Annotated in this window: 58 protein-coding genes and 5 pseudogenes; 37 read left to right on the top strand and 26 right to left on the bottom strand. The window is 70.1% G+C overall.

The window, feature by feature from the left end; translation table 11 throughout:
* Positions 1–36 precede the first annotated feature (36 nt).
* Both AB0F91_RS37165 and AB0F91_RS37160 read right to left on the bottom strand, forming a co-directional pair.
* Positions 37–396 carry a hypothetical protein gene (locus tag AB0F91_RS37165; RefSeq protein ID WP_360605433.1) on the bottom strand — a complete coding sequence of 120 codons (360 nt, stop codon included), beginning with the start codon at positions 394–396 and terminating at the stop codon, positions 37–39.
* 203 nt (positions 397–599) lie between these two features.
* Positions 600–1,007 (bottom strand): metalloregulator ArsR/SmtB family transcription factor, encoded by a 408-nt coding sequence (locus tag AB0F91_RS37160; RefSeq protein WP_360605431.1) that lies wholly within the window; start codon positions 1,005–1,007, stop codon positions 600–602.
* 114 nt (positions 1,008–1,121) lie between these two features.
* Between AB0F91_RS37160 and AB0F91_RS37155 the strand changes: the two genes are divergently transcribed.
* From AB0F91_RS37155 to AB0F91_RS37140, 4 genes are all read left to right on the top strand, one after another.
* Entirely contained in the window at positions 1,122–1,664 is a 543-nt protein-coding gene (locus AB0F91_RS37155) for an arsenate reductase ArsC (protein WP_360605429.1), read from the top strand.
* A gap of 29 nt (positions 1,665–1,693) precedes the next feature.
* Positions 1,694–2,098: an arsenate reductase ArsC gene (locus AB0F91_RS37150; protein WP_360605427.1), complete on the top strand. Its 405-nt coding sequence runs from the start codon at positions 1,694–1,696 to the stop codon at positions 2,096–2,098.
* Positions 2,099–2,146: 48 nt separating this feature from the next.
* Positions 2,147–3,235: an ACR3 family arsenite efflux transporter gene (arsB, locus tag AB0F91_RS37145; RefSeq protein WP_360605425.1), complete on the top strand. Its 1,089-nt coding sequence runs from the start codon at positions 2,147–2,149 to the stop codon at positions 3,233–3,235.
* Between the two features lie 414 nt (positions 3,236–3,649).
* Entirely contained in the window at positions 3,650–3,958 is a 309-nt protein-coding gene (locus AB0F91_RS37140; protein ID WP_360605423.1) for a metalloregulator ArsR/SmtB family transcription factor, read from the top strand.
* Here AB0F91_RS37140 and AB0F91_RS37135 read toward each other — a convergent pair.
* From AB0F91_RS37135 to AB0F91_RS37125, 3 genes and pseudogenes are all read right to left on the bottom strand, one after another.
* A complete protein-coding gene (locus AB0F91_RS37135) occupies positions 3,920–4,999 on the bottom strand; it encodes an FAD-dependent oxidoreductase (protein ID WP_360605421.1) in 1,080 nt (359 codons plus the stop codon). The genes AB0F91_RS37140 and AB0F91_RS37135 overlap by 39 nt on opposite strands.
* A pseudogene (locus tag AB0F91_RS37130) lies at positions 4,996–6,175 on the bottom strand (MFS transporter). Before AB0F91_RS37130 ends, AB0F91_RS37135 begins: the two are co-directional and overlap by 4 nt.
* A gap of 36 nt (positions 6,176–6,211) precedes the next feature.
* On the bottom strand, positions 6,212–7,612 hold the full coding sequence (locus AB0F91_RS37125) for an FAD-dependent oxidoreductase (protein ID WP_360605419.1): 1,401 nt from the start codon (positions 7,610–7,612) through the stop codon (positions 6,212–6,214).
* Between the two features lie 102 nt (positions 7,613–7,714).
* Here AB0F91_RS37125 and AB0F91_RS37120 point away from each other — a divergent pair, with 102 nt between their 5' ends.
* Both AB0F91_RS37120 and AB0F91_RS37115 read left to right on the top strand, forming a co-directional pair.
* Positions 7,715–8,554, top strand: a complete 840-nt coding sequence (locus tag AB0F91_RS37120) for a GNAT family N-acetyltransferase (protein WP_360605417.1) — start codon at positions 7,715–7,717, stop codon at positions 8,552–8,554.
* 746 nt (positions 8,555–9,300) lie between these two features.
* Positions 9,301–9,618, top strand: coding sequence for a hypothetical protein (locus tag AB0F91_RS37115; protein ID WP_360605415.1), 318 nt, complete (start codon positions 9,301–9,303; stop codon positions 9,616–9,618).
* Positions 9,619–9,881: 263 nt separating this feature from the next.
* Here AB0F91_RS37115 and AB0F91_RS37110 read toward each other — a convergent pair whose 3' ends face one another.
* Entirely contained in the window at positions 9,882–10,298 is a 417-nt protein-coding gene (locus AB0F91_RS37110) for a CBS domain-containing protein (RefSeq protein WP_360605413.1), read from the bottom strand.
* 437 nt (positions 10,299–10,735) lie between these two features.
* Between AB0F91_RS37110 and AB0F91_RS37105 the strand changes: the two genes are divergently transcribed.
* The 7 genes and pseudogenes from AB0F91_RS37105 to AB0F91_RS37075 all read left to right on the top strand — a co-directional run bounded on the left by AB0F91_RS37105 (position 10,736) and on the right by AB0F91_RS37075 (position 15,726).
* The gene (locus AB0F91_RS37105) at positions 10,736–10,945 is read left to right on the top strand and encodes a DUF2795 domain-containing protein (protein WP_360605411.1); all 210 of its coding nucleotides are present in this window, start codon (positions 10,736–10,738) and stop codon (positions 10,943–10,945) included.
* A 72-nt stretch (positions 10,946–11,017) separates the two neighbouring features.
* Positions 11,018–11,257, top strand: a pseudogene (locus tag AB0F91_RS37100) (flavodoxin); the annotation flags it as partial.
* A gap of 317 nt (positions 11,258–11,574) precedes the next feature.
* The gene (locus AB0F91_RS37095; RefSeq protein WP_360605409.1) at positions 11,575–12,000 is read left to right on the top strand and encodes a DUF4383 domain-containing protein; all 426 of its coding nucleotides are present in this window, start codon (positions 11,575–11,577) and stop codon (positions 11,998–12,000) included.
* Between the two features lie 115 nt (positions 12,001–12,115).
* Positions 12,116–13,108, top strand: coding sequence for an FUSC family protein (locus AB0F91_RS37090; RefSeq protein WP_360605407.1), 993 nt, complete (start codon positions 12,116–12,118; stop codon positions 13,106–13,108).
* Between the two features lie 28 nt (positions 13,109–13,136).
* Positions 13,137–14,186, top strand: coding sequence for an NAD-dependent epimerase/dehydratase family protein (locus AB0F91_RS37085; protein ID WP_360605405.1), 1,050 nt, complete (start codon positions 13,137–13,139; stop codon positions 14,184–14,186).
* Between the two features lie 2 nt (positions 14,187–14,188).
* Positions 14,189–14,998, top strand: coding sequence for a nucleotidyltransferase family protein (locus tag AB0F91_RS37080; RefSeq protein WP_360605403.1), 810 nt, complete (start codon positions 14,189–14,191; stop codon positions 14,996–14,998).
* Complete coding sequence (locus tag AB0F91_RS37075; protein ID WP_360605401.1) at positions 14,995–15,726, top strand: metallophosphoesterase; 732 nt, start codon at positions 14,995–14,997, stop codon at positions 15,724–15,726. The genes AB0F91_RS37080 and AB0F91_RS37075 overlap by 4 nt, the downstream gene beginning before the upstream one ends.
* Positions 15,727–16,295: 569 nt before the next feature.
* Here AB0F91_RS37075 and AB0F91_RS37070 read toward each other — a convergent pair.
* A complete protein-coding gene (locus AB0F91_RS37070) occupies positions 16,296–16,532 on the bottom strand; it encodes a hypothetical protein (protein ID WP_360605399.1) in 237 nt (78 codons plus the stop codon).
* Between the two features lie 372 nt (positions 16,533–16,904).
* A complete protein-coding gene (locus AB0F91_RS37065) occupies positions 16,905–17,237 on the bottom strand; it encodes a hypothetical protein (RefSeq protein ID WP_360605397.1) in 333 nt (110 codons plus the stop codon).
* Between the two features lie 1,211 nt (positions 17,238–18,448).
* On the opposite strand from AB0F91_RS37065, the gene AB0F91_RS37060 reads away from it, so the two are divergent.
* Complete coding sequence (locus AB0F91_RS37060) at positions 18,449–19,018, top strand: hypothetical protein (RefSeq protein WP_360605395.1); 570 nt, start codon at positions 18,449–18,451, stop codon at positions 19,016–19,018.
* Between the two features lie 209 nt (positions 19,019–19,227).
* On the opposite strand, the gene sulP is transcribed toward AB0F91_RS37060, so the two are convergent.
* Positions 19,228–20,964 carry a sulfate permease gene (gene sulP, locus AB0F91_RS37055; protein ID WP_360605393.1) on the bottom strand — a complete coding sequence of 579 codons (1,737 nt, stop codon included), beginning with the start codon at positions 20,962–20,964 and terminating at the stop codon, positions 19,228–19,230.
* A 618-nt stretch (positions 20,965–21,582) separates the two neighbouring features.
* Here sulP and AB0F91_RS37050 point away from each other — a divergent pair.
* Both AB0F91_RS37050 and AB0F91_RS37045 read left to right on the top strand, forming a co-directional pair.
* Positions 21,583–21,969 (top strand): STAS domain-containing protein, encoded by a 387-nt coding sequence (locus tag AB0F91_RS37050; RefSeq protein ID WP_360605391.1) that lies wholly within the window; start codon positions 21,583–21,585, stop codon positions 21,967–21,969.
* A gap of 98 nt (positions 21,970–22,067) precedes the next feature.
* Positions 22,068–22,508, top strand: a complete 441-nt coding sequence (locus tag AB0F91_RS37045) for an ATP-binding protein (RefSeq protein WP_360605389.1) — start codon at positions 22,068–22,070, stop codon at positions 22,506–22,508.
* Between the two features lie 147 nt (positions 22,509–22,655).
* On the opposite strand, the gene AB0F91_RS37040 is transcribed toward AB0F91_RS37045, so the two are convergent.
* The 4 genes from AB0F91_RS37040 to AB0F91_RS37025 all read right to left on the bottom strand — a co-directional run bounded on the left by AB0F91_RS37040 (position 22,656) and on the right by AB0F91_RS37025 (position 25,727).
* A complete protein-coding gene (locus AB0F91_RS37040) occupies positions 22,656–23,936 on the bottom strand; it encodes an APC family permease (RefSeq protein ID WP_360605387.1) in 1,281 nt (426 codons plus the stop codon).
* A gap of 33 nt (positions 23,937–23,969) precedes the next feature.
* Positions 23,970–24,359 carry a VOC family protein gene (locus tag AB0F91_RS37035; protein WP_360605385.1) on the bottom strand — a complete coding sequence of 130 codons (390 nt, stop codon included), beginning with the start codon at positions 24,357–24,359 and terminating at the stop codon, positions 23,970–23,972.
* Positions 24,356–25,129 (bottom strand): metalloregulator ArsR/SmtB family transcription factor, encoded by a 774-nt coding sequence (locus tag AB0F91_RS37030; RefSeq protein ID WP_360605383.1) that lies wholly within the window; start codon positions 25,127–25,129, stop codon positions 24,356–24,358. Before AB0F91_RS37030 ends, AB0F91_RS37035 begins: the two co-directional genes overlap by 4 nt.
* 460 nt (positions 25,130–25,589) lie before the next feature.
* On the bottom strand, positions 25,590–25,727 hold the full coding sequence (locus AB0F91_RS37025; RefSeq protein WP_360605381.1) for a hypothetical protein: 138 nt from the start codon (positions 25,725–25,727) through the stop codon (positions 25,590–25,592).
* A gap of 257 nt (positions 25,728–25,984) precedes the next feature.
* On the opposite strand from AB0F91_RS37025, the gene AB0F91_RS37020 reads away from it, so the two are divergent.
* The 3 genes from AB0F91_RS37020 to AB0F91_RS37010 are packed head-to-tail and all read left to right on the top strand — an operon-like array spanning position 25,985 to position 28,960.
* Positions 25,985–26,287 carry an ANTAR domain-containing protein gene (locus tag AB0F91_RS37020; RefSeq protein WP_360605379.1) on the top strand — a complete coding sequence of 101 codons (303 nt, stop codon included), beginning with the start codon at positions 25,985–25,987 and terminating at the stop codon, positions 26,285–26,287.
* Between the two features lie 18 nt (positions 26,288–26,305).
* Positions 26,306–27,367 carry an NAD-dependent epimerase/dehydratase family protein gene (locus tag AB0F91_RS37015; protein WP_360605377.1) on the top strand — a complete coding sequence of 354 codons (1,062 nt, stop codon included), beginning with the start codon at positions 26,306–26,308 and terminating at the stop codon, positions 27,365–27,367.
* Between the two features lie 9 nt (positions 27,368–27,376).
* Positions 27,377–28,960, top strand: coding sequence for an NAD(P)/FAD-dependent oxidoreductase (locus AB0F91_RS37010; protein ID WP_360605375.1), 1,584 nt, complete (start codon positions 27,377–27,379; stop codon positions 28,958–28,960).
* A gap of 65 nt (positions 28,961–29,025) precedes the next feature.
* On the opposite strand, the gene AB0F91_RS37005 is transcribed toward AB0F91_RS37010, so the two are convergent.
* Positions 29,026–29,487: an SRPBCC family protein gene (locus AB0F91_RS37005; protein WP_360605373.1), complete on the bottom strand. Its 462-nt coding sequence runs from the start codon at positions 29,485–29,487 to the stop codon at positions 29,026–29,028.
* Positions 29,488–30,960: 1,473 nt separating this feature from the next.
* On the opposite strand from AB0F91_RS37005, the gene AB0F91_RS37000 reads away from it, so the two are divergent.
* Positions 30,961–32,145 (top strand): substrate-binding domain-containing protein, encoded by a 1,185-nt coding sequence (locus AB0F91_RS37000; protein WP_360605371.1) that lies wholly within the window; start codon positions 30,961–30,963, stop codon positions 32,143–32,145.
* 547 nt (positions 32,146–32,692) lie between these two features.
* Here the strand turns inward: AB0F91_RS37000 and AB0F91_RS36995 are convergent.
* From AB0F91_RS36995 to AB0F91_RS36985, 3 genes and pseudogenes are all read right to left on the bottom strand, one after another.
* Positions 32,693–33,037: pseudogene (locus AB0F91_RS36995) on the bottom strand (alpha/beta hydrolase); the annotation flags it as partial.
* Positions 32,983–33,691 (bottom strand): annotated as a pseudogene (locus tag AB0F91_RS36990) (DUF6351 family protein). The pseudogenes AB0F91_RS36995 and AB0F91_RS36990, both read right to left, overlap by 55 nt.
* Positions 33,692–33,867: 176 nt before the next feature.
* A complete protein-coding gene (locus AB0F91_RS36985) occupies positions 33,868–34,752 on the bottom strand; it encodes an aldo/keto reductase (RefSeq protein WP_360605369.1) in 885 nt (294 codons plus the stop codon).
* Positions 34,753–34,835: 83 nt separating this feature from the next.
* Between AB0F91_RS36985 and AB0F91_RS36980 the strand changes: the two genes are divergently transcribed.
* The 3 genes from AB0F91_RS36980 (at position 34,836) to AB0F91_RS36970 (ending at position 37,600) form a co-directional block, all read left to right on the top strand.
* Positions 34,836–35,393: a helix-turn-helix domain-containing protein gene (locus AB0F91_RS36980; RefSeq protein ID WP_360605367.1), complete on the top strand. Its 558-nt coding sequence runs from the start codon at positions 34,836–34,838 to the stop codon at positions 35,391–35,393.
* Positions 35,394–36,113: 720 nt separating this feature from the next.
* Positions 36,114–36,668, top strand: a complete 555-nt coding sequence (locus AB0F91_RS36975) for a DUF2243 domain-containing protein (protein WP_360605365.1) — start codon at positions 36,114–36,116, stop codon at positions 36,666–36,668.
* Positions 36,668–37,600 carry a cytochrome c oxidase assembly protein gene (locus tag AB0F91_RS36970; protein WP_360605363.1) on the top strand — a complete coding sequence of 311 codons (933 nt, stop codon included), beginning with the start codon at positions 36,668–36,670 and terminating at the stop codon, positions 37,598–37,600. The genes AB0F91_RS36975 and AB0F91_RS36970 overlap by 1 nt, the downstream gene beginning before the upstream one ends.
* Positions 37,601–37,847: 247 nt before the next feature.
* On the opposite strand, the gene AB0F91_RS36965 is transcribed toward AB0F91_RS36970, so the two are convergent.
* From AB0F91_RS36965 to AB0F91_RS36955, 3 genes are all read right to left on the bottom strand, one after another.
* Complete coding sequence (locus tag AB0F91_RS36965; RefSeq protein ID WP_360605361.1) at positions 37,848–38,333, bottom strand: hypothetical protein; 486 nt, start codon at positions 38,331–38,333, stop codon at positions 37,848–37,850.
* On the bottom strand, positions 38,333–38,914 hold the full coding sequence (locus tag AB0F91_RS36960; RefSeq protein ID WP_360605359.1) for a DUF2231 domain-containing protein: 582 nt from the start codon (positions 38,912–38,914) through the stop codon (positions 38,333–38,335). The genes AB0F91_RS36965 and AB0F91_RS36960 overlap by 1 nt, the downstream gene beginning before the upstream one ends.
* A 729-nt stretch (positions 38,915–39,643) precedes the next feature.
* Entirely contained in the window at positions 39,644–39,811 is a 168-nt protein-coding gene (locus tag AB0F91_RS36955; protein ID WP_360605357.1) for a hypothetical protein, read from the bottom strand.
* 361 nt (positions 39,812–40,172) lie between these two features.
* Here AB0F91_RS36955 and AB0F91_RS36950 point away from each other — a divergent pair, with 361 nt between their 5' ends.
* From AB0F91_RS36950 to AB0F91_RS36915, 8 genes are all read left to right on the top strand, one after another.
* Positions 40,173–40,811 carry a hypothetical protein gene (locus AB0F91_RS36950; RefSeq protein WP_360605355.1) on the top strand — a complete coding sequence of 213 codons (639 nt, stop codon included), beginning with the start codon at positions 40,173–40,175 and terminating at the stop codon, positions 40,809–40,811.
* A gap of 68 nt (positions 40,812–40,879) precedes the next feature.
* Positions 40,880–41,233 carry a phage holin family protein gene (locus tag AB0F91_RS36945; protein ID WP_360605353.1) on the top strand — a complete coding sequence of 118 codons (354 nt, stop codon included), beginning with the start codon at positions 40,880–40,882 and terminating at the stop codon, positions 41,231–41,233.
* Positions 41,230–41,871, top strand: coding sequence for a DUF3618 domain-containing protein (locus AB0F91_RS36940; protein ID WP_360605351.1), 642 nt, complete (start codon positions 41,230–41,232; stop codon positions 41,869–41,871). Before AB0F91_RS36945 ends, AB0F91_RS36940 begins: the two co-directional genes overlap by 4 nt.
* A gap of 560 nt (positions 41,872–42,431) precedes the next feature.
* A complete protein-coding gene (locus AB0F91_RS36935) occupies positions 42,432–42,659 on the top strand; it encodes a hypothetical protein (protein ID WP_360605349.1) in 228 nt (75 codons plus the stop codon).
* Between the two features lie 315 nt (positions 42,660–42,974).
* A complete protein-coding gene (locus AB0F91_RS36930; RefSeq protein WP_360605347.1) occupies positions 42,975–43,301 on the top strand; it encodes a hypothetical protein in 327 nt (108 codons plus the stop codon).
* Entirely contained in the window at positions 43,298–44,095 is a 798-nt protein-coding gene (locus AB0F91_RS36925) for an MBL fold metallo-hydrolase (protein WP_360605345.1), read from the top strand. Before AB0F91_RS36930 ends, AB0F91_RS36925 begins: the two co-directional genes overlap by 4 nt.
* A 361-nt stretch (positions 44,096–44,456) precedes the next feature.
* On the top strand, positions 44,457–44,696 hold the full coding sequence (locus AB0F91_RS36920) for an RNA polymerase subunit sigma-70 (RefSeq protein ID WP_360605343.1): 240 nt from the start codon (positions 44,457–44,459) through the stop codon (positions 44,694–44,696).
* Entirely contained in the window at positions 44,674–45,231 is a 558-nt protein-coding gene (locus AB0F91_RS36915) for a Clp protease N-terminal domain-containing protein (RefSeq protein ID WP_360605341.1), read from the top strand. Before AB0F91_RS36920 ends, AB0F91_RS36915 begins: the two co-directional genes overlap by 23 nt.
* Before the next feature lie 580 nt (positions 45,232–45,811).
* On the opposite strand, the gene AB0F91_RS36910 is transcribed toward AB0F91_RS36915, so the two are convergent.
* The gene (locus AB0F91_RS36910; protein ID WP_360605339.1) at positions 45,812–47,938 is read right to left on the bottom strand and encodes a bifunctional polysaccharide deacetylase/glycosyltransferase family 2 protein; all 2,127 of its coding nucleotides are present in this window, start codon (positions 47,936–47,938) and stop codon (positions 45,812–45,814) included.
* On the bottom strand, positions 47,938–48,429 hold the full coding sequence (locus AB0F91_RS36905) for a hypothetical protein (RefSeq protein ID WP_360605337.1): 492 nt from the start codon (positions 48,427–48,429) through the stop codon (positions 47,938–47,940). Before AB0F91_RS36905 ends, AB0F91_RS36910 begins: the two co-directional genes overlap by 1 nt.
* Before the next feature lie 806 nt (positions 48,430–49,235).
* On the opposite strand from AB0F91_RS36905, the gene AB0F91_RS36900 reads away from it, so the two are divergent.
* Positions 49,236–49,712: a cupin domain-containing protein gene (locus tag AB0F91_RS36900; RefSeq protein ID WP_360605335.1), complete on the top strand. Its 477-nt coding sequence runs from the start codon at positions 49,236–49,238 to the stop codon at positions 49,710–49,712.
* 3 nt (positions 49,713–49,715) lie between these two features.
* Here the strand turns inward: AB0F91_RS36900 and AB0F91_RS36895 are convergent, their stop codons facing one another.
* Positions 49,716–50,963 (bottom strand): flavin-dependent oxidoreductase, encoded by a 1,248-nt coding sequence (locus AB0F91_RS36895; RefSeq protein ID WP_360605333.1) that lies wholly within the window; start codon positions 50,961–50,963, stop codon positions 49,716–49,718.
* 600 nt (positions 50,964–51,563) lie between these two features.
* Between AB0F91_RS36895 and AB0F91_RS36890 the strand changes: the two genes are divergently transcribed.
* A complete protein-coding gene (locus tag AB0F91_RS36890) occupies positions 51,564–51,923 on the top strand; it encodes an HPF/RaiA family ribosome-associated protein (RefSeq protein WP_360605331.1) in 360 nt (119 codons plus the stop codon).
* 1,210 nt (positions 51,924–53,133) lie between these two features.
* Positions 53,134–53,415, top strand: a complete 282-nt coding sequence (locus AB0F91_RS36885; protein WP_360605329.1) for a hypothetical protein — start codon at positions 53,134–53,136, stop codon at positions 53,413–53,415.
* On the opposite strand, the gene AB0F91_RS36880 is transcribed toward AB0F91_RS36885, so the two are convergent.
* Positions 53,412–53,735: a hypothetical protein gene (locus tag AB0F91_RS36880; RefSeq protein WP_360605327.1), complete on the bottom strand. Its 324-nt coding sequence runs from the start codon at positions 53,733–53,735 to the stop codon at positions 53,412–53,414. The genes AB0F91_RS36885 and AB0F91_RS36880 overlap by 4 nt on opposite strands.
* Before the next feature lie 45 nt (positions 53,736–53,780).
* Positions 53,781–53,906 (bottom strand): hypothetical protein, encoded by a 126-nt coding sequence (locus AB0F91_RS36875; protein ID WP_360605325.1) that lies wholly within the window; start codon positions 53,904–53,906, stop codon positions 53,781–53,783.
* 31 nt (positions 53,907–53,937) lie between these two features.
* Between AB0F91_RS36875 and AB0F91_RS36870 the strand changes: the two genes are divergently transcribed.
* From AB0F91_RS36870 to AB0F91_RS36860, 3 genes and pseudogenes are all read left to right on the top strand, one after another.
* Positions 53,938–54,267 (top strand): hypothetical protein, encoded by a 330-nt coding sequence (locus tag AB0F91_RS36870; protein WP_360605323.1) that lies wholly within the window; start codon positions 53,938–53,940, stop codon positions 54,265–54,267.
* 82 nt (positions 54,268–54,349) lie between these two features.
* Positions 54,350–54,487 (top strand): annotated as a pseudogene (locus tag AB0F91_RS36865) (TipAS antibiotic-recognition domain-containing protein); the annotation flags it as partial.
* A gap of 55 nt (positions 54,488–54,542) precedes the next feature.
* Entirely contained in the window at positions 54,543–54,683 is a 141-nt protein-coding gene (locus AB0F91_RS36860) for a zinc-binding dehydrogenase (protein WP_360605321.1), read from the top strand.
* 303 nt (positions 54,684–54,986) lie between these two features.
* Here the strand turns inward: AB0F91_RS36860 and AB0F91_RS36855 are convergent.
* Positions 54,987–55,166, bottom strand: a 180-nt coding sequence (locus AB0F91_RS36855; protein WP_360605319.1) for a hypothetical protein, incomplete at its 5' end; no start/stop codon positions are given.

Below are 55,166 nucleotides of genomic sequence, written 5' to 3'. Positions count from 1 at the left end.
CCGTCGAACTCATCGCCAACCGCACGGTAGGCGCCGTCATCCCGGACCATCGGGATGGGTGAGGTCATAGGCGCGGGCGACCTTCTGGGGCACCACCATCCGCCACGCGTCCACCACGAACTCGCGGGCTTCAGCCGGATCCAGGGCAGCGAACTCGGCGTCGACCCAGTTGAACCGCATGTCCGACTCCGACGGCAGCCGGAACTTCTCCGGCTCACCGGCCACGAGCGCGGCCCGCTCCTCCTTCGGAAACGCGAAACCCATCACCGCCTCGTCTTGGGAGAACGCGACATACACGATCTGCTTGACCCGGAACTTCAACCGGCCCCGCACGTATACCGGATAGGAACGCTCGAGCTCCGAACCCAGGGCACGAACATCCTCGATCACCGCCATGCCGCACCTCCTCACCCGACGACCAGGCCTGCCAGGCCGCGCGCAGCCGCGATGCCCGTCCTCCTGAGTCGCTCCCCTCGCCAGGGTGCCCCCGATCAGCACTCGCCGGCCACGGCAATCTCCCACGCCTGCCGGACCGCGAGCCACACAACGTCACCATCACCGAGTGCGCGGCTCAACCACCACCACGTCGACATGCCGAATCAGCAGCGGCGGGCTCGTTCGGGCTCGTCTACCGCGGCGATGCGGTCGACCAGCGGACCGCCGGCCCGCAGTAGGGCCTGCAGGCTTTCCAACGGCTCGGGGACCAGGCTGTACCAGCTCCAAGTGCCTCGGCGTTCACGGTTGAGGATGCCGGCGGAGACGAGGACGCGCAGGTGATGGCTCAGCGTCGGCTGCGGCAGGTCGAATTCTTCGGCGAGGTCGCAGAAGCAGGCTTCACCGCCGGGTGAATGGCGGACGAGCGACACCAGCCGGATGCGCAACGGGTCGGCGAGGGCCTTGAAGAGCTTGGCCGCATCGGTGGCGTCGGTGTCGGTGACGACAGCGGCGGGTTCGGCGAGCAGGAGGGTGACCCGGACCGGGGTCCTCTGCTGGTGCTCGACCGTCATGCGCCCTCCCGTCGTGTCGCGCGTATCTCCCCTCTGACCATACCTCGTGGATTGACAAAGTTCGATCCAATCGCGTTCACTTGGATCGAGATAAGTCAATCCAAGGAGAGCGTCATGGTGCAGCCTTCGCGGGGCCTCCCCGCGCACCAGGCGGACGCCCAGGTCGAACGGATCGTGGACGAGCTGGCCGACCGGTTCCGCGGGACGTTCGCGCGGGAGCGGTTGCAGGATCGCGGGCGCGCGACGGGGTTGGTGCGGGTCGAGGTGCCGCAGGTCCTGTTCGTCTGCGGGCACAACGCGGGCCGTTCGCAGATGGCGGCGGCCCTGTTGGATCACCACGCGTTCGGGCGGGTGTCGGTGCGTTCGGCGGGCTCGCGGCCTTCGCGCGGGATTCCCGAGGTGGTCACGGAGGCGATGGCCGAGTTGGACATCTCGCTGACGTGCGCGTATCCGAAGCCGCTGACCGACGAGGTGGTCCACGCGGCCGATGTGGTGGTGACGATGGGCTGCGGCGATGCGTGCCCGATCTACCCGGGCCGGCGCTACCTCGACTGGGATGTGCCGGATCCGGACGGGCAGCCGCTGGCGGTGGTTCGCCACATCCGGGACGAGCTCGACGCCCGTGTGTGTGGACTGCTCGGCGAGCTGTCTTCATGACATTCCCTGATCCTGAAAGGATATCCACGGTGACCCGAGTGCCCGAAGTGTTGTTCGTGTGTGTGCACAACGCCGGCCGTTCGCAGATGGCGGCGGCGTTGTTGCAGCACCACGCCTTGGGCCGGGTCACGGTCCGGTCGGCGGGCTCAGAGCCGGCGGACCAGGTCAACCCGGCTGCCGCCCAAGCCCTGGCGGAATGGGGGCTCGACATCGCCGCCGAGGTGCCGACCAAGTTGTCCACCGCCGACGTCGAGCGGTCTGACGTGGTGATCACCATGGGCTGCGGCGACACGTGCCCGGTGTTCCCGGGCAAGCGCTACGAAGACTGGCCCCTGGACGACCCGGCCGGTCAGGGCGTGGACGCGGTCCGCCCGATCCGCGACGAGATCGACCGGCGGATCCGCAGCCTGCTCGCCGAGTTGCTCGATGCGTAAACCGCCGCTCTGCCCCGACGTCCTGAACGCTGCCAGGAGGACCAGCTCGTGACCCAGACCGCCGACCAGACCGCGATTCCGGCCGACGCCGACGTTCTGCGCAAACTGTCCTTCATGGACCGGTTCCTGCCCGTGTGGATCATCGCCGCGATGGCTGTCGGGCTACTGCTGGGCAGCGTCGTGCCCGGGCTGCAGGGCGTGCTCGACGCGGTGAAGGTCGGGCAAGTGTCGCTGCCGATCGCGCTCGGCCTGCTGCTGATGATGTACCCGGTGCTGGCGAAGGTCCGCTACGACAAGCTCGACACCGTCACCCGCGACACCCGCACCATGGTGCTCTCGCTGCTGCTGAACTGGATTCTCGGACCGGCGCTGATGTTCGCGCTGGCGTGGCTGCTGCTGCCGGACCTGCCCGAGTACCGCACCGGGCTGATCATCGTCGGCCTCGCCCGCTGCATCGCCATGGTCATCATCTGGAACGACCTCGCCTGCGGCGACCGGGAAGCCGCCGCGGTGCTGGTCGCGTTGAACTCGGTGTTCCAGGTGATCATGTTCGGGGTGCTCGGCTGGTTCTACCTCGACCTGCTGCCCGGCTGGCTGGGCCTGCAGAGCCAGAGCATCAGCTTCTCCCCGTGGGAGATCGCACTGTCGGTGGTGATCTTCCTCGGCATCCCGCTCGCCGCCGGTTATCTCTCGCGCCGGATCGGGGAACGCACCAAGGGCCGCGACTGGTACGAGGGCAAGTTCCTGCCCAAGGTCGGGCCGATCGCGCTGTACGGGCTGCTGTTCACCATCGTCGTGCTCTTCGCACTGCAGGGCGACAACATCACCTCCCGGCCGCTGGACGTAGCGCGGATCGCGCTCCCGCTGCTGGCCTACTTCGCGACCATGTGGGGCGGCGGCTACCTGCTGGGCAAGGCCTCCGGACTCTCGTATTCGCGCACCACGACGCTGGCGTTCACCGCGGCGGGCAACAACTTCGAACTCGCCATCGCCGTGGCGATCGGCGTGTTCGGAGTGACGTCCGGGCAAGCGCTGGCCGGGGTGGTCGGGCCACTGATCGAGGTTCCGGTCCTCGTTGGGCTGGTCTACGTGAGCCTGTGGCTGCGCAAGCGCTGGGCTGCCGACGCCCCGAAGTGAGCTGCGCAGACGGCGTGGTGATCGGCGGCAGGCAAGCTGGCCTCGCCGCCGGTTACCACCTCCGCCAGGCCGAACTGAGCTTCCTCGTCATCGACGCCCGGCCCGCCCCGGGTGGCGCGCGGGCGACTCGCTGCGGCTGTTCTCCCCGGCCCACTTCAGCTCCCTGCCGGACCGGCCCATGCCCTGCCAGCCCGGACACGAGTAGCCGGATGCCGCGCACGTCGTGAACTAGTGGACCCGCCTACGACAAGCGCTGTCGGCTTCCGACCCGTCAGCCGTCAGACGTCTGCTGACGACCGACGCGGTGCAGGTCGCCACGCTGGCGTGGTCCCAGCGGCACGGCGACTGACCCGCCTTTGCGAAGATCACCTCGTGCGCGACTCGACGCCTTCGCCCAGCGCCTGTTGTGCGCCGTTGGCGGAGGCGCCGTTGCCGGCTGAGGACGCCGCCGATCTGGCGACGGTGTTCAAGGCCTTGGGTGATCTGATCCGGCTGCGGCTGCTCTCGCTGATCTGCACCGGCGCCGACGGCGGCGCGCGCGTGGGCGATCTAACCACGGCGTTCAGCGTGTCCGGGCCGACGATCTCCCATCACCTGAAACTGCTGCGTGAGGCCGGTCTGGTCCAGCCCGAGCGCCGCGGCACGTCGATCCACTACCGGCCCCGGAGTGAGGCGCTGAACGTGTTAGCCGACCGGCTGGCAGCACCGCCGACGCACGGGTGACGTCGTGGTGGCGAGCCGCGTGACGACGTAGGCGGCGTCCCGACCGACGCCGCGCAGGGTGGCGGAGGCGAAGCTGCGTTGCCATTCCAGCCCGACGCAGCCCAGCCCGGGCACCGTGGTGGACACCCCGCGCGTGTGCAGCGGCACTCTGTCACGCAACGCACCAAGGCTGTCCAGATAGGACACGTCCGGACGGAATCCGGTGGCCAGGATGATCGTGTCGGCCTCGTCGGTGCTGCCGTCCGGCCAGCGAACGGTGCTGCCCTCGATGTGGGTGAACATGCGCCGTTGACCGGTACGGCCCGCGGCGATCGCAGCCCGGTACGCCCCGGCGTCGAGGACCGGTGACGCCGGTTTGCTCCGCAGCAGGTGGCCGATCGGCAGGTGATCGAACCCCACTGCAGCCGACCAGAAATGCACGTCGCGGCCGAAGGGGCGTTGCGGCTCGAAGCGAACGGGCGCGCGGGTGGCGAGGGTGACGGTCGCGTGGGCGGCGAGTTCGGCCGCGATCTGGACCGCGGAGTTGCCGGCGCCGACCACGATCACGCGCTGCCCGGTGAAAGGTTCAGGCGTCCGGTAGTCGGCCGAGTGCAGGACGGTGCCGGTGAAGCGGTCGAGCCCGGGCAGGGCGGGCCGGTGCGGGCGGCTGAACCCGCCGGTCGCGGCGATCACCGCCGGTGCGGCAACTGTGTCGCCGCTGTCGGTCCGCACCGTGAAGCCGTCGCCGTCGCGGGCGACGGTGGTGACCCGGTGGTGGGTGCGGATGTCGGCGTCGAGGCGGGCGGCGTAGCGGCGCAGGTAGCCCACGACCTCGTCGCGGTGCGGGTAGCGGTCGGGGTCGCCGGGAAAGGGCAGGCCGGGCAGGCTGCTGTAGCGGGCCGGGGAGAAGAGGGTGAGGTTGTCGTAGTAGCGCGGCCATGACCCGACCGGCTCGGCCCCGGCCTCCAGCAACACGGTGCGCAGGCCGCGGGTGAGCAGGGCGTGGGTGGTGGCGAGGCCGGCTTGGCCACCGCCGATGACGATCGCGTGCGGGTCGGTCATGGGGTTCTCCTGGTCGGGTTGGCCGCGAAGGCCAGCGCGGCCGCGGCGACGTTGACCGCGGCGAGGACGAGGAACGCCGGGGTGTAGCCCCCGAAGAGCGCGGCGAGGCCGGCGCCGGCGAACGGGGCCAGCGCCATGGTGATGGTCATCGGTGCCGAGAGCAGCCCGTTGAGCCGGCCGTAGTGCGCCGCGCCCCAGCGGTCGGTGATCGCGGTGGCCTGCAACAGGGTGAACACCCCGCGGGCCATCCCGGCGACAATCGCGGCGACGATCAGGGCCGCGGTCGAGGTGAGCACGCTCAGCAGCGCGGTGGTGAGCGAGGTGGCCAGCAGGATCAGCGCCGTGCGGGTCCGCACGCTGGTGTGCCGGGTCAGGGTGGCGTAGCCGAGCCGGCCCAGGACCTGCCCGGCGCCACCGAGGCCGAGCGCGACCGCGGCCGTGCCCGCGCTGACGCCGCCTTCGATCATCAGCGGCACCAGGTTGACCACGACCGCGAACACCGAAAACGTCGCCAGGCTCAGCGCCACCACCAGCGTGAGGAACGCCCCGCTGTGCGCGACCTGCGAGGGATCGGCGTGCTCGTGCGCCTCGGCGTGGTGCTCGACCTGCGGCCAGGGCCCGCGCAACCCCCAGACGCCCGGGAACCGTGATCACCGCCAGTACAGCCAGCAGCACCAGGTAGGTGTGGCGCCAATCCAGGTGCGCCGCCAGCAGCGCGATCAGCGGGGCGAAGACGGTACTGGCCAGCCCCGCGGCGAGCGTCAGCACGGTCAGCGCCGACACCCGCCGCGGCCCGTACCAACGGGTCAGGGCAGCGAACGCGGGCGGGTAGAGCACCGCACTCATCGCCAGCCCGGCCACTGCCCACGCGGCGATGAACCACCCCAGGTTCTGCGCGGTAGCGATCAGCACCACCGCCGGGACCGCCAGTACGGACCCCGCGGTCATCACCGCCCGCGGGCCCCGCCGATCCAGCCACCGCCCGACCGCGATCCCGGCCAGCGCGGACACCAGCTGCGCCCCCGACAGCGCGGCGATCACCGCCGGCGCCGGCCACCCCGTGTCCCGGCTGATGTCCGGCGCCAGCACCGGAAACGCGTAGTAGAGCACGCCCCAGCTGGTGATCTCGGTCAGGCACAACACCGCCAGGACCCGACGCAGCCCCGACGCCGGCAACGTGCCCGCGTGCGTGGTGGTCTCGCTCGGCACCGCTCAGTTCCCGCGCCCGAGCGGCGCCGACAACGTCAGCACCTCGGGCTCCGCCGGACCGCAACACCCCGCCGCCACCAGCTCGACAGGCCCGGCCACGCCTGGCTCAGCCGCCGCGGGCCCGCAGCAACCACCGGCGCCGGGATCCTGCTCGTCGAACAGGCCGGCACCACCGCACACCCCGGTCTCGGCCAGGATCAGCTCCACCCGCGCAGCCGCCTCGTGGTCCCCGGCTAGCTCGGCCGCGATGCTGCGCACCTGCTCGTAGCCGGTCTGGGCGAGGAACGTCGGAGCGCGGCCGTAGCTCTTCACCCCCGCCAGGTAGACATCCTGCTCCGGGTGCGCGAGCTCCTTCGCCCCGTGCGGATAGACCGTTCCGCACGAGTGCACGTTCGGATCCACCAACGGCGCCAACCGCACCGGCGCCTGCAACGTCGGGTCCAGCTCCAGCCGGATCTCCGAAAGCCACTCCAACTGCGGGCGGAACCCGGTCAGCGTCACGACCTCGTCCACGTTCTCGAGCCGCTGCCCGGCCGCCGACACCAGCGTCAGCCTGCCCGCAGTGTCGCGCTCGACGGTCTCGGTGCGGAACCCGGTCACCACGGAAATCAGCCCCGCCTCCACCGCACTCCGCGCGCGCAGCCCCAGCGCACCGCGCGCCGGCAACTGGTCCGCATCGCCACCGCCGAAGGTGTTCCCGATTCCGCCGCGCCGCAGCACCCAGCTGATCCGCGTCGAGGGGTCCTGCTCAGCCAGCCCGGACAGCGCCACCAACGCCGTCAGCGCGGAGTGCCCGCTGCCGGCCACCACGATGTGCCGACCGGCGTAGCGACCGCGCGTCGCCGGGTCGCCCAGGTCCGGGACCCGGTAGACGATCCGGTCCGCCGCCGTGGCCTCCCCGATCGCGGGCAACCCCTCACCTCCCAGCGGGTTGACGCCCACCCACGTTCCGGACGCATCAATCACCGCCCGTGCGAAGATGCGCCCCTCGGCGCCGTCGACGCTCCGCACGTGCACAGAGAACGCCTCCGCGTCGCGACCGCTGTCCACCACCCGATCCCGGCCACGGCGCGCCACGCCCACGACCTCCGCACCGAACCGCACCCGTTTACCCAGCACGTCCGCGAGCGGCTGCAAGTAGGACTCGGCCCACTCCCGCCCGGTCGGATAACCACGCCCGGCCGGGCGCACCCAACCCGTCGGCTCCAGCAGCCGGCCCGCGGCCGGGTCGACCAGCTCCGACCACGACGAGAACAACCGGACGTGGTGCCACTCCGCAACCGCCGTCCCCGCACGCTCCCCACGTTCCAACACCAGCGGCTCCAGGCCTCGCTCCAGCAGCTGCGCCGCGGCCGCCAGCCCCACCGGCCCCTCACCGACGACCACGACCGGGTATTCGCTCATCCCCAACACCCTCCATCGATCCGGCTCGATTAACTCGCCTCGGACACTATCGATCGGAATCGATGGATGCAACCATCGATTCCGATCGATACACTGACGGACATGCCGATCGCGCTGCCTCAGGCCCAGGTCCTGCCCACCACGGACGCCACCACCTATGCCGAGTGGTTCGCCTGCCTGGCCGAGCCCGTGCGGGTGCGACTCCTGCACGCCGTCGCCACCACCCCACGCGGCCTCACGGTCGGCGCGCTCACCGAAATCCTCGGCACCAGCCAATCCACCACCTCGCACCACGTCCGCAAGCTCGCCGACGTCGGGTTCGTGCACCTGGAGAAGGTCGGCACCGCCACCGTCGTCACCGTCAACGAAGCCTGCTGTTCCGGCCTCCCGCACGCCGCCGACGCCGTCATGGGCTTGCTCGGTCCCCGCCCCTGTTGCCCCGACGACGTGCCCGCCGACGTCACCGTCCGCGCCCTCGAACCCGGCGACTGGGCCGCCGTGCGCCGCATCTACGGCGAAGGCCTCACCACCGGCAACGCCACCTTCGAGACGGCCGTCCCCACCCGCGCGAGCCTCGACGCGAAGTGGTTGACCGACCACCGGTGGATCGCCGAAGCCGACGGCCAGGTCGTCGGCTGGACTGCCGCCAGCCCCGTCTCCTCGCGCGACTGCTACGCCGGCGTCGCCGAAACGTCGGTCTACGTCGCTGAAACCCACCGCGGCCGCGGCGTCGGCAAAGCCCTGCTACGCAAGCAAGTCATGGCCGCCGACGACGCCGGCCTCTGGACCCTGCAAACCTCGATCTTCACCGACAACCGCGCCAGCCTCGCCCTCCATCACTCCGCCGGCTACCGCACCGTCGGCATCCGCGAACGCATCGCCCAACGCGACGGCCGATGGCAAGACACCGTCTTCCTAGAACGCCGCAGCCCCGTCAACTGACGTCGGTCGAACACCGGCGGTGCAGAATCTCTGTAACCCCCAGATCGAGCAGTGGCCTGAACCCTACGGGTATGAGGGGCCGAACCCTCGAGTCGCGACGCCACGAGCGCTGGTGAATACAGCGTTATACGAATTGCTGCGCCCGCGGCGAGTTGCGGTTCGCGTTCTACGGCCGCACCTCAACCCTGCGCCACCGAGACCGCATGTCGTCACAGGGTTGGCCGCGCGACAATTGCCGCGCGACCTGGTTGAACGGGGCATGCCCGCCCGTCCAGCGCCGACCCCGATCGCAACGGGCACCGGCCCCGGCACCGTAACGGCCGCGCGCGACAGTTCGCCCTCGCCGGCCTGATCCACTGTGGCATTTGCGACCCGGCGATTGGAGTTCCCGGAGACCAGACCACCGAACGCCACACCGAACTCGGCCCCGGGCGAACACCAAGCAGCCGCATCGCGGCAGCCCCACGGACATCGGAACGTCTGCGACCGCACCGGTCGCCGACTACAAGCGATCAACTCGACCTGAGCCACAAACCAGGATCAGCCACCAAGATCGCTAGTGGATTCCGTATCGCTCGTTCCGGTCGAGGTCCGGGCCAGCGCATCGAAAGCGGTGATGAGCCTGGCTACCGGCGGTCCTGGCCGCCGCCGGCGACGATCTTCACCGTGTGGTCACTTCCGTATCAAGAACCAGCGGTTACACGCGGGCACTGCGGGGAAGTCCGACCAAGAAAGGAGGGTCTCCGATGAGCGAACCCGACCAGCCCCACGACCCCGGCACGCAGGACTCGGCCGAGACCGACCCGGCCGGGCTCAGCGCCGCCCAGGACCTCGACGAGGACCAGCTCCAGACCGACCCCCTCGAAGCGGGCATGGATCCGCCGGAGCACTGGAGTGGCGTGAACAAGTACGGCATGACTCCGCGGGAGGAAGCCGAGCCGCGGCCGCTGGACGAGCGCCTCGCCGAGGAACTCCCGGACCGCGCCACCGAGGCCGCGCAGCACAACCTGGAAGCCGCCGACGAAGCCACTACACCGTCTGGCGAGACCTTCCGCGAAGCGTAGAGCGACCGCTGCCGGGCCCTGCTGCAGCGGCGGGCCCGGCAGTTTCGCGCGTGCACTGTGGACAGTTCGCGGCGACGAGGGCTCGGCGGCCTCTGGCGCGGCGGCGATCAGGCCGAAGGGCGACCCGCCACCAGGGCGCCGGGACCTCGCCCGCCTGCGGCAAACCTGGCGATCGCGCCGGCAAGCTGGCGTGCGGCGCGGCTTCCGGCGCCGGGCCTGGCATTGCGGCCAGGCCCGGCGATCCGCTCGTTCGGGCAACCCCGTCAGTCGTACGACAAGGCCTCCACGAGTTCGCCCGCCGCGAGGTGGGGCATGGCGCGGGCCACGTCGGCCTGGGCCACGACGCCGACGAGGTCGTGGCCGTCGATGACGGGCAAGCGGCGAACGCGGTGTTCGGACATCGTGCGCAGGACGTCTTCCACGTCGTCGTCGGCCCCGATGGTGACGGCCTCGCCCTGGGCGAGCTCGCCCACGTGCACCGCGCGCGGTTCCTTGCCCTCCGCGAGGACCTTCACCACGATGTCGCGGTCGGTCAGCATGCCCTTGAGTCGATTGTCCTCGCCGCACACCGGCAAGGCGCCCACACCGAGGCGGGCGAGCGTCCCGGCCGCGTCAAGCACCGTGTCGGATTCCCGGGCGCAAGTGACGTCCGAGGTCATGATGTCGCGGGCGACGGTCATCGTCGAAATCCTTTCTCTCGATACGGCAACGCTCAGCAAGTGATCCGGCTGACCTCCCGGTCAGCCGGCCCCACGTCGGCTCTGCTCGACGTCCGAGCCGGCGTGGATCTCCGCCTCTGCTGCCGGGGCGCTGTAGTGACAGTCGGCCATGGATCACCTCCTGGCCGCCGGGTACCCGCGCCTCCCCCAGCCAATCCCTTGGTGACGCTGCCGGGCCCCTGCCCCTGTTCCTCTCCGCTAGCGACCGCCGCCACCTTGCGAGTCCACGCCACAACCCCGTCGCCGCACATCACGCGGCCTCGAGGATCTTCGGATCGAGCACGTCGTCGAGACAGGTGTCTACCATCCCGGGACATTGCTGATCACGTGCCAGGCGGCCGATACGGATGAACGCCGCGTCCGTCGGGTACCCCAGGCGGAGAACAAAGGAGGTACGCATGTCCTTTCCGGACCAGAACACGTTCGCCCGCCACCTGGAGCGGGTGGCCTACCCGTGCGGCCGCGAGGACCTCTTGCGGCACGCCACTGCCGCCGGCGGGAGCGACGACGTGCTCGGCCCGCTCGGCGCCCTGGCCGTGGACGGCCGCTACGACAACTTCGACAGCGTCTGGGCCGCACTTGAGACGAACCGCGTCCAGCGCGGTTGAGCAGCCGCCCGGCGAAGTCGAGCGGCGGCGTGATCGCGCGCCGACTGCTCGAGCTGTTCGCCGAACACGGCCGCGGTGGTCGGCAACGAGGAGGGCGCCCACAAGATCATCGCGGACCTGTTCCAGGCCCTCAACGACACCGGCTTCACCGTGCCGGCCCAGGGCGCGACGTACTGGAACGGCGAAGCCATGCGGGGCGGCGACTACAACGACCTCGACGAGACCCCCAAGGCCGTCGCGTCGACGAACGCGACACTCGTACGCAACGCCGTACACCTTGCGAAGCTGCTCAAGCAGCAGTACCCCGGCACCCAGGACCTCCGCGAGTGCTGCCGCACGCCCTTACCCGGGTCGAGTTCGCGACCAATCTGCGCCGGACGCACCCGCCGCGGTGCTCGTCGCACCGTACGGCGGTAGTCCCTGAAGCAGGCCAGCCCCGAGCGAGAACATCGAGGCGACCGGAGGCTCGCGACGTCCGGATCTTCGCGGTGGACCCTCGTCGCGCTGCCAGCGGTGCGACCGCGCGATCCGGCCACATCGGCGGCTACGTGGCGTGGCCTCGGGCCGATGCGGCTGTGAGTGTGGTCGCGCCGCCAGGCGGGTAGTCCCTGACGCGGAAAGGAGGCACCATGGCAATCGCCCCACATCTCCGGCCACGCCTGGTCGTCGACGTGCTCGCGGTGGTCTACCTCGCGCTTGGTGTTGCGGGGTTCTTCGTGCCCGAAACAGGCCACGTCGGGCACGACACGACCCGCACGGTGTGGCTGTTCAGCTCGAGCACCGTGCTCAACATCGTGCACACCGCCGTGGGCGTGCTCGGCCTGCTCGCGGCGCGCAAACTCGCCGGAGCGATCGGCTACTGCTGGTTCGTGTTCGTCGCGTTCACCGGCCTGACCGCCTATGGGATTCTCGCGACTGCCTTCAGCAGCGTGAAGGAGGACCCGGTCAACGTGAACTGGGCGGACAACTGGCTGCACGGCCTCACCGCGCTCGTCGCACTCGCTGTGGCGCTGACCGGCAGCCGGACGACGCGGACGCCCGCCCCGCAGCGCTGAGCCCGTGGCCGACGTCGTCTTCGATCACATACGCGGGTTCCTGCGCGACGACCGATCCCCTCTCGGTTGGATCGCGCGGGCGGTTCGCCTGCCAGGGTCCGAACGACGGACTCTCGTGCAAGCCGCCAAGGCCACCACGGCCGCGGTGACTGCGTGGCTGCTGGCTGACCTCGCCCTGGGCCTTCCACAGCCCTTCCTGGCGCCGTACGCCGCGGTTTTCCTCGTGGAGGCCACCGTGTACCGGAGCCTGCGCGGCTGGCTGGAGCAGGTGGGTTCGGTCGCGACGGGGGTACTGCTCGCCGCAGGCGTGGCGTACCTGATTCCCGGTCTCACCGCGACTTTGGCCGTCGTCGTGTTGCTCGGGCTGCTCGTCGGCGGATGGCGCCGATTCGGCGGCTCGGGGGTCTGGGTGGCCGTCACCGGACTGCTGGTGGTCACGTACGGCACAGCGCGCGATGTCGGCCTGCTCGGCGACCGCCTCCTCGAAACCGCCCTCGGCGCCGCGATCGGGCTCGCGGTCAACGTGCTCGTCTTCCCTCCCTTGTACGGAGAACGCCTCGCCGCCGCCGGCGAACGCCTCGCCCGCGCCCTTGCGAGCCTGCTCGAGGAAACGGCCGAAGTCGTGCGCTCCGACGAACCGCCCGAGGACCTCGACGAGTGGCTCGGCCGAATCCGCGACGTGCGCAGCCTCGTCCGGGAAGCCGACGACGCGGCCACCCTGACCCAGGAAGGCCGGTACCTCAACCTGCGCCGGCGCCGACCGCGCTCGGGGCTCGCCCACGACCGTCCACTCCGGACACTTCTCTCGCTGTGGCCACCGGCCGAACAGCTCGTGGACTCCGTGCGCACCGCGTCCGAGGGACGTGAACCCTTCCTGTACCCGTGGCCCGAGGCTCGACGGACGGTCGCCGAGCTGCTGCGTGAGCTGGCCCGGGCCGTCCGTGCCACGATCGCGCCCGGTGCCGGGGTGGACCTGTCCCACTGCCACGAACTGCTCGCCCAGGTCGAAGACCGTCTCGTCACCTCGCGCGACGGCGTGACGGCAACGCTCGGACTCGGCGCGATGGCACTGCCCGCTCGCCGTCTGCTGCACCGGCTCGACGATTAGGCAGGTCCGGCGCGGGTAAGCCCAGGGTATGACTGGCAAACGGATCGTCGTGACCGGCGCGACCGGGAACATCGGCACAGCCGTCGTCCGCGCACTCGCCGCGGATTCGGCGGTCGGGTCCATCGTGGGGGTCGAGCGGCGGCCGGCGGGGGTATCGCCGCCGAAGACCGAGTACGTGCAGCTCGACGTAACGCGCGACGACCTCACGCTGCCGATGCGGGGGGCCGACGCCGTGGTCCACCTCGCGTGGCTCTTCCAGCCCACCCACCGGCCGGATGTCACCTGGGACGCCAACGTGCACGGGTCGCTGCGCGTCTTCGAGGCGGCAGCCCAAGCCGGCGTGCAGACGCTGATTTACACGTCGTCGGTGGCCGCCTACTCGCCCGGCGAAGGCGACCGGCGCGCGACCGAAGACTGGCCCACCCACGGATGGCCCGGCGCGGCCTACCCGCGGGAAAAGGCCTACGTGGAGCGGTGCCTGGACGCGTTCGAACGCGACCACCCGGGAACACGGGTCGTGCGCCTGCGCCCCGGCTTCGTCTTCCAGCGCTCCTCAGCGCCCGAGCAACGACGACTGTTCGCGGGACCGCTCCTGCCCGCCAAACTCGTCCGGCCCGACCTCGTACCGGTGGTCCCGGACGTACCCGGCTTGCGGTTCCAGATCGTGCACAGTGCCGACCTCGCCGACGCCGTGCGGCGCTGCGTGTTGCGCCCGGTCACCGGCGCGTTCAACCTCGCGACGGATGAGGTCGTCGACTCAGCGTTCCTGGCCGAACTGCTGGACGCCCGGCTGGTCCCGGTGCCGCCGCGACTGGTGCGCCCGGCGCTGGCCGCCGCGTGGCGGATGCACCTTGTGCCCGCGACGCCCGGTCTGTTCGACACTGTGTTGCGGCTGCCGCTGATGGACACGACGCGGGCACGATCCGAACTGGACTGGCGCCCCGGGCACACGGCGGCCGCCACCCTCCGCGAGTTCCTGTCCGGCCTGCGCGAAGGCACCGGGGGCGGCACCCCGCAACTCGCCGCGGACGACACCCGGCTGAGCGAAATCGCCACCGGTGTGGGACAACGGCCCTGACGGTGGACGTCGACGCGCTCCTGCAGAGCCTCACCCGGGTGGTCACCGCACTGGCGCCCACCGGGATTCGGTTCGCCGTGGCCGGTGGCCTCGCGGTGTACGCCCGGGGCGGGCCACCGTCGGAACATGATGTCGACGTGTTCCTCCGGCCCGAGGACGCGCCCCGAGCGCGGGCCGCGCTGACGCGGGCCGGGATGCGCCCGGCGCACCCGCCCGAGGACTGGCTGACCAAGGTGTACGACGGCGACCGGCTCGTCGACCTCGTCTTCCGCCCCAACCAGCGCCCGGTCACCGATGCCCTGCTCGACCGGGCCACGAGTCTGCGGATCGGTCCCACCGAAGCGCCGGTCCTGTCTGCGACGGACCTGATGGTGCACAAGGTCCTCGTGCTCGACGCGCACCGTTGCGACTTCGCGCCGCTGCTGGCGATCGCCCGCGATTTGCGCGAGCAGGTGGACTGGCCCTCGGTGTGCGCACAAACGTCCGAGTCGCCGTACGCCCGCGCGTTCCTGTCGCTGCTCACCGCGTTGTCCGTGATCGACGGAGAGGACGAACCGATGCACGAACCACCGCAGTACCTCGTCGCCCGGCTGACCCGCGCCTTGGCCGAGGATCCCCGGACCGCCGAACTGGGGGTGCACGTGACGGTGCGAGGCGACCACGTGCACCTGACCGGCGAGGTCGCGTGCCCTTCGCGCCGCGAGGAGCTGGCCCGTGTGGTCGCCGAACACCTCGCGGGCGAACTCGTGCACAACGACGTGCGCGTCACCGAGATCCGCGAGCCCGCGCACGCCGAGGAGCTGGGCCGATGAGGATCGCCGCCGTCGGGGACGTGCACCTGGGCGAGGACTCCCGAGGCCTGCTGCGCCCCGCCCTGGAGCACCTCGCCGACCACGCTGACGTGCTGCTGCTCGCCGGCGACCTCACCCGCCACGGCAGCGTGACCGAAGCCCGCGTGGTCGCCGAGGAATTCGCCGGGCTGCCCGTGCCCGTCGCCGCTGTGCTCGGCAACCACGACCACCACAGCGACCGCCAGGACGTGGTCGCCGCGGCGCTCGCAGACGTCGGCATCACCGTCCTGGAGGGCACTGCGACCACCTTCGACCTCCCCGACGGCACCCTGGGCGTGGCCGGCGTCAAGGGTTTCGGCGGAGGCTTCGCGGGCAAGTGCGCGAGTCACTTCGGGGAACGCGAGATGAAGGACTTCGTCGAGCACACCATGGACTCGGCCGGCCGCCTGCGGGAAGCGCTGCTGAGCTTGGACACCGACGTGGTCGTCGCGCTCACGCACTACTCCCCCGTGTCCGGCACCCTGCACGGCGAACCACCGGAGATCCACCCGTTCCTCGGCTCGTACCTGCTGTGCGAACCCATCGACGAGGTGCAGGCCGACTTGGCCCTGCACGGTCACGCCCATTTCGGCACGGAACAAGGCGTGACACCGGGCGGGGTGCGGGTGCGCAACGTCGCCCAGCCGGTGCTCCGTTCGGCTTACGCCGTCTACTCGGTCGCGCGGGAACCGGCCGGGGTGCGGGGCTGAACGAGGGCGGCCGGCGCGCGTGCCGAGGTTGGCAGACGGCGGCGGTGGTTGCAGCTGCCCATGTGCAGCGCCAGGCACGCGCAAGACCGCGAATGCCGCGATGGAAAGGCAAAAGTCCGCCAGCCAGGACAAGCGTTTCCACCGGCGGTGCGACCGCGGAGACCACCGCGGCCACCGCGAGCAACGCCGCCTACACCGAGCAGCGCCTTCCGCCGACCGAGCACGTCACCCAGCGGCCCGCCAGCCATGACTCCCGGCACCGCTCCCGACAGCAACGACCTCACGACGACCAGCTGACCGGCCGCGGAAAGCCCGACCTCGAAGCCCGATGTGAGCAGCCGTCGCCCTGCTCAACCACACTGACGCACCGCATCACCTGCACCGGAACCGGCGGCGAACCGACGCACGGCTACCGGCCGCGCAAGGTGCTCACCAACCGGCCGACGACTTCGACGGTCGAAACACTGGACTACCGGGCAGCGGACCGGCGATCCCCGTGGACGCTTCACCGCTTCCCGGCTCAGCCCGCGTACCTCGCGGCTCGGTGTTGGCGCAGCGATATCACCGAGTCACTGCTCGGCACCGAGCCGCTGGGCGAGCAGCTTCTTGCCCTGCTCCGCGCCCTTCCGGCTTTCTTCCTGCGCACGGCGGAAGAAGGCGGCCAGCTCGCGGTCGCCATCGCGTTCGGCATCGGCGATGTAGGACTCCATCCGCAGGGCGTTGCTCAGGCACGCCTCCACGAACCAGATGATGTTGTAGTCCTTGTCCTGGGTGCCTGTGACTTGGCCGGTTTCGGTGCTGGCCATGATTCCTCCTGGAACTCGCGTCCGATGGCCTCAAGCCCCGGCTACCCGGATTCCGCCACTTGACACCTCGAACCGCCGCATCCTCGCGGAGTGAGTTCGCTCGCCGGAACAGCCGGCACGGCGGCTGCCTGGACCGTGCGGGACCGCAGCGGCGCGGCCGTCTGCTGCGTCCAGGCATTACGGCGCCAGGCCGCTGACCCGGCTCGATCAGGCCGATGCCGACGCGAGCGCCTGCGCGGCTTGGGCGATGCCCTCGTGGTCGATGCCCGCCGACGCCGGCAGTTCCTCCGGTGTGCCGGAAGCGGGCATCTCCCGGACCGCTTGTCGCACACGGCAACAGCTGCATGGCGAAGTCGTTTCCCGTGTGAGGGGTCATCCGGGCAAGACGCCTCCGTAGCCGGTCACGTCACCGATCCAGCGATGCGCCCTCGCATACGTCGCAGCTTCGGTGCCGCGGGCGTGGTCGACGAGGATGTCGCCGGACCACAGCATCGCAGCGACGACGCCGGGGCGAATCGGGGTCAAGCCGATTCGCCAGCCGCTTCTTACCGAACGGTCGTACCACTCGGCGGTCGACCATTCACCAGTCGTCGGACTTCGGCGCACCTCCCATCCCGGCGCAGTCGTCAGCAGGCCGGCGTCAGGTGAGAGGTCATCCCTACCCGGTTGTCCGTGTGTCGTGCGGGCGATGTTGTCAGCGCTCATCAGTTACCCCTCGGTGGTGCACTTTTCCAGTTCGCGCCAGGGAACTCGCCGGCTCAGGCACACGTGGCGCTTCCGTTCACTCGTCGCCGGCGTCGAGGTGGCCGGATCCGTGCCGCGCTGCGCGAAGACCACCACGATGGCGGCCAAGGCCGCGACCAGCGGCGTCGCCGGCCCGGAGTCGGCCAGGGACGATCCGAACCGGAGTCTGTCTGGTCATCGCCGCCACCCCCCGCTCAACCCGGCCCCGGCACGAACGAGCACGTCGCAGGGTGAGTGCGGCCACGGAAGCACACCGGAAGGCCGCCCTACTCGTCCGATCCGGGTGAGGCGAACACGATGGGCCAGGGCGGTCATCCGGTGGTTGGACCTCGAGGGAGCCGACCGCGGCGCGCATGGACCCGGCACAAAGTCCGCGCGCGAAGCCGGCGAACGGATGATCCAGCGCGGGTGACGCCGTCGTGCTCGACTCGACGGTTGCGGCGTCGTCACCCGGTACCCGGCGAGAACCGGCGGAGCGCGTACGAGGATCACGTCGCCGTCGGCACTGTGCGCCGCGGCCGGGGCTTCACGCAGTGGACCGGTCGGCGGAGCGGATCCGTTGTCGGGACTCGAAAGCCAGCCTGCGCTTCCCAGCGGTCACTCCCGGAATCAGCCAGCGAGCAAATTCACGTGGCCTTGCATTTGTCCGTTGTCCCGGTTGCGAATGGCCGAACGGCCCGGATTCCTGTGACCAAGGGCCTCACGGCGTGCGGCGGCGCAGGACGGCGGCACCGGGATACCGAAGCAGCAACTGCGGTCACAGGAACACCGCACGCACCTCGAATCGCGCTGACTGGATCACCTGCCGACGGACAACACCTGCTGGAGAACGCCTCTTCACCAGATCAGCCGCCGGCTGCTTGCTCGCACAGACCTGGCACCACCGCCGAGAGTTCGGCCCCACGAGCGACACCACAGATATCAGTGTCGTCGTTACACGCGGAATGCCCGGCGAAACGACATTGGACCCTATCCGGACGCAACCAGTCCCTGCACGCTGGATCGCAGGCTCCCCGGCCGCCGGAGCACCACGCGCCGAGGTGGTGTGGAGCCGCGCGGCCCGGTGTCCGGGCTCCCGGTGCTTCGCCCGACAGTCGAGGTGGACCGTGTTCGCTCGCGTGGTGTGGTGGTCGACAGTGAGTTGCACGAGCGTGATTTGCGCACTCGGTCTCGTGCTGGTACCGACTCTGGCCCTGGTCGCCGTGGCGACTTCAGCGCTGGCCTTGGGCTCGTTCTTCTGCGTCTGCGCCAACGGCCGCTGGTTGGAGCGTCGCTTCGGTCCTCGCCACGCGGCCCCGCGAGCGGCCGCGGTGGTCGCCGTCTTCACCGCGGTCGTCGGACTGGTGGCGGCGACCACCGCAGTCGTCGCCGGAGCGACCCTGGCCGTGACCGCCACGGCCGCTCTCGTGCTCGCCGGCCTGTGTTCGGGGCCGAAGGTCCTCGGCCGACCCGACCAGCCTCACCGGCGGCGGCCCGCACCTCTTCCGAACGTCCACTGCGGGTCGGTCCGGCCGGTGTCGGTCAGCTCGCTGTCGGTCGAGGAGCTCTGCCTGGCGTGGCGGCGGAGCTACATCGAGCTGGAGCACGTCCGCGACGAAGAGTCACGGTACGCCGTCATCGCCGCCAGGCAGGCGTACCTCGACGAACTGGAACGCCGCGACCGCCGGGGTTTCACTCGATGGCTGAACAGCGGAGCGCGAGCGGCCGGCGATCCGAGCCGGTTCGTCCGCCCGGCGGAATGATCCCGCACATCCGGCACGGCGCGCGATGTGGTCAGCCCGGATACTCTGCGAGCGGGACGTCGACGGCGAGGAACGGACCGGTGCAATCGTTGACGCCAGACAACAGTGCCCCGACAGACAGCGGCACAAGCGCTCACGGCCGCCCGCGGGTGCGGCGGAGGGAACGGGCGTTGCTCGAGACGACCTGGCGGCCGGGCTGGTCGGCGTGGTCATCGTCCGGGTGAAGAAGGTCGTTCTGGTTCACCGGTTCGGAAAGGAACCCAGTCGGTGCTCGCCTGCTCGCTGAACGCGGCCACCGCAGCGCCGATCGTGGGGTAGAAGTGAGCCGGGTCGAGCGTGCGGGTGAGCTCGTAGCGATCGATCTTGCGCCGCACCGGGTCCTTCAGCTCGGCCAGCACCAGGTGCGTGTCGCGCGTGTTGAGCTCATCGTCGAGGTCACGCAGCATGTCGGCGGCGGTGGTGTCCACATCGGTCACCGGCTCGGCGGCCACGACGACCCACCGGGGAGCGGGGCTGGCCGCCGCCAGCCGGCGGACCTCGTTGCGGAAGGTTTTGGCATTGGCGAACATCAGCGGCGCGTCGAACCGGAAGATCACCAGTCCCGGCAGGCGCAGCGCCTGCGGATAGGACCGGACGTCGTGGAAGCCCGGCAGGTCCGGCACTTTCCCGAGGATCGTGTGGTAGGGCAGCCACGAACGCCGGAAGACGTTCAGGATCGACAGGACCACCGCGATCGCGATCCCCGCCAGCACACCGAGCAGCGCGACTCCGGCCAGCGCGGCGATCGAGAGCAGGAACTCGGTCTTGCGCTGCCGCCACAGCCGCACCGTCCCGGGCACGTCGGCCAACGACACCGCGGCGGTGATCACGATCGCCGCCAGCACGGGCTGGGGCAGGTTCCGGAACAGGCCGGGCACCACCACGATCATCACCGTGATCAGCACGGCGCCGACGACCCCGGCCAGCTGGGTCCGGGCCCCCGCCTGCTGGGCCACCGCGGTCCGCGAGCCACTGGTGCTGACGGGAAAACCCTGGAACAGCCCCGCCGCCAGGTTCGCCGCTCCGATTCCGGCCATCTCCCGGTTGCCCTGGACCTCTTGCCCGGTGCGTGCGGCGAAGGCCGAGGCCGTGGAGATCGTGTCCGCCAGCGACACCACCGCGATGCCCAGCGCCCCGGCGAACAACGGTGTGAATTCGGCGAGGCCCACGTGCGGGATCGTCAGCGGGGGGAAGCCGGCGGGCAGAACGCCGACCAGTTGCACGCCGCGGGCTCCCAGGTCGAACAGCGGTACCGCGGCGATCGCGAGCACGACGACGACCAGAACCGCGGGCACCTTGCGCACCCAGCGTTGCAATACCAGGATCGCCGCGACACCGCAGACACCGACCGCGGCGGCCGCGCCGACCACCTCGCCGCCGGCGATTCCCCGCACCACGGCACCGATTTCGGCGATGAGCCCCTCCGCGTCGACGCTGAACCCGCACAGTTTGGGCAGCTGACTCACCACGATGGTCAAGGCCAGCCCGTTGAGGTACCCGATCATCGTGGGCTTCGAGATGAGGTCGGCGATGAAACCGAGCTTCGCAACCGCGGCGGCGATCATGATCACCGCGACCATGATCGCCAGCATCGACGCGAGCGCGACGGCTCGCGCCGGGTCCCCGTCCGCCGCGACGAGGGGCAGGATGGTCGCGGCGATCATGGGCCCCAGTGAGGAATCCGGCCCCAGCACGAGGATCCGCGAGGGCCCGAAGACCGCGTAGCCCAGCAGGCACAGGATGGACGTGTACAGCCCGGTGATCGCCGGGAGCCCGGCGAGTTCCGCGTAGGCCATGCCCTGCGGGACCAGCAGCGTCGTGAGGACTGCGCCGGCCACGAGGTCCTTGGCCAGCCAGCGGCGCTGGTAGGTACGCACTTGGTGCAGGCCGGGGATCCACTGGGCCATGGCGCCGATCCCTTCCTCCGGCCGGGCAGTGCCTGCGACGCTAACCAGGCTGCGGCCGTCGGCCCTCGCCTCAGAAGGACGAGCCGGTCCCCAGCGCGGGCCGGCGCGGGGCTCGGTAAGCGCGGCGACGACCTCGTCGAGGCTGAAAGCCTCCCCTCGGTCAGCCCAACGGCACAGGCGAGAGCAACACCCGGGCCCGGCAGGTACTCGCGGGATTCCCCGGCCTGCCGCCGAGAATTGGCGGGGTGGCGCAAGGCTGGGCGTCGTGGCCGTTGCCGCCGGCAAGCGTTGCCGACCGCGTTGACCGTGGCACGGGGTGGCCGGCTGCTCGGCACAACACATTCCGGCGGGAAACGCCTTTCCCAATCGCACCAGCGGGCAGGATCGCCGCAGCGGTGCGGCAGGACGCTTCCAGTCCGCCGGCGATCGTCGACACCGTCGTGACCAAGCAGTGACCTGGCGAGTTCGCGGACTCGCAGTAGTAACGCCGTCACCGCAGGCCCCTACCTGCGAAGACAACGGCGCACCCGCCATGCTGATCAGGCCGCCGACGCCGGTGTGAATGCCCCGGCCCCCGGGAGTGGTGCACCGCGGCGACAGGTGCGCGACGATCGGGCCATGCCGGCATCGGACCCCGATCCCGAGCGCGCGCGAGGCGCTGGCGAGACGGGCGTCAGCCTGCGCCGCGAGGGCTCCGCCGTGGTGCTTACCGCGCGCGGCGAATTCGACGTGCTCACCACACCGCAACTCCAGGCGGCGGTCCGCGAGGCGCTGCACGACCAGAACCCACCCGACGTGCTGGTGATCGACCTGACCGCGGTCCGCTTCTTCGCCTCGATCGCGCTTTCAGCGCTGGCCGAGGCACGCCAAGCCGCCGGCGAGCACACCACGCTGCGTCTCGCAGTCGAGCACTCCCTCGACCGCACCCTGCGACTGGTCGGCCTCGATCAGCAATTCGCGCTGTATTCCTCAGCGGCCGAGGCTCTGGCCGCCGAGGAAACCTGACCGCTCGACGCCACGGGACGTGTGCCCCGTCTGTGCGCGGGTATCACACCAGTGAGGGCCCAAACCGGGCCAGGCCACGACCGCGTGAGGTGGTGCCCATGTCCCCGGCTGCCAACCGTGTCGCGGCCGCGAACTTCGACCTGCGAGCGCACCGCCTCGCCCGTACCCACGACGTCGCCCTCATGCGGTACGCCCTGGCGGACTGGATCAGGGCCCACGGCCTGACGGGTGATCTCGCGCACGACGTCGAGCTGGCCACCTACGAGGCATTGATCAACACGGCGAACCACGCTTACCCCGCCGGCGTTGTCGGCACTGTCGAGTTGCATGCCCACCACCAGCACGACCTGATCCGGATCACAGTCACCGACCACGGCCGCTGGGAACCGCCCGCCGCCGACCCCGGCCGGCTGCGCGGCCGAGGCCTCAACCTCATCCGCGCTCTCGCCGACCACACCATCCTCGCCCCCACCGACGTGGGCACCACCGTGACCATGACGTGGTACCTGACTCTGCCCGAGACCCTCGGCACGAGCTGACCCGAACAGTCGGCCGGCGTTCGGCAGGCCGGTAAGCCGGGGGTGGGGCTGGGCGCGCGTGATGACCGCGCCGGTTTGTTGGTGTTGCGGTGACCGAACTCGTGATACAGCCGCCGGGCGCCGGACTTGCCGTCGTCGGTGACGCGTTCAAGACGGAGTCGGACGCTTGGACCGGCGAACAAGCACGCGTCCGGCGAGGCCGACGGCGAACACGGCCAGCCCGGCGATGATCGAGGGCCAGGGAAGGGTGCTCACGAGCACGAGGCAGCCCAGCAGGCCGAGGATGTGCACCCAGCGGGGCCAGCGCCGGTGCGGCGAGTGCTGGGTGAAGGCCGCGGAGTTGGCGATGGCGTAGTAGACGAGCACCCCGAAGGAGGAAAAGCCGATCACACCGCGCAGGTCGGTGGTCAGCACGAGCACCGACACGACCACGGCCAGGGCCAGTTCGGCGTGGTGGGGAACCTGGTGGCGGGGATGCACTGCGGCCAGCCAGCCGGGCAGGTCGCGGTTGCGGGCCATGGCCAGGCTGGTGCGCCCGATCCCGGCGATCAACGCCAGCAGCGCACCGAGACTCGCGACCGCGCCGCCGATACGCACCACTGGTACCAGCCCACCCGCGCCGGCGTCGGTGACCGCGGTCGCGAGGGGTGCGGCGGACTCAGCGAGTCGCGCCGGCCCGGAGGCCAGCAGCGCGGCGACGCCGATGACCAGGTACACGACCACGGCGATTCCGAGCGCGAGCGGGATCGCTCGCGGGATGGTGCGGGCCGGGTCACGGACCTCTTCGCCCATCGTGGCGATGCGCGCGTAGCCGGCGAACGCGAAGAACAGCAACCCAGCCGCCTGCAGGATCCCGTAGGCGCCGCCGGAGGTCCACGCCTGCACACCGCCGAGGTGGGCCGGGGTTGCCGAGCCGCCGAAGGCGATGCCGAGCACCACGGCCGCGAGCGCGACGAGGGTGATCGTGACCAGGATCCGGGTCAGCTGCGCGGTGCGGGTCACGCCACGGGTGTTGAGCACCGCGAGGGCGAGCACGCCGGCGACGGCGACGAGGCGTTGCAGCCACCATGGGCCCGGAACGGCGTAGGTGGCGAAGGTCAGCGCCATCGCCGCGCACGAGGCGGTCTTGCCGATGACGAAGCCCCACCCGGCGGTGAATCCCCACCACGGTCCGAGCCGTTCCCGCCCGTAGGCATAGGTTCCGCCAGAGGTGGGGTACTGCGCGGCCAGTTGCGCCGAGGACACGGCGTTGCAGTACGCGACGAGGGCCGCCAGGACCAGCCCGATCAGCAGGGCGCTGCCGGCCGCTTTCGCGGCGGGGCCGAACGCCGCGTACACGCCGGCGCCGATCATGGAGCCGAGGCCGATGACGACGGCGTCGCCGGTGCCCAGCCGCCGCGCGAGCGCGGGCGGATTGCCGGTGGTCATGGTGGGTTGCTCTCCTCGGGGAAGTCGGGTCGCTCAGGCTCGTGGCTGGAACAGCTCGACCGGGTTGCCCGCGGGGTCGTCCAGCACGATCTGGCGCCCGCCGGGACCGGAGACGACGTCGCTGCGGAAGCCGACACCGGCCGCGCGCAGCCGCGTCACCTCGGCGTCGATGTCCTCGACGATGAGGTGGATGCGGTTCCAGCCACCCGGGCCGGGTTTCGTGCCGTCCGGCATCGCCCGCCCGGCCGAACTCGTGGGGCCACTCAGCAGCAGCCGCAGGTTCCCGCGGGTCACGTCGGCGAACGCCGGGGCGAAGTGTGTCCGTACGGTGAACCCGAGGTGGGTGGTGTAGAAGGCGATCGCGGCTTCGACGTCGTCGACGAGGTAGCGCACGCTCACCAGGGTTTCCAGGTCGGTGCTCATGTTCGGCTCTCCTCGGTGTCGGTGGTGAGAGACAGCGGCAGGAACCGGATCCGGGTGTCCAGCTCTGCGGCGGTGCGCTGGAACGCGGGCAGGGTGTCTCCGCCGGGATCGGGTTCACGGGCCGGATCGGGCAGGCTCCAGTGGATCGTCACCGGCCGCCCGGGAAACTCCGGACAGACCTCGCGGACCCGATCACACAGGCTGATCACCCAGTCGAACTGCCTGCCACGCAACGAATCCAGGTGCGTCGGCTCGTGCTCCAGCGTGATGCCGTACTCCGCGGCCACGCGCACCGCGTCGGCGTGCAACGGTTTCGGGTGACTGCCGGCGCTGGACACCTCCACCGCGCCTCGCCGACGGTGCCGCAGCAGAGCCTCCGCCAGCGGGGAACGCCCGCTGTTGCCCGTGCACACGAACAACACCCTCGCGCGCCTGGAGCGGGGGTCAGCGAACCCGTCCGATGGTCCGATCCCCGGGTGCACTGCCGCGCCGGCCTCGGCCCACGCGTCCGCGCACCGCGCCAGGTCCAGGTGGTAATAGCTGTCCCGCCCGTCGAAACTGCTCCGCCGCGCCGTCACCAGCCCCGCCGACCGCAACTGCCGCAGGTGGTACGACACGAGGTTCTGCGGCTGGTCGACCGCCGCCACCAGTTCCCGCACGCGCCGGTCACTGCCGGCCAGCTCGCGCACCAGCCGCCACCGCACTGGATCGGCCAGCAATCGCACGAACGACGGCGGTCCATCAGACGACAACACCGCCTGAAAATACATCAACCCAGATTGATAAATCCAGCCCGACTTCGGCAACAGCCACGTGTGACACCCGTTCGCCGCCGTGCCCTCGACGGCCGCGGCCACCCACACAACCTCCTGCCCGTCCGCACCCCCGCCGTTCCACGGGTCGCATCCCGGGTCGAGGAGCCCCCAACACCTGACGTAGGGCGCGCAAGCGGCACCACAAAAGTTCTTGTAACAACTCCGTCTCGCCAACCTCGCCGCGGGGGCGTCAGCAGCGTTTCGACCCTCCCGCCGTGGTTAGCCAGGTCGGCGGAGGTTCGCGGCTTGTGCCAGGGCAGCGGTGCGCCGGCGAGTGCGGTCACGACCGACTGAACCGCGACGAGGTACATCAGCTGCCGGTACACGAACTGCTGCAACTGCAGCAGCAGCGCTCACCGTCGGGCCGGGACGCGATCACCACAGGAATCGCTTGCAACGCCAGGAAAACCAGCCATTACTCGCCGACGGTGACCCCATCGGCGGCGAGGACCCCGAAAATAGCCGCGGCATCCACCAACGGCAGCACCTGAAACAGCAGCAGATACGGCAACCCCGCCCGGCCCGGGCGGCCGGCGGCACCTCCTTCGGGCACAGCGCGGCGGTGCTTCCACACTTACCCCAGCGTGGCGGCGCCTCGGTCCGGGCCCGTGCCTCCTGCTCGGACACGACGCGCCGGCCATCGCGTTCCACGGCCATGGTCAGGTCAGTGTCCTCGGCCGGCGTGTCGACGGGAATGCCGCGAGCCGCACCACCGCGGACCGGCGGACCGCGCCGATCGCCCCCGAACCGTCGGCATGCACTTGCACTCCGCTACGCACCACCCGCCGGTGCCGGCCCGCACCGAGCGCAGTGGCCGCGACGGAGCGGGTGACGGGCAGCACGGCGAGAAGCGATCTGGCGGAGTGCCACTGCGCCGCGCAAACCGAGCAGCAGTTGCGCCAGGCGTTGTCGTCGCGGTCGCCGATCGAGCAGGCCAAGGGCATCCTCATGGCGCACCGTGCCTGCCCAGCCGACAGCACCGGCAGCCGGCCAAACGCGGAAGCCGGGTTCGTTGCGCTCATGGCGGGCGAGGACAAAGTGGTGGTCGGCGCCGAGAACACGATGACCGCCGCCAAGAAGCCGGTTGGGTTACCGTGCGCCGTACCGGGGTAGTTCCGGAGCGTGGGAATCGTGATCACCGGTGCGAGCGGCAACATCGGGACGGCGCTGCTGCGCGAGCTGGACTCCTCGTGGGAGGTGACTGGCGTCGCGCGGCGCGTCCCCGACCTCGCCGCAGAGCCGTACTCCGGTGTGTCCTGGCTGCAGCTCGACCTCGGTGAACCCGCGGCCGAGGAAGCACTGGCGCTCGCGTTCGACGGTGCGGACGCGGTCGTGCACCTGGCGTGGGCGATCTCGCCGGCGTGGGACGAGCCGGCGATGCGCCGCACCAACGAGGACGGAACCCGACACGTGCTCGACGCCGCGGCGAAAGCGGGCGTCAGGCACGTGGTGTGCGCGTCGTCGGTGGCCGCGTACGGGCCAGGGCCGCGCGGCGAGAAGGTCGCCGAAGAGTACCCGCGCACCGGCATCCCGGTCAGCGCCTACAGCCGCGGCAAGGCGGAGCTGGAGACGATGCTCGACGCGTTCGCCGCGGCGCACCCGCAAGTCGAGCTGGCACGGATCCGGCCGTGCGCGGTGCTGCAGGGGCCGGCAGCAGGCGAGTTCACGCGCTGGCTGCTGGGCCCGGTGATCCCACCCGGGCTGCTGGGCAGGCGGTTTCTGCCCATCCCGCTCTGGACCGGCCTGCGAGTGCAGGCGGTGCACTCCGCCGACGTGGCCTCGGCCGTGCGGTTGATCCTGGAGCAGCGCGCGACCGGACCGTTCAACCTCGCCGCGCCGGACGTGCTGGACGCCGACGCCCTCGCGCGGCTCTTCGGCGGCCTGCGCCTGCCGGTGGGCAAGCCGGTGGCGCGGTTCGCGGCCCGCCTCGCCTGGACGGTCGGGCTGCAGCCGCTGCACCCGGGATGGCTCGAGCTCGCCGACCGGGCGGCACTCGTGGACACGACCCGCGCGGAGCTCGTGCTGGGGTGGCATCCTCGGCACAGCACCGAGGAGACGCTGGCGGAGCTGGTCGAGGGGGTGCGCGGCAAAGCAACCGGAGCGTCGCCACCGCTGGCCGGGGCGACCACTGGCTTGCGCTCGCGAATGCGCGCACTCGCGCGCCGGCGGCCGACGCGCCAGTCGCAGGCTTGAGGGGGCGTGGTGGAGACCGTCGACGCGATCGTGGTCGGAGCCGGGCACAACGGACTCGTGGCCGCGAACCTGCTGGCCGACGCCGGCTGGGACGTGCTGGTGCTGGAAGCGACGGACACCCCGGGCGGGGCGGTGCGCACCGCCGAGGTGACCGCGCCAGGCTTCCGCAACGATCTGTGCAGTGCGTTCTTCCCGATGTCGGCCGCGTCGCCGATCATGCGCGGGCTGGGGCTGGAAAACCACGGCCTGCGCTGGCGGCACGCGCCCGACGTGCTGGCGCACGTGCTGCCGGACAACCGGTGCGCCCTGCTTTCGCGCGACGTCGACCGCACCGCGGCGTCCGTGGACCGGTTCTCCGCCGGTGACGGCGACGCGTGGCAGGAGTTGTTCGGCCAGTGGCGGTACCTGCGCGACCGGCTGCTCGACGCGTTGTTCACGCCGTTCCCGCCCGTGCGGCCGGCCACCCGGTTGCTGCGGCGCACCGGTACCGCGGAAGCCCTGCGTCTCGCGCGGATGCTGACGCTGCCCGTCCGCCGGTTCGGCGAGGAACGGTTTTCCGGGGCGGGCGCGCGGTTGCTGCTGGCGGGCAACGCCGCGCACAGCGACCTGTCGGTGGACAACGCCGGCAGTGCGGTTTTCGGGTGGCTACTGACGATGCTGGCGCAGGACGTCGGGTTCCCGGTACCCGAAGGCGGGGCCGGGGAGCTGGTGTCGGCGTTGGTGAAACGGCTGGGTGACCGCGGATCGGTCCAGTGTGGACGGAAAGTCGACGAAATTCTCGTGGCGGGCGGCCGGGCGGTGGGCGTGCGGTGCGCCGACGGCGACGTGGTCCGCGCCCGGCGATCTGTGCTGGCCGACGTGCCGGCGCCTGCGCTGTACGGGAAGCTGGTCGCCCCGGAGTGGCTGCCCGCCCGGCTGATCCAGGATCTCCACCGGTTCGAGTGGGACAGCGCGACCGTGAAGGTCGACTGGGCGTTGTCCGGCCCGGTGCCGTGGACGGCGCACGAGGCCGCGGGTGCCGGGACCGTCCACTTGGGCTGTGACGAGGACGGCTTGGCCGCGTTCGGCGCCGAGCTCGCCCGCGGCCGCGTGCCCCGGGGGCCGTTCCTGCTGCTGGGCCAGATGACCACGGCCGACCCGACCCGCTCCCCCGCGGGAACCGAAGCGGTGTGGGCCTACACCCACGTGCCGCGCGCCTCAGTCGCCACGCCGTCCGCGCTCTCCCGCCGGGCTTCGGCCATCGAAGACTCGATCGAGCGCCAGGCGCCGGGCTTCCGCGACCGCATCCTGGCCCGCTACGTCCAGGGCCCGGCCGAACTCGCCGCGCACGACCCGAGCCTCGTCGGCGGTGCCATCAACGGGGGCACCACCGCGATCCACCAGCAGCTCTTCTTTCGTCCCGTGCCCAGCCTGGGCCGCGCCGACACCCCTGTGGACCGCCTCTACCTCGCCGGCGCTTCCGCCCACCCCGGCGGCGCCGTCCACGGCGGACCGGGCGCCAACGCGGCCCGCGCGGCGTTGGCGCGCAACGGAATCTTCGGTGGGGGTTACGCGACGCTGATCAAGGCGGCGCACCGTGCGGTGTACGGCTGACAGCCGTCCGCAGGATTCATGAACCGGCGCGGCCGCGCTCGGGGGCGGCCGCGTGAGGGGCGAAGCTACGGCTCGACGGTCTTGCGCGCCCGGCCCTCCGCCAGCGCGGCCAGCCGCGCCAGCGACTCGCGGTTACGCGGCCGCAGCACCAATGCCTGCAACGCTTCCGGGAGCAGCTTTCCCGGCCCCCGCAAAGCGCGCTCGCGCATGCGCACGAGCGTGCCTCCCCTCGGCCCACCGTCGGCGGTCAGCGTCACCTCGACATCCGCCGTGCCGAAGGGCCAGCCCTGTGCCTCCATCCGGAGGGACTCCCCCGATGAGACGGCGAGCACGACCGTGGTGTCCTCCAGCTGCAACGGCCACACGCCGACACTGTGGTGCAGCCGTGCGCCCTCCGCGGGCCAGGCGGCGTCGACGTCCCGGATGTGAGAACTGCCGACCACCCAGCCCGAGTACGTCCAGCCGTCCGCGAGGACGGCGAACACCGCAGACGGTGGGGCGTCGACCACGCGCGTCACTTCGATCATCGGTCCCTCCTCGGCGGCCGGCGTTGAGCCTTGCCGCGGTGGCAGTGGGGCGCTCACCAGCGATGGCACCCTTCGCGGCGCTGCGGACAGTCGTCCCCGGCGCGGTCCGGAGGCGCGACTTCGGTGGCCCCCTTCGTATGCGATCCGGTTACCCGCGGGTGAGCCGGGTAATCAGGCGCCGATGAGCGAGTTCGAAGCAGAGCGCCCCATGCCGAGCGCCGCCGACGGGGTGTTCGTCCTCGCCGCCGACACCGGGCGGCTCGGCGAACGGCTGACCGGGGCGCGTTTCCTCAACGAGTGCGAACCACCGGGCCTCCACCGCGACCTGTACCCACCCGAGTACCCCGACCGGCCACCGGCGGTGCTGACCGCGCTGCGCGCCGGGCTCCGGCTCGAGCGGGGCCATCGCGGTTGGCGACGCGGACAGCGGCTGGCTGCAGGTCATGCCGACCGAGGGGTCAGCTGCTTCGCGCCGATGTGCTTGGTGTCTTCCCGCCGAGCTCGAACACGTCCTGCGTGGCCGAGGACTTGTCGCGGCGCCTGGCCGAACTCGTCGCCGAAGACGTCCGGCTTACCGTCTTGTCTGTCAAGTGGAGTTCACCGGCGACAGATCCCCCAGCACCCAGCCTGATCGACAGTACGATCCGTCGATGGAGGCGCCCCTCGTGAGCGGGGCCGAGGCGGGCGGCGAGAGCCCACGCCGCCGCATCCGGACGCCGTGGTGGCGCGCTGGGTGCGGCTGACCGTCCGCCGCTCGACGCCGAAGCGATCTCCCAGCTCGTACACCGTGAAGCCAGCCTGACACCCCCCGATCAAGTCCTGAACCTGGCCGGCATCGAGCTGCCGCGCCTGCCCGGGGCGATCCGACTTCATCGGCGGCGGAGATGCTGACGACAGCTCAAGCCGCGGAAATTGCCACCAGACCATAAGGTCCAGGGTTTTTCGGCCGGCAAAGTTCGAGTTTGCCCATCCGGACAGCATCGGAGGTCGAGAATCCGGGGCGCATGTGGAGCAGCGGTGCTGCGCGTGCGAACTGGGCTCAGGTGCCTGCCATAAGGGGCTCCCTCCGAACGGGTGGATCTTCAGAGGTGCTTGGCCGCGCGGCACCTGTGCCCCTCTCGGCGTAAGTTGGCCCGGCCCTTTGGCCAACACGACAGCACCGGTCGGCATGGGAAGCGCCTCCGCCAAGGGCGGAAGGCAACGACAACCCCATCGACCGCCGGCTATTGCCTCCTGCGCCAGAGGGTATCCAGAGAGCCGCTGGCCGGCCTTGGTCACCAAAGGACTTCTCATCCCCGGGATTGCCGTTTCAGCCAGTGTCGCTTCGCGCCACCTAGAGCCAACCTGTACAGGTCAGCCGGGGTTTTCCTCGGCGCTGGTGTCAGGCAGTGTCGCGGCTGCCGGATGCCCTGCGAGCACCGGAGCCCCTTTCGATGCCCGCTCCCCTCACGTCCGTGTCGTCGGATCGGCTGGGTGTCCGCCGCCGAGAGCAGCAGTTGGGGCGGGGAGGGTCTGGGGAATATCGCCGCAGTCGCCGGAGTTTCCAACGAGCATGGACATTCCGGGGGAATGCGTCGGTCCGGGAACGGCGCCGTGATGTTCGAGCGGCAGGCCCCTTTCAGGGTGGGACTGGTCGTCCCCTTGCAGGGGCCTGCGGCGATCTATGGGGCGTCCTGCGTGCTGTGTTCCCGGCTGGCGGCCGAGGAAATCAACAATGCGGGAGGTGTGCTCGCCCGTCCGGTGCAGCTGAGGGTCGTCGACGGCGGGGCGGGCGTGGATCGGGTCGCGTTCGAGGTAGATCGACTGATCACCGCCGGGCAGATAGACGCTGTGGTGGGTTGGCATCTCTCCGCGGTGCGCCAGCGGCTGGCTCCCCGGACACGAGGGCGGGTTCCGTATGTCTATACCGCACTCTATGAAGGTGGTGAGTCAACGCCTGGGGTGTTCGCGATCGGTGAGACCCCCGAAATCCAGCTGCTTCCCGCCCTGACCTGGATGGCCGACGAGATCGGCGTCCGGCGATGGTTCGTCGTCGGCAACAACTACGCATGGCCGCACCGTTCCACCGCCCTCGCCCGGCAGTTCCTCCGGGACCATGACAAAGTGCGGGTCGACGGTGCCGCGTTCGTGGACCTCGGGACGTCGGACTTCGATGTGGTCCTGCGACAGATCGAGCACAGTGCCTGCGACGGGGTACTGATGTTCCTGGTCGGGCACGACGCGGTCGAGTTCAATCAGCAGTTCGCCCGACGCGGCCTGCAAGACCAATGCGCCAGGTTCTCGACACTCATGGACGAGAACATGCTGCGTGAGATAGGTGCGTCGTCGGCGCAGGACGTGTTCGTCGCCTCAGGCTACTTCGAAACGTTGCCCACGGCCGAGAGCCTCCAGTTCGGAGCCCGTTACGTCCGCCGGTTCGGTCCCGAGGCTCCGGTGCTCAACGCGCCCGGCGAATCCTGCTACGAAGGACTGTGGATACTGGCCGAGCTGGCGAACCGGACCGGCTCCGGCAACGTGGAACAGCTGCGCGCGACTGCCGAGCATTCTCGCTACCACGGCCCCCGCGGCAACATCCTGGTCGATCGTGCACGGACCGAGCAGACGGTGTATCTGGCGACCGCGGACCACACCGGCTTCGACATCCTGGCCAGCATCTGACGATTCGCGCCCGACTCGCTGCAGTGCACGGGTTCCTCACTGGCTCTCGCGCCCGGTAGGCATCGGCGCGTGGATCTGGGCGGGCCAGGCTGCCGTCGGCGGCGAGGGAGCCGCCGCGAGCCGGCTACCCCTCGTCGGCGAGGTCCGCTCCGGCTTCACGCCGAAGACCCTCGATCACCCGGCCAAGCAGCCGGGCAGGATCCTGTGGCCGAACCAGCCCCTTACCCGACCCAGGCCCCGCCCGCGCACAGGGACCGAGTGGGTCGAGCCGAAGCTGCTCGGGAAGGGGGCGTTCCGGTCGTAACCCCGGGACGGGCGGAACGGCACGGTGTCGAGGCGCGCGTTGAGCCAGGAATCGATCCGGACCCGGGTGTGCTTGCCCCCGGTGCGACCTTTCCGAAGAAATTGTGCGGTGCCGCCGGCCAGATGTCGAGCTCGGCGTCTTCGCCACGGTCGGCGAGAAACCGGCCGGCGACCGCCAGTGCCCCGGTTGATCCCGGCGCACCCGCAGGCGGCTGCCGCCCCGGATCGTCCGCCGCGAGGCTGGTCAGGACCGGATGAATTCGAGCAGGTCGGCGTTGATCGTCTCGGCCTGCGTCGTGGGCATGCCGTGCGGGAAGCCCGCGTAGGTCTTGAGCGTGCCGTTCTGCAGGAGTTTCGCCGACAGCGGCGCCGAGTCGGCGTAGGGGACGACCTGGTCGTCGTCGCCGTGCATGACCAGCACCGGCACGGTGATCTTCTTCAGGTCCTCGGTGAAGTCGGTCTGGGAGAACGCGACGATCCCGTCGTAGTGCGCTTTCGCGCCACCCATCATGCCCTGGCGCCACCAGTTCTCGATCATGGCTTCCGACGGCTCGACCCCGGGCCGGTTGAAGCCGTAGAACGGCCCCGAAGCATCGCGGAGCAGTTGTTCTCCAGGACGTTGAGGGTGGACGAAGCGACCGCGTACCCCTGCGACAGGAACAGGTCGTCGAGCACGTCACCGGTGCTTCTGCCCTGGTGGTGCCCGCCGTTGCAGCCGCCACCGAATGAGTGGACCAGTCTCCGGTTCCAGCTCGTGTCCTGCCCCAGCGGGGACGGCTCGCGCCCGTCGTAGAGCGCCGCCACCTCGTAGACGGCGCGGTCGATCGTGCCGGTCTCGACTCGGATGACGTAGGGCACCGTTCGGCCGCCGATCTTCGCGGTCGCCAGGTCGGCCGGGCGGTCGTCCGGATCGGCCAAAGCCCGGAAGGCGCCGGCGGTGGTGCGGTACTGGTAGCTGACCACAGCCGGCGCGGAACAAGTGGAGTTGCGGGCCGGCGCCAGCCCGAACGCCGTGGTCTCGCAGTAGTACGGCTGCTGCTGCGGTCCGGAGAAACCCGGGCCCGAATCGGCGTGGTCGAGCACCGTCACCGCGGCCTCGGCCGGAGTCCGCCACGAGGTGGTGCGCTCCGGGCCGCAGTCCGCGCACGAGCCCCAGGAAGCTCCCGTCCGCTTGTCGCGTCAGGCCAGCCACCGGTCGGCCGTCCGCCCGCAGGCGAACCGGGGCCGGGCCGGGTGCGGTCACGCGGACCAGCAGCTCCGTGCCACTGACGAGGTCGGGCCGTGGGTTGGACACGGTCGCGATGGTGACGCCGGACCGGTCACCCGCGGAAGCGGTCGCCGGTACCCGGCTGCGAGCAGCGCAACGCTCACCGCGCCCCACGCGGCTGCCCAGGTCCTGAGATGTGCGCGTCGCATCGCTCACGCCTCCGGAGCGAGGCGGGTGATCGCCGCGACGTCGTCTTCGGACAGCTCGATCTCCGCTGCGGCCAGATTGTCTTTCAAATGCGCGACGCTGGTGGTCCCGGGAATCGGCAACACCACCGGCGAACGGTGCAGCAACCAGGCCAGTGCGATCTGCCGGGCCGTCACGCCGTGCTTGGCGGCGATCGGCTCGACCACTGCCATGACCCGTTCGGTGTCCGGGCCTTCGGTCAACGTCACCGGGTGCCACGGCGAGAAGACCACGCCGCTTTGCTCGGCCGCCCGCAGGAGGTCGGCCCCGGTGCGAGCACTCGCGTTGAAGTGCGCGGTGAGCGCTGCGATCTCCACGATCGCCTGGGCGGCCCGGAACTGCTCGAGGGTTACATTGGACAGTCCGATGTGACGGATCACCCCGTCGTCGCGCAGCGCCGCGAGGGCGGCGACCTGGTCTTCGAAGGGGGCGTCCGTGGCCCGGCCACTGTGCAGGTAGTACAGGTCGATGGTGTCCACACCCAGCCGGCGAGCGCTCAGGTGAGCGCTCTGCCTCAGGTAGTGGGGGTTTCCGACGGCGCCGAGCGTGGAGTAGTCGTACCCACCGCGCACGAATCCGCCCTTGGTGGCGATCACCAGGTCGTCCGGGTAGGGGTGCAATGCGTCGCGGATGAGGACCTCGTTGGTGTGCGGCCCGTAGACATCGGCCGTGTCGATGAAGGTGACGCCGGCCTCCACGGCTGCACGCAGTACCGCCTTACCCCCGTCGCGATCGGGGTACTCGCCCCAGACCTGCTTCCCAGTCAGCTGCATCGCGCCGAAACCGATGCGAGCCACATCCAGGTCACCACCGATCGTGACGGAACGCGCCGACGACTCGCTCTGCACCATATGAGCCTCCACCTAGACTGATATTCTAGTTATCATATTACCGGATTCTAGTTATCATTTTCAAGCCGACGGAGGTTCGACGGTTGAGACTCGACGATCTGATCGCGGAACGCCGCCCACACCGCGCCGACGCGCGGCGCAACTTCGACGCGCTGGTCGCGGCCGCGACGGAGGCGTACACCGAACTCGGAGCGGACGCGCCAGTGGAAGAGATAGCGCGGCGCGCAGGTGTGGGCATCGCGACGCTCTACCGCAACTTCCCGACGCGCGTGGACCTGATGGAGTACGTCTACCTGACCTCCGTCAGCGAGCTCGTCAAGTACGGCCAGGGACTAGACCGGACCGACCCGTGGGGCGCCCTCGCCGCGTGGCTGAGCCGATTCGTCACGCACCTGGCAACCAAACACGTCCTCACCACGGTGCTGACCCGCGAGTCCCAGGGGTACCTGCCGAGCCGCGAAGCCATTTACGGCGTCGCCGATCCGCTCTTCGAGCTCGCCCAGCAGTCCGGGGCCGTACGTGCAGACGTGAGTGCCGACGACGTGATGCGTGTCGTCTTCGCCGTGACTGCCGGGGTCTACGTGGACGATGCCCAGCGCCAGCGGGCCGTCGAAATCGTGCTCGACGGAATCCGGACGTGATCGACGCGCGCTGACGACCTCGGCAGTCATTGGGAAACCCGAACAAGAAGCTCGCCCCATTTCCTGTGAGCCGAGCGAATGACCTGGTCCGTCGACACTCCGCATACTCCGCTCGTCCGGAGCACGAGGTTGCCTGGCCCTTAAGCGAATACGGGCCTGCATCCTGGGGTCCAGCGTCCGCGCGGCGTTCCCCTTGTCGTCCACGATGCCCCACGCGTGGAGGTCGTCGTACTCCTCCAACCACGTCACACCGCGGTCGCCGACCAGCCAGTCGCGGCGACACCTTCGGGCTTCGAACCTGATCTGGCGGCTCGGCGGACTCCCGGGCAACGACGCGGCGCGAAAGCTTTTGTGGTCGCGCGCACCAGCACCGACCGCGCCCGGTTCGCCCTCCTTATCGCCACGGGCCGGTCCAACAGGTCACCGGGATGCGGAGGGGTGGTTCTTGCGGAGTGCGTCGGCAGCACGTCCCGCTTGGATCTCGGCCAGGCACAGAGCCCGGGGGAATCCGGCCCGCCTCGATGACACCGTCGCGTCGGTCATGGCACCCCAGGCGGATCGGCCACCGAGCTTCTCGGCCTTGGTGAGTTTGCTCGTCCCTGATAGTGGATCGGTGCTCGCCGAGACAACGGCCCGACCGACTGTGTTTGACCAGCGTCACGACGGGCAGCCGGGGCATCGGGAGCCGGACGATCGCCCGACCGGAGTGGAGACCCTGCGATGACCAACACAGCGCAGAGCAGTAGCGTCGTGGCACCAGCGAGCCTGCGGCTGCCGGGGATAGTGCTCGGAGTGGGACTCGGCGGGTTCATCGACGGGATCCTGCTGCATCAACTCTTGCAGTGGCACCACATGCTGACCAGCACGAACACCGACAACATCGGGGTGAGGTACTACGACCCCGCCACCGTCTCCGGGCTAGAGATGAACACGGTATGGGACGGCGTCTTCCACACCGTGTGCTGGCTGTCCGTTCTGCTGGGCATGGCCATCCTCTACTCCCGCGTCACCCACGACCGCCGCAGCGTGTGGACCTCGCGCGGCCTGTGGGGCTGGATCCTGGCCGGCTGGGGGCTGTTCAACCTCGTCGAAGGCGTCCTGGACCACCACATCCTGGGGATCCACCACGTGCACGGCGGCGCGTACCAGCTCTGGTGGGACATCGGTTTCCTCATCGTGGGAGCCCTGCTGTTCGCCGGCGGCTACCTCCTCCAGCGCAGCGGGCGCCCCTACGATCCCGCCCCGGCCGGCAGGTCGGCAGAAGGGCGCGGCTGATGGACATGACCGGACACACCCCTGAGCCGGGCACCGGCATCCTCTCGATCGTGGTGCCCGCACTCGCCTTGGCCGTCGGCACCGCCGGGTACCTGCACCTGGCCCGACGCGCCCGCCGTCGCAACCCGGCGTTGGGTTGGAGCCGGTGGCGGACCGCCGGCTTCACCATCGGCCTCGTCCTGCTGGCCGTGGCGCTCCTGCCGCCCGTCGCGCCGTGGGCTCAGACCGACTTCCGGGGCCACATGATGCAGCACCTCCTCATCGGCATGTACGCACCACTCGCACTGGTGCTCGGTGCGCCCGCCACCCTGGTACTGCGCGCCGTGTCCGCCCGCCGCGGCCGACAGCTCACCACCGTCCTGCGCAGCCGGACAGCTCGCCTGCTGGTACATCCCGCACTCGCGTTGCTGCTGTCGACCGGCAGCCTCGCGGTGCTCTATTTCAGCCCGCTTTACACCGTGCTGACCAGCCGGCCGATCGGCCACTGGCTGTTGCACACGCACTTCCTGCTTGCCGGCTTCCTGTTCGCCTTCGTCATCGCCGGGCCCGACCCTGCCCCCGCCCGGCCCGGCGTTCGCACCCGTCTGATCTATCTCGGTTGCGCCATCGCCTTGCACGCAGGGATCTCACAGCTGATGTACGGGGGCTACTGGATCACCATCCACGCCCCCATCACCCAGGTCCAAGGCGCCGCGGAGATCATGTACTACGGCGGCGACATCGCCGAACTCCTCCTCGCCGCCGCCCTGGTCGCCACCTGGCGCCCGCAGTGCCACCGCAGAAGCGGGCGTGACACGCCCCCGTGGCCGCGATCCGGCGGGCTGCGCGGCACCCGCGCGAATCGCGAACCTCACCAGCGGACCAGATTCGGTGACGTCGCGGAGCACGCCGCTGCCTACCGCAGAGTGGCGGGCGACTTCCGCATTCGCTGATTCTGTCTGAATTGCTGTCGCTGCCCTACGCCGACGCGCGCTCGAGGACATCACGCTCGACCCGGTGCGTTGGAGGACATCCAGGCAATGCTTCCTGTGGCACCCAGCGCAGATGCAGCTTGTCGGACAGCCCTCGTTGAGGAATGCGGCACGTCTACTGCCCAGCCGCTTTGGTGGACCGGCGTCGAGACCGCAGGGACGCCGGCGCGCCAATGGTCGCCTAGCGTGAGCGCCGCCCGTGATCGGCTCACATTTCCGCGGTGAACGCGCGGGCTCCGGCCTGCCGCCGGAACGGTTCAAGCGTCTGCCGTTGCCGGGCGGCCCGCGCGAGCAGTTCGTCGAAGTCGGTGTCCGGGAGTCGTTCGCGCAAGTTGGCCACCTCGTCCAGGGTGTGCCAGAGGATCTTCTTGCCCTCGATGCCCATGGCGAGGATCTCCAGCTCCAGGAAGCGGCTCAGCGGCGAGTACGACAGCCACCGGCCGTTGCGCTTGAGCCGGCCGAGCCGTTCCGCGACGGACGCCACCGCGACCTTGGCCGGACTCGGCCGCACTCCGAGAGCGCCCATGATCGCCTCGAAGGTCCGCACGTCCTCTGCGATCGCGTCGGCGACCTCCGCCAGCGCCGCGCCGAGCTCGGTGCCCTTGTTGTTGTCCCGGGCGCGGCGCGCGACAGCTCGCCAGGTGACTCCGAGCGCGAACTGGTCGCGTAGATAGATCGCCAGGAAGTCGGTCATCACGGCGCCTCCGTCCTCGCGGATGGCCGGCGGAAGGCGCCGGCGCCCTGGGCGTGGGACAGGTGCCCGTCGAGCGCGCGCCCGCAGCTGAGCGCGAGCAAGCCGACGGGGCTGAGGGCTGTGCCGGCCTTGGCCGGGCCACCCAGCCGAAGGCGGTTGGAGGTCAGGAAAATCCCGGCGGCGACGGCGTTGGTCGCGGCGTGGACGAGGCCGACGCGGCGCTGTGACAGGTCCCCCATCTCGCTGTAGTCCGCTGCGCCCAGCACCACCGTCGGCGGCGTGGCCCGCAGCCCGATGTCCACGAGCCGGCGAGCGGCGGCTTCGTTGCGGGGCGGAGCGTCCAGCAGCGCCGAGTGCAGCCACGCCCCGATCGGCCCGGTGACCGCCGGTGGGCGCAGCGGGTGCCCGAACGCACGACCGCGCAACGTCCGGCCGGCCCTTCCACCGAAGAGACGCCGCAACGGTTTCACCACCAGCTCGGCGGCCCCGTCCAAAGCCCGCGCCCGCTCCGCCGCGGCAAGCAGGCGGTGCGGAGTGGCAGCCGGCTCCACCTCACTGCAGCTCTTGTGCGTGTTCGTCATGGCGCCCGGCTACCCGTGACGACGCCCGCCAATCGCGCACGCGGCCGAAAAGCGCATTCAGCACCCGCCCCGAGGGCTTCGGTCGACCATGACGAAGCCGCCACCCCCGGTTACGCGCGGTGCGGACGGGAGTACTCCGCCTGCCGAAGAGGGTGGCCGGTCGGGCACCGGCTGCGCCTGCTCCGACGGCCGCCGACGAGCCGATTGCGCTCGTTTACGGTCTTCCGCCGAACCCGTTCACCGAAATCGGTGTTCCGGGCGAATCTCCCGCTACGGCCACGTTGGGGGTCCGGCACAAGTGCAGGGATGCAAAACCGCCCCGTGGACACGATCATCGTTGCCGCCGGTGCCTGCTGACCGGCGGTGCGGTCATCGCAGAGGCCGAGAAGCGGTGCGCCGTTGCCGGGCCGACTGAGGGAACTCGAAACCGAGTTCGTCACAGCGCCCCGCCCAGAAGAAGCCGACGCAGACCCACGGCTTCGCGAAGACACCGAGTGCAAGCTGAACCAGCTCACCGAATGCCCGATCGCCGCCCGATTCGCGACGCGGTCCGCGGCACCGCGGATCCGACCTCTCCAACGCCGAGAGCGCCGAACTCGCCCTGGCTGTCGGCGCGACGCCGGCGTGGCTGAGGAGGTCGAGCGGCTCTACGCGACATTTGCTCCCGAGGGACCCACCCGCGCGGCCGAGCCTCTGGGAGCAGTCGATTCCGCCGTGGGCGTCCTGTCCTCACCGCGGCTGCATGCCGCCGTGATCACCGCCGCCCTCGTCCTCGGTGTTGTTGTCCGAGGACGCCGGAGGTTGGTCGCGGAAGGTGGGTTCGGTGTGTTCCTGGCCGAAGTCGGCGTCTTGTTCCATGCTCTCCGCGGTGACCGGATCGATTTCGGGTGTGCTCATGTTTCCTCCGGCGGTTGACAACTCGACGGCTCGCGTCGGGCTTCGTGCTCTGCGTGCCGACGGGTACCGCGACAGTTCCTGTCCAAACTGAAAAAGCGGCCAGTTTGCCGGGAAGGCGCGCCTCAAGCCGGTTGGCGGTGCCTCAGGCGGCTCTGAGAACGGCCGTCCGAAAAGACGGCGGTTTGCGGCTTCGCCTCACGGGTAGCCCGCCGCCCAATGCGGGTGGCCGACACGTTCGCGCGATCCGCGCAGGGAGCGTGGCGACGCGCTGATGTGTGGGAGAGACGACATGACAGAGCAACGAGGCGGCCAGTCGCCGCCGAGGAACGCCGGCGGTTCACCGGGCGCGACCGAGGGTGCGATGGACCAGGCGAAGGAAGTTGCGTCGACTGCTGCCGACCGGGGTGGTGCCGTCGCACAGGAAGCTGTGGCGAAAGCGAAACACGTTGCGGCACAGACGGAACAAGAGACCCGCGACCTGCTGCGCGAGAGCCGCGATCGCATGATTTCGCAAGCCAGGGACGGCCAGCAAAAGGCTGCCCAGAGCTTGCACGCGTTGGCCGACCAGTTCGGCGTGATGTCCGAACGCGCGGAGGGAACCGGTATCGGACCGGACTTGGCCCGGCAACTGTCCGAGCGCGCGCATTCCACGGCGCACTGGCTTGAGGAACGGGAGCCCGGTGAGGTGGTCAGCGAGATCCGCGGATTCGCGCGCCGTCGGCCGGGGCTGTTCCTCGCGAGCGCCGCTGCCGCCGGAGTTCTCGCCGGCCGGCTGACCCGCGGCATGCTCGCCCAGCAGCAGAAGCCGCAGCCGAGCGGCGGGACCGAGTCAGCCGCGGATCGTGTTTCCTCCGGGGCGGGGACGAACGGGGCGGAGCCGATCGAACCGCCGGCAGCGCCACAGCCGCCGGTAATAGAGCACTCGGCCGCTCCCGTCGGCTTCACCGCTGCGCAGCCACACCCGGCGGTTCCCGGATCCAGTGCGTCGGGGGTGTCGTGATGACTCATCCCTCACCGCCACACCGGACTGCCGGGTCCGACCTCACGGAAGCATCAGTGGGTGAGCTGATGACGCAAGTGACACGGGACTTCTCCACTCTCGTCCGCCAGGAGGTCGAACTGGCGAAGGTCGAAATGAAATCCGAAGCCCGCAAAGCCGGCAAGGGCGCCGGAATGCTCGGCGGAGCGGGATTCGCCGGGTACATGGTGTTGCTGTTCCTCTCGCTGGCTCTGTGGTGGGGCTTGGCCACCGTGATGGACCACAGCTGGGCCGCGTTGATCGTCGCGGCGGTGTGGATTGTGGTCGGGGCGGTGCTGTACGCGACCGGGCGCAGGGAGATGCGCCGGGTCAATCCCAAACCGCAACGGACCGTGGACACGCTCCAGCAGGTCCCAGGTGCTGTGAGAGGTGAGCGAGGATGACCAGACCAGACCAGATCCGAGACGACATCGAGACCACTCAGCGGGAGCTGAGTGCCGACGTCAATGCACTGACCGAGAAGGTGACACCGAGCCGGATCGTGCAACGGCGCGTCGGACGCATGCGGTCGGCCATGACGAGTGCCAAGGACAAGGTGATGGGCACGGCCGAGGACACGCCGTCCGCCGGACACGCGCTCGGGTCGGTCGCCTCCCGGACCGGTTCGCTGGCCTCGGACACGGCCGAGCAGATGCGGTCCACCGCTTCTTCCGCAGTGGAAACCGTCGCCGCGGCCCCGAAATCGGTTCGCCGCGGAACGGAGGGCAACCCGCTTGCCGCGGGGCTGATCGCCTTCGGCGCGGGCTGGCTGGTGGCCTCGCTGGTGCCGGTCTCCGAGCAGGAGAAGGCGGTCGTGGGCCAGGCCACGGATCTCGCGCGCGAACACGCTCAGCCGGTCGTCGAGCAAGTCGCGCGGGAGGCGAAGGAAAACCTGGCCGAGCCGGTGCACCAGGCCGCCGAGTCGATCAAATCCACGGCCGGTGAGGCCGTCTCGGCGGTCTCGGACGAGGCGCAGTCGGCCGCCGGCGACGTCGGGGACCACGCGCGCCAAGCGAAAGAGAATGTGCAGCACCGGACGTGACGCCGATCGCCGGTGGTGCGGCTGGCGTGGCGTCGCACCACCGGTTCGAACGGGTTCGGACAGGAGAGCCGGGCGGGTCGCAGGAGGACAAGGAGCGTCGCGCACCGGCGTGCCGTCCCCCGCTCTTCGCGCTGTCACCCTCCGGGCGACGGCGAACCCCGGCCGGATGGCTCGGCAACCTTCAGCCTGGCCACTCCGCGCCAGTGGGGATCGAAGGAGGCAGCCGACGACATCGGCGAACGAGCCGGTCACCACAGCGTTGAAGAAGCGCAATGGGAGCCGGCGAACTGTTGCGGATACCGTGGCAGGGATCGCCGGGGAGAACACCGCCCACCGCCGGGTCGCACCTGCTCCCCTGGGTCGGGGTGGTCACCGTTCCCGCCCGCACACCACCGCGTTCCAGGTTCTCGACCTGCCGCGGTCGCGCGATTCCGCTGCACCACCGGCGATTAACCACCTCTTGTGCCCCACGGCCGACCGGAACACCCGGCTAAGGAACCGGTGACGGCACCTTCGGCGGACCAGCCATCGAGCGGAACGCGACTCTCGTCCGCGCAGCAGTGAGCACCAAGAACCCGCGCGACCGGACCACCGGCCCCGAGGTCAACCTCGTCGAGGACAGCGCCGCGACCCTGCAGGCACTGTTGCCGAAGCTGAACGCAAACCGGACCGCTCCTGGCGCGAGACGATCGAAAGGAACGTACCGGCTGGTGGGAGGCCGATGGAGCGGCAGGCCGCCCGCGATCCTGTTGTCGTTGTGCGCGTACGGTCGCAACCCGCGCACCTGACCGCGGACACACCGGGCTCACATGCCGTTTGGCGCCGAACCATTGAGGCCTGTTTCGACGTCCAGTTTCTCCGCGAGCAACTGCACGAGCTCGATGAGGCCGATGACGAGTGCGACGACCACCGACAGCGCGGTGACAGTGAGGAATCACCGGGAAGCGGCCACCCGCCGTTCGATCAGATCGAACCCGGCCGCCACGTGGCACGTGACGGCCCACGCCACGCTGAACCTGTCCCGAGCAACACCACAGCCGTGGACGTGTAAGCCGCCGCGGGCCGGGTAGCCGCGTGATAGCCGTCTTCCCGAGGAGTTCTCCGTGATCGAAGCCAGCGCACCGCTGATGCCGGCGAGCAGCGCAACCGTCTGGCACGTCCGGCGCGAGGCCTCTTCGCGCTACCGCGTGCGCTACTGCTGCCGGGGCAAGCCCTGCGGGGAGTTCGACCTGCTGCTCACTCCGTGGCTGCCCGCGGAGACCGACCTGCCCTCGATCACCGAGGAGGCGCTGGCGCTGTGCGCGGCGGGCCTGGTGCTGGACACCTTCGCCACCGCCATTCCGGTAGAGGTGGACTTGGAGAACATGACCCAGGTGGATCCGGCCTTCATGCCCCGGCTTCGTGACCGATTGCGAGGGACCATCCGGTGAAACCACTCCCCCAGAACTCGCTCACGTTCATCGGCACCGCGACGACAGTGCTGCGCCTCGGCCCGTTCACGATCCTCACCGACCCGAACTTCCTGCACCACGGCCAATGGTGCTACTTCGGCCAGGGATTGTTCTCCCGGCGCCGCACGGAGCCCGCACTGCAGCCGGCGGACCTGCCGCCACTGAGTGCCGTCGTGCTGTCCCACCTGCACGGCGACCATTTCGACCGCGTCGCCGCACGTGAGCTGCGTCGTGACGTCCCCGTCCTGACCACCCACCACGCGGCGACCCGCCTGGGCCGCCGCGGGTTCAGCAGCACGGTGGCGCTGCGCACCTGGGACGAACAAACCCTGAATGAAGACGGCGCCACCCTCACCGTCACGGCGGTGCCCGCTCGGCACGGCCCCGGCCTGCTGGACCGGGTCTTGCCGCCGGTGATGGGCAGCGTCCTGGAGTACCGGTCCACACCAGACGGCGACCCGATGCGGATCTACCTCAGCGGCGACACGGTGGTGCACGACCAACTCGCCACGATCCACGACCGGTTCCCCGACCTCGACCTCGCTGCCATCCACCTCGGCGGCACCCGAGCCTTCGGGGTGCTCGTCACCCTCGACCACCGCGGCGGCCTTGAGCTGGTGAACCTGCTGCGCCCGCAGCGGACGGTGCCCATCCACTTCGACGACTACGGGCTCTTCACCTCCCCCGTCTCGAATTTCCTCCAGGCGGTGCACGACCACCGGGCCTCGACGAGGGTCCACCTCTTGCAGCGCGGCGAATCGCTCCCACTCTGAGGCCTCCGCGGTTCGGGCAACGCCGACAGCGGTATCAACCACGCCGCGCCGAAGTGCTGACCCGGACCGACGCGGACGTGGTCCGCATCGACGGCGTCCGCTCCACCGAGGCCATCACGGAGATCCGGTCGGTAATCGACGACAAACCGTTGCTGTGCAACCAGATCACGGATGGCAATCACCGCGCCTGTCCCTATCCGGGCTCTCGGCGCCCGGGGCCGACGGCGCGATCTACAGCACGCCCTGCCTGTTCGCCGACCAAAGAAGCCATGGCCGCGCTCATTCGCCTCCGTTCCTCCGGCTGGCTCCACCTCATGGTCAAGCAAAGAACTCCGCGCAACCGTCAGCTTATGTTGACGATATGAAGACACGCGCGGAGATCGCCGAGAGCGCGGCCAGTTCCGACCCCGACCTCGGGTTGCGGGTCGTGGCGGCGGTGCGGGCGCTGACGGAGGAATTGGAAACGCTGCAGGTGGATCGGGCGCTTGTCGGGTGGTCGAGGCAGGACGTCGCCGCCTGGCTCGGCGTGAGCAAGCAGACAGTGCCACGCAAGCACGGGCGCAGAATCGGGGGGCGCAATGAGAAACCGGCAGTTCGGTGATGACGCCCGCGCTCTGGTGCGGACGGCACAGGAACGCGCCCGCGCGCTCGGGCATCCCGGGATCTGTTCCGAGCGCTTGTTGTTCGCGGTCGCGGACGCACCCATCCGAGTAGGCGAGGTGGCCCGCGAGTACGGCTTGACTCCCGACGGCGTCGCCACCCAGACCGACCGGCTCCTGGCCAGGCCGCGCCGGACGTTCGACAACCTGGACACGGAGGCGCTCGCCGCGATCGGCATCGACCTGGACGCGGTACGCGAAGCCGTCGAGGCCAATTTCGGCGCCGTCCCGGCACCTTTGCCGCGGAGCCGGCGCCGCCCGAAGCTGCCCGGACGCCTGCCGATCACCGGCCGGGCCCGGTCGTGTCTGCAGGCCGCGGTCACCGAGGCCGGACGCCGGGGCGTGTCCCCCGCCGGAGCGAACCACCTCGGCGCTGTCGTGGTGGGCACGACCGGGGGCCTCGTGCCGCCGATCCTGGCAGCCCTCGGCATCTCCGCGCCGACACTGCGGGCAGCACTTCTCGAACGCACGCCATGACCCGCCGAGGCTTAAGGTGGCTGCTCGCAGCAGCAGCGACCGCCTGGGCAGGCAAGCTGGCGCATCATCCACCTGGAAGTAACCCGCTGGCACCACCTGGACTCACATCTGCGATTCGCTCCGCCGCCGGCGCCTCCTGGCAGTCCGGCTCCTGGCGCCGGACTACCGGTGATCATGGCCCTCGCGGTCTCCGGAGCCGCTCCGCTGACGTCGATCGTGGTCCTCACGCTCCTGCTCATGCGGCCGTCCCAAAAGGACAACCAGCAAGCGTAGAGCGCAGCGCGGGATCCCTGCGGCAGGTCTGCTCGTCCATCTCCCTCACCACCGCCGAGCCGCGGGTCTGCTACGGCCGCACCTCGACCCCGCGCCACCAAGTCCGTGTTTCAGACGGGCCATCGAGAATACGGTGGCCAGTCTGAGCCGTCGGGTGGTCGAGTCGGGTCACGCCGCACAGGTGATCACCAGTCCGGCAAGGGCGTTGACAGCCATGGCCGGGCACCCCACGACCTCCTGGTGCTGGGCACTCGCCGCTTCTTGGTTTCAGCAGAGAGGCGAATCGTCGGTAATGCAGCGCCTCTTCCTACGAGCGGCCGGATGGGTTCGCGGTGTCGATGGTGAGTCCTGTGCGGTGCAGCTTGTGCCAGGGCAGCGGCGCACCCGCGAGTGCGGTCACGACCGATTGCACGACAACGAGGTACATCAGCTGCCGGTACACGAACTGCTGCAACGGAAGCAGCAGCAGCGAACGCATGCGCTCCCCGTCGAGCCGGAACGCGATCACCGCAGGAATCGCCTGCAACGCCAGAAAAACCAGCCAGTACCCGCCGACGGTGAGCCAATCGCTGGTGAGGATCCCGAAAATAGCCGCGGCATCCACCAACGGCGCCAGCACCGGCAGCAGCACCTGAAACAGCAGCAGGTACGGCAGCCCGCGCCGGCCCAGGCGGCCGGCGGCACCTCGTTCGAGCACGGCGCGGCGGTGCTTCCACACCGCCTGCAAAGTTCCGTAGCACCAGCGGTACCGCTGCTTCCACAGCTGCCCCAGCGTGGCCGGCGCCTCGGTCCAGGCCCGCGCCTCCTGCTCGTACACGACCCGCCAGCCATCGCGTTCCATGGCCATGGTCAGGTCGGTGTCCTCGGCCAATGTGTCGACGGGAATGCCGCCGAGCCGCACCACCGCGGACCGGCGGAACGCGCCGATCGCCCCCGGCACCGTCGGCATGCACTCCAGCACGTCGTAGAGCCGCCGGTCCAGGTTGAACCCGATGACGTACTCGATGTGCTGCCACTGCCCGAGCAGGCTGCGGCGATTCCCGACTTTCGCGTTGCCGGACACCGCCCCGATGCCGGGGTCGGCGAAGTGCTGGACCAGTGTGCGCACCGTGCCGGGTTCCAGCACCGTGTCGCCGTCGACGAGCACCACCAGTTCCGTGCGCGCCGCGGCGATCCCGGTGTTGAGCGCCGCGGCCTTCCCAGCGTTTGCCTGCCGGATCAACCGGACGCGCCGCGAGACGTACTTCTCGACCAGTTCAGCGGTGCCGTCGGTCGATCCGTCGTCGACCACGATCACCGCGACCCGATGATCCGAGGCGAGCACCGAACGGATCGTGGCTTCGATCCCGGCCCGCTCGTTGTAGGCGGGGATGATGACGGTAGCCGGTGCGGTGACGGCGCGGAGATTCGTCGACCGTCGCCGCCGGACGTGCACCGCGGTGGTGATCAGCATGACGACGGTGCGCAGTCCCGCGAGCACACTGGCGACGATCAGCAGCGCGGCCAGCAGGTCCGCGACCGCGTTGCTGGTCTGCACGGCCCCGATCAGCAGCCAGCCGGCCGCTATTTGGCCGAAACCGGCCGGGGCGCCGGCTGAGGCGAGGCCGACCGCGTCGCTCACCGTACCCAGCCGCCAACCCTGGGCTTGCAACGCCGGGATCAGCCGATCCAGCGCCGCCACGGTCTGCGCACGGTCACCGCCCGCGTCGTGCATGAGCAGGACTGTTCCCCGATCGTCCTTCGGCGTCGAGTTCGCGACGATCGCCGCGATGCCCGGCCGTTGCCAGTCTTCGGAGTCGGTGTCGGAGAGCACGGCGATCTTGCCGGCGGCGCCGATCCGCTGGATCGAACGCCAGGCCGGGTCGTCGACCGAAGCGGGGGTGGCGGAATACGGCGGACGGACCAGCGCCGGGGACAACCCGGCCGCACCGGCCACGGCGAGATCGGTGAAGCGCAGCTCGAGCTGAGTGCGCAGGTCGCCCGCCGAACGGAGATCGACGTGCGTGGCCGTGTGGTTGCCGATGTCATGGCCGCGGGCCGCGATGTCCCGCACCAGCCCCGGGTACTCGGCCGCGTGCGCACCGGTCACGAAGAACGTGGCCTTGACGTGGTAGCGGTCGAGGACAGCGAGAATCGCCGGAGTCCAGGTCGGGTCGGGCCCGTCGTCGAAGGTCAGGGCCAGTGTCTTGTCCGGTGGTCGCCGCACGTCCGGCGCGCCGTTGCGGGCATCGATGAACGAGCCGCCGGTACGCACGTTGTCGGGCACGCTCGCCGTGGTCGACTGAGGCGTGGTCTCGTCGCTGTGGAACCCACCCAGAACCACCGCGTGCAGCGCGAGCAGACCGACGACGGCCACCAGCACCGAGAGCAACAGGAACCAATGCGCACGCGGGGCCGGGGCGGGTCTCCGGAGCCGGTGACGGCTGGTGGCCATCAGGGCCGCGGCTTCTTGCTGACATCGGGCTTGCCCGGGGGCGTTTCCGGCGCGTGGGTACTGCGGTGGTCAGTGCCCGGAACCGGTTTCGACGGGGTGGTGGCGGGGGGCTGCGCGGCGGTCGTGGTCGCGGATCGCTGCCCGGCGTCCACCGGGCCGGCGCCGGCACTCGTCGGCGTGGTGTCACCGGCGGTTTCCGGTGCCGAGTTGTCGTCGGTCGCGGTGGGCTGATCCGGTGGGTCCGGGGGCGTGGTCGCGACGTCGGTGGGCTGGGGGCCGAGCGGCGCGAGCGGGATCAACAGCGGCGACGGAACCGGGGCACCGAGCAACGCGGCAACCAGAACCGCGACGTAGCCGATGGTCAGGACACCGCCGCTGATGGCCACCCGCCGGAAGATCTTCCGGCGACGCCCGGTCGCGTCCACGAACACCGGCGGCTGCGTTGCCGCGGCTGCAGCACCGTCGTCCGCGAGATCGACCAAGTCACGCATGCATCACTCCATCGGCGGGGAGCACCACCTAAACACACCACAATCAGTGAGCGAAGCACGCTCCGCGTTCAAGCATTCGAGGTCACACCCCGGCCCCGACGAACCCGGCCCGACACCGCCCGCTTCTGCTGCGGGCCGTCCCAGCGGCGCGCAGGCGCAACGGGGTGCCGCGCGGATTTATCTCCTGGGTGAACTGATCCGCTGCGCTTCGTCGCCGAAATACGGCCACCGAGCCAGGGCGGCTCACCCGAGCGCAGCCCCGGACGCTCGCAGCCGCCAGCTGACGACGAACTGTCCGCCACACCGCCTTCCCGGCGCCCGTACGCCGGCCGCAGCCCCATCCGACAGCCGGTATCGCAGCGCGGGGCGCGACTCCGCCACATTGCCTCCCACGGCCCGCAGAACCGCGATTCATGGACCACTGAATCTTCTTCACCGCATCGCTGCTCTCGGGCCCGTACGAGTGAGAACTCGGGTGAAGGCTTAGGGCGATCTGCGTGTCCCTCCCCAAGGCAGGACGTTGGCAATGGACCGACAGGCCCAGCTCGGCCAGTACCACCTTCGCAGTGCTCTCGATGAGCTCCTGGGCGCTGCCGATGACCTGCGTTGAGTCTGTGACGATCGCGCGCTCGATCCGCCGAAGGTGCTCCAGGAGCGCAGACGGGTCCTTCAAGTCCGGTGGTCATCGCGCCAGGCGACCCACCATCGGCGTCGGATTGGCCGGACAGGCTATCTGTCTGCGGCTGTACATCGGGAGCGGCATGGCGCAAAGTGCTTAGCTGACTGACCATCGGCCAGGAGGTGTGATGACCGGCGAGGAAATCGTGCTCGGTCCCCTACCGAAGGGGATCACTCCCGCCCACGAGGGCATGCGGAAGAAGGTGTGGAACGTGCTGGGGCACACCTATTCCATGAAGTCCGCCAGCGAGTCGAGCTTCGCGTTCGAGACTCTCGACCCGCCCGGCACCGGCGTACCGCCGCATGTCCACCCGACCCAGGACGAGCACATCTACATCCTGGAAGGCGTGTTCACCCTCTACCTCGACGGCAAGTGGGAGACCGCGGGCCCCGGCGACACCGTGCGGATGCCGAAGGGCCTCCCCCACGCCTACTACAACCGCAGCGAGGGCATCACCCGAGGGCTGTTCTGGGTGAGCCCGGCCGGGCGGCTCGCCGAGCTGTTCGACAAGCTGCACAACCTGGAGGACCCGGCCGAGGTGGTCAGGCTGTCGGCGCTGCACGACGTCGACTTCCTGCCGCCCGGTTCGGTGGAGGGCGCCTGAGGTTCACCGGCCGGGGTCGTTCACCTGCTGCTGCGATGCGCCGGAAACCTGGGCGTAGCCGGTGACGACCGCCTCGAGCGTCGCCGCGTCGATCACGTCTTCGAGGCGGGAAAAGCCGTCCGGAGCGCGGCGTTCCACCTCGTCGATGACGTTCTCCGGCCCGCCCTGGCGATTGCGGAGCACGACCTCACTGGTGGCCGCCAGGCGGTCGTCCTGGTACGCCCGGAGTGCCTCGGCAGGATCGGGGTGCTGCACCAGTTGCTCGGCGAGGCTGGTGGCGTCGAGGATCGCCTGGCCGGCGCCGTTGGAGCCCATCGGGTACATCGGATGGGCGGCGTCGCCCAGCAGCGTCACGCGCCCGTACGACCAGGCGGGCAACGGATCCCGGTCGCACATCGGGAACTCGAAGATCTCCTCGGTGGCCTCGACCAGCGCGGCGTGGTCGACCGTGGGCAACCGGAACCGCCCGATGTGGCGGTCCAGCTCCGCCCGGTCACCGGGTTTGGCCCAGTCCTGTCGCCTCGGCGGCGCGGCACCGGGTTGCCCGGTGCGGATGCAGATCGCCCAGTTGGTGAGTCTGGTGCCCGCGCTCCGACCCTGCGCGATCGGGTAGACCACCAGCTTGGCCGCGGTGCCACCGGCGACGATCATCGAACGACCGCCGCCGAACTCCGGCCAGTCGGTGGCACCGCGCCACATCAGCACGCCGTTCCACCGCGGCGGTCCCTCCGCCGGGAACAGCAGGGACCGCACGGTCGAGTGGATCCCGTCGGCCGCCACGAGGACGTCGCCGCGCACGGTTGTCGGCGTGCCACCGTGGCGGTCGGCGAAGTGCGCCTGGACGCCACTCTCATCCTGGTCGAACCCGATCAGGCGGTGCCCGGTTCGCACCGCGTCGGCACCGAGCCGCGCCCGTACCGCTCGCAGCAGCATGCCCTGCAACCGGCCCCGGTGCAGGCAGAACTGGGGAAGCGTGAACCCGGCGTCCAGCCCGCACGGCTTGCGCAGGATCACCTGCCCCAGCCGATGGGTGTAGAGAAGCTCGCGGGTGCGGATCCCGACTTCGTCGAGCGAGTCGAGCAAGCCGAGCGCGGCGAGCTCCTTCACCGCGTGCGGCAACGCGTTGATCCCCACGCCCAGCTCGGTGATCCGCTCGCTCTGCTCATGAACGACACACTCGATGCCTTCGTGGTGCAACCGCAGAGCCGCGGTCAACCCACCGATCCCCGCTCCGACGATGACGACCTTCACAGCCACCTCCTGTCCCGACCTCGCAGCATCGCCGAAACGCACAGTTCACGCCACCCCCCCATCGGTGGCGGCGCCTGCGAGGGAGGCGTTCGCCGGTCCGGACGCTGTGGTGCCTGAGCTTCCGGAGCCGCTACCACCCGAGGATCACTCACGCAGTAGGGTGCCTCAGCCGACGACCAGGCCGCCGGTGACGTTGGCGATCGCACCGGTCATCGCACTGGAGCAATCTGAAGCGACGAACGTGGCCACACGCCGCCCGAACCTGTCACGTCCGCCACCGAGCAGCGGGTGCGGGCGGGTAACCGGCGGCTCGAGCTGTCCAAACTGGACAAGGTCCCCTGCTCCGGGCAAGCAGACCTCGACAACCAAGCCACAGCTGTGTGCAGGACAGCACCTGGGCGCCTCACGGCGGTGAAAGCCGACGGCGGCGACGATCTGGGCGCGCCCGGTCCCGGCTCCGTGATATCAACTGGCGCAAGCCCACCACCCGTCTGCTCGCCGACACGAACACCCTCGTTGCGCGACCAGCGGCTTACACTGTCGTGCGATGTCCTTCTCATTGTCACCGCTGTGCTCGCGTCTGCAGAAGGGAACCAGGCAATGCAGATCCAGATCAGCACAGACAGAAACCTGCACGGCGATGCGGAGCTGATCCAGGGCTTCGAGACGGAGCTCGAATCAAAGCTCGCGCGGTTCAGCGACCGCCTCACCCGGCTGGACGTCCACCTAAGCGACGAAATGGGCGGTGGCACCGATGGCGAAGACCTGCGGTGCGTGATCGAAGCCTTCCCCGTCGCGCGAGAGCCGGTCGTCGTCACGAACCGCGCAGGCTCGGTGGACGCCGCGTTCAACGGCGCGGTGTCCAGGATCGAGCATGTCCTCACCACCCTGTTCGGCCGCACCAGCCACCACAAAGGAGGCGAGTCCATCCGGCACATGCCGAGCGACAAGCACCGCTGAACCGTGCGGTTCTGTTCAGCGCCGAGGTGCACCTTTGCCGTCCTCCTCACCCGCGTTCACGGCGCCAGCGGTGACTGCCTCGGACACAGAGGCATTCGCTCGCAAGGTCTCCGTGACGCCGGGATGCCACCCGTGAACCTGTCCCCAGCGGCGCGAGGGAACCGCTTTTGCCATGCGACGTTCCGGCTGCGACGCGGGGAGGTCTCCCCGATGCCCGACAGGTTGGTTGCAGCCGCCGTGCTTCTCGTTCTTCATTCGCGGACGTCAGCCGCCGGGTCGATTCGACACCGAACGGCACCATAGCGATTGCAGGCAGGGCAGCGCACAGTTCGGCTTCTCGTAGGAGTCAACGTCCGCGAGCTCGCCGCGGGACCACGGCGTCGGGACGAACCGTCCCCTGTCAACTATCGTCATTGCGACCTGCGCCGCCGTCAGGGCGCGGTGGTCGGCGCCGTGTAGCCGTCGAACGCGTATGGCCACGGCGCGTAGCCAGGTGCAGTCTCGAATCGCCCCACCATGCCGACCGCTGTGTCACGAGTGACGCCGCCGCGACCACACCCTCGGCAGCCGTCCCGGTCCGCTCGATGAAGCCTCGGTCGGAGTTACCGTGTGGCATCAGCAGCAGCGGGGCCCGCGGACGTTGTCGCACGAGCTCGACGGCTGGTGGGCCGGTCACCGACGCCAGCACGCGCTGCGCCCGACTTGCGGCCACGCGCCAAAACAGCGCCGCGAACTCCGGGGCACCATCGTGGAGCCTTTTGGTACACCGTCTCGACGCACCGCGCACCGGCCAACCCGAGGTGTTTTTCAACGCCGGTCCTGGCGAACACGCTGTTCTCATCGTGAGCCAGAGCCGGCGTCGCCAGCCCGGCCGATGCGCAGTACCCAGTAGCTGCTCCGCCACCGCCGCTGTCGTCGGCATGGTCATGAATGCGCGGGGCCGGACCGGATCGACTTGCCGGTCCGCGGCGCCCGTGGGCAGATAGGGCGCGCGAAGCCCGTTCGGCTTCGGGGATGATCGCCGGGCTCGCGGTGGAGAATGACGTGTGCCATCTGTCGCCGCACCACCTCATGGAACGTCGCTGCCCTCCGGGGTTGGTAACGCATCGCGCGACGACTTGCCCCAGGGCCACCGCCATCTGCCTGGCGTCGCTGGCCCCAGGCGGTCCAACGCAGCTGATTTTGCTACGTCCGGAGCTAGACTCTGCCGATGAGCGAACGCGTCGAAGTCACCCGGACGGGGCCGATGGAGTATCGGGCTGTCGTGCAGGACGGGTTGGACACCACGCAGCACCGGATCACGATGTCGCATTCGGTGCTCGACGATCTGCTGATCCCTGACCTCGACACGCACGCCGTGGCGCGGGAGACGGTGAAGTACCTGCTCGACCGCGAGTCCGGCGACGAGCTGCCGCGGGAGATCGACCTGGATCGCCTCAGCAACGACAACCAGAACTTCGTGGCCGAGCTCAAGGCCCGGCTGACAAACTAGGCGCAACGCGCCGCGCTGGCCCCCAGGGCGTATCTGACAACGCTCAGCCACTTGCGATATTTCCGCGACGCCTCCGATCCTTTCGAGTACACCTCGGCGTACCGGTCCACAAGGTCCGGTCGGCTGTCGCGCAGCCAGGACAGGAACACGTCCTTCACGCCGGTCGCGAGGTACAGAGGCGTGGACTGCGCGCTGATCGCGCCGGCGTCGGCGACCGCGCGCACCAGCTGGTGCAGCTGCACCGGGGAGTCCGTCATCAACGCCAGGATCAAGGCCATGAACACGGCGCAGCCCAAACCCGCCCGGCGAATCGCCGTCACGGTGGGCAGCCTGGCGCTGGTGGCGGCGGTACCGGGCTCGAGGGACTACTGGAGGTCCTCGTCCATGATCGAGATGGAGATGCCCACGTTGACGTTGACGGCACCAGCTGCCCGGGCGAGCCGGTCGAGGTCGCGGCGCATCAACGAGTGTCCGCCCGGATGCTCCGCCACTACGACGCGATCGGCTTGATCAACCCCCGGCGTGGTCGCCGCCAACGGGTACCGCTGGCACAGCTGGGTGGAGCTGTTGCGGTTGCAGCGCATCATGGTTCTGCGCCGGCTCGGCGGACTGGACCAGCTCGGCGAGATCCTGCGCAAGCAGTCCGACGAGGCGACCGCGCTGCGCGGCCACCTGATCCAGCTCCAGGCCGAGCGCCGGCGGCTCGACACGATCATCAGCACGGTCGAGGAGACCATCGACGACCTGGACGCAGCCCGCATCCAGAACCCGCAACGGTTCTTCGCCGGTCTGCGCCAGGACAGAGCCACCATACGGAAGTCCCTGGCGGAGTCCTTCGGGCCGGCGAGTTGAGCCGCCGTCGACACCCGCTGCAGCGGACCAGGGCGAGTTCACCACCGCGGACTACGAACACGCGACGGCGAAGAATGCTGCAGTGTTCCGGCGGCCGGCCGACGTCATGCGCACCGGAGTGGCACCGGACGAACCCGCGGCGCTGCACGCGATCGGCGACCACTACTACTTCGTCCAGAAGTACTGGCAACCAACACCCGAGGCGTACGCGGCGCTGGGCCAGCTGAACCTGAGCGGTCCCCGCCAGCGGGGCATGGCCGAGCAGGCGGGACGCCATGGCGCGAATCACCGACGCGACCCTCGCCGGCGAGATCACCGTGCCGATCGCCGCTACCTTCCCGATCGAGAAGATCCGCGATGCCGTGGCACAGCAAACCGGACGCCACGTCCACGGCAAGATCGTGATCACGCTATGACCCTGAGATGCGTCGGCGGAATGCCAATACTCATGAGTTGCACGCCGAGGACGTCGCGGGAGGTCGCGGACGAATAGCTCGCACCGCGCTAACCCAGTCGAACCCCCGGGCGGCGATGTTCCGGCCACTCGGCCCACGGTCGCGAACTCCCCGACACCGGAGTCCTGCGACGCGCCCTGCCGGTTGCCCCATGGCCGCCCCTTCAGGCGCTGAGGCGGTAGCGCGCGGGCGGCTCACGTCCTAACCGCCCGGCCGGCCACCGCACCCGCCTGCGGAACCCAGCACGGGGCGGATGTCTGGCCTTTAGGCGCCGAGGCGGCTGTAGAGACGGCTGGCCAGGGACGCGGCCAGTTGGTTCACCGCGCCGGATGGATCGAGCTGCGCGAATTGCCCGAGCAGCTCCGCCGCCGCGTAGGCCTCGGCCTCCGACAGCACCGCCACCCACCGCTCCCGCCGCCCCCGCTCCACCAACCGCGTCAGGGC

The organism is Amycolatopsis sp. NPDC023774, assembly GCF_040639695.1.
Taxonomy (GTDB): Bacteria; Actinomycetota; Actinomycetes; order Mycobacteriales; family Pseudonocardiaceae; genus Amycolatopsis.
This window is presented reverse-complemented; position numbering and strand designations above follow the sequence as displayed.

Coding starts and splice junctions, on each gene's coding strand:
- AB0F91_RS36940 (WP_360605351.1), top strand. CDS start 41,230: ATGACCAGACCAGACCAGATCCGAGACGACATCGAGACCACTCAGCGG.
- AB0F91_RS36910 (WP_360605339.1), bottom strand. CDS start 47,938: ATGGCCACCAGCCGTCACCGGCTCCGGAGACCCGCCCCGGCCCCGCGT.
- AB0F91_RS36985 (WP_360605369.1), bottom strand. CDS start 34,752: ATGGTGCAGAGCGAGTCGTCGGCGCGTTCCGTCACGATCGGTGGTGAC.
- AB0F91_RS37165 (WP_360605433.1), bottom strand. CDS start 396: ATGGCGGTGATCGAGGATGTTCGTGCCCTGGGTTCGGAGCTCGAGCGT.
- AB0F91_RS36905 (WP_360605337.1), bottom strand. CDS start 48,429: ATGCGTGACTTGGTCGATCTCGCGGACGACGGTGCTGCAGCCGCGGCA.
- AB0F91_RS36965 (WP_360605361.1), bottom strand. CDS start 38,333: ATGACCGACTTCCTGGCGATCTATCTACGCGACCAGTTCGCGCTCGGA.
- AB0F91_RS37095 (WP_360605409.1), top strand. CDS start 11,575: ATGGCAATCGCCCCACATCTCCGGCCACGCCTGGTCGTCGACGTGCTC.
- AB0F91_RS36860 (WP_360605321.1), top strand. CDS start 54,543: ATGGCGCGAATCACCGACGCGACCCTCGCCGGCGAGATCACCGTGCCG.
- AB0F91_RS37105 (WP_360605411.1), top strand. CDS start 10,736: ATGTCCTTTCCGGACCAGAACACGTTCGCCCGCCACCTGGAGCGGGTG.
- AB0F91_RS37160 (WP_360605431.1), bottom strand. CDS start 1,007: ATGACGGTCGAGCACCAGCAGAGGACCCCGGTCCGGGTCACCCTCCTG.
- AB0F91_RS36915 (WP_360605341.1), top strand. CDS start 44,674: ATGAGAAACCGGCAGTTCGGTGATGACGCCCGCGCTCTGGTGCGGACG.
- AB0F91_RS36950 (WP_360605355.1), top strand. CDS start 40,173: ATGGACCAGGCGAAGGAAGTTGCGTCGACTGCTGCCGACCGGGGTGGT.
- AB0F91_RS37120 (WP_360605417.1), top strand. CDS start 7,715: ATGCCGATCGCGCTGCCTCAGGCCCAGGTCCTGCCCACCACGGACGCC.
- AB0F91_RS36945 (WP_360605353.1), top strand. CDS start 40,880: ATGACGCAAGTGACACGGGACTTCTCCACTCTCGTCCGCCAGGAGGTC.
- AB0F91_RS37065 (WP_360605397.1), bottom strand. CDS start 17,237: ATGAGCGCTGACAACATCGCCCGCACGACACACGGACAACCGGGTAGG.
- AB0F91_RS36975 (WP_360605365.1), top strand. CDS start 36,114: ATGACCAACACAGCGCAGAGCAGTAGCGTCGTGGCACCAGCGAGCCTG.
- AB0F91_RS37040 (WP_360605387.1), bottom strand. CDS start 23,936: ATGACCACCGGCAATCCGCCCGCGCTCGCGCGGCGGCTGGGCACCGGC.
- AB0F91_RS37050 (WP_360605391.1), top strand. CDS start 21,583: ATGCCGGCATCGGACCCCGATCCCGAGCGCGCGCGAGGCGCTGGCGAG.
- AB0F91_RS36960 (WP_360605359.1), bottom strand. CDS start 38,914: ATGACGAACACGCACAAGAGCTGCAGTGAGGTGGAGCCGGCTGCCACT.
- AB0F91_RS37155 (WP_360605429.1), top strand. CDS start 1,122: ATGGTGCAGCCTTCGCGGGGCCTCCCCGCGCACCAGGCGGACGCCCAG.
- sulP (WP_360605393.1), bottom strand. CDS start 20,964: ATGGCCCAGTGGATCCCCGGCCTGCACCAAGTGCGTACCTACCAGCGC.
- AB0F91_RS37085 (WP_360605405.1), top strand. CDS start 13,137: ATGACTGGCAAACGGATCGTCGTGACCGGCGCGACCGGGAACATCGGC.
- AB0F91_RS37045 (WP_360605389.1), top strand. CDS start 22,068: ATGTCCCCGGCTGCCAACCGTGTCGCGGCCGCGAACTTCGACCTGCGA.
- AB0F91_RS37125 (WP_360605419.1), bottom strand. CDS start 7,612: ATGAGCGAATACCCGGTCGTGGTCGTCGGTGAGGGGCCGGTGGGGCTG.
- AB0F91_RS37115 (WP_360605415.1), top strand. CDS start 9,301: ATGAGCGAACCCGACCAGCCCCACGACCCCGGCACGCAGGACTCGGCC.
- AB0F91_RS37005 (WP_360605373.1), bottom strand. CDS start 29,487: ATGATCGAAGTGACGCGCGTGGTCGACGCCCCACCGTCTGCGGTGTTC.
- AB0F91_RS36955 (WP_360605357.1), bottom strand. CDS start 39,811: ATGAGCACACCCGAAATCGATCCGGTCACCGCGGAGAGCATGGAACAA.
- AB0F91_RS36885 (WP_360605329.1), top strand. CDS start 53,134: ATGAGCGAACGCGTCGAAGTCACCCGGACGGGGCCGATGGAGTATCGG.
- AB0F91_RS36970 (WP_360605363.1), top strand. CDS start 36,668: ATGGACATGACCGGACACACCCCTGAGCCGGGCACCGGCATCCTCTCG.
- AB0F91_RS37070 (WP_360605399.1), bottom strand. CDS start 16,532: ATGGCCAGCACCGAAACCGGCCAAGTCACAGGCACCCAGGACAAGGAC.
- AB0F91_RS37110 (WP_360605413.1), bottom strand. CDS start 10,298: ATGACCGTCGCCCGCGACATCATGACCTCGGACGTCACTTGCGCCCGG.
- AB0F91_RS37035 (WP_360605385.1), bottom strand. CDS start 24,359: ATGAGCACCGACCTGGAAACCCTGGTGAGCGTGCGCTACCTCGTCGAC.
- AB0F91_RS36920 (WP_360605343.1), top strand. CDS start 44,457: ATGAAGACACGCGCGGAGATCGCCGAGAGCGCGGCCAGTTCCGACCCC.
- AB0F91_RS36890 (WP_360605331.1), top strand. CDS start 51,564: ATGCAGATCCAGATCAGCACAGACAGAAACCTGCACGGCGATGCGGAG.
- AB0F91_RS36900 (WP_360605335.1), top strand. CDS start 49,236: ATGACCGGCGAGGAAATCGTGCTCGGTCCCCTACCGAAGGGGATCACT.
- AB0F91_RS37135 (WP_360605421.1), bottom strand. CDS start 4,999: ATGACCGACCCGCACGCGATCGTCATCGGCGGTGGCCAAGCCGGCCTC.
- AB0F91_RS37030 (WP_360605383.1), bottom strand. CDS start 25,129: ATGTATTTTCAGGCGGTGTTGTCGTCTGATGGACCGCCGTCGTTCGTG.
- AB0F91_RS37075 (WP_360605401.1), top strand. CDS start 14,995: ATGAGGATCGCCGCCGTCGGGGACGTGCACCTGGGCGAGGACTCCCGA.